The following is a 54,480-nucleotide window of genomic DNA, read 5'->3' as shown; positions in this document are numbered from 1 at the left end:
GCCTCCCGGCTGCAGTTCGTGGTGGTCGGCGGCGGTTACGCGGGCACCGAGACCGCGGCCTGTCTGCAGCGGCTGACGCACGCGGCCGTCAAGCGCTACAACCGGCTCGACCCGAGTCTGATCAAGTGGCATCTGATCGACATCGCCCCGAAGCTGATGCCCGAGCTGGGCGAGAAGCTCGGACGCGACGCGCAGGAGGTCCTGACGCGGCGCGGGATCGAGATCTCCCTGGGCGTGTCCATCGAGAAGGCCGGCCCCGAGGAGGTCACCTTCACGGACGGCCGGGTGGTGCCCACCCGCACGCTGATCTGGACCGCCGGAGTGGTGGCGAGCCCGCTCATCGCCACGCTCGGCGCGGAAACGGTCAAGGGACGGCTCGCGGTCACCGCCGAGATGTGCCTGCCGAACCACGACGGAGTGTTCGCGCTCGGCGACTCCGCCGCCGTGCCCGACCTCGCCAAGGGCCAGGAGGGCGCGGTCTGCCCGCCCACCGCCCAGCACGCCATGCGGCAGGGCCGGCACGTCGCCGAGAACCTCATCGCCACTCTGCGCAACCAGCCGATGCGGCCGTACGTCCACAAGGACCTGGGTCTCGTCGTCGACCTCGGCGGCACCGACGCGGTCTCCAAGCCGCTCGGCGTCGAACTGAAGGGCCTGCCCGCCCAGGCCGTGGCCCGCGGCTACCACTGGTCGGCGCTGCGCACGGGCGTGGCGAAGGCCCGGGTGGCGGCCAACTGGACGCTCAACGCCATCGCCGGCGACGATTTCGTCCGCACCGGCTTCCAGGCCCGCAAGGCGGCCAAGCTGAAGGACTTCGAGTACACCGACGCCTATCTGACGCCGGAGCAGGTCCGAAAGCAGGTCGAGGGAGCGGGCCGGGCGCAGCTGTGACCCGGCGGCGGTGGTCCGTTCGCGGCATGACATGCTGAGAAGTGGATCTCGGCGTGAACCGGCCGGGCATCGGGCGTGAATCGGGAGAGTGTACGGCGGCGTGAAGGCAGCGGGGCGCTCGGTGCGGACACGGCTGCGGGACCGCGTCGCCGCGTCCGACCCCGGGCTGCTGCGGCTGACGGCGGGGCTGCGGACGGTGGGCGCCATCGCGCTGGCGCTGGCGGTGCTCGCCGTGTTCGGTGCGGACGTCACCCATCTGGTGGCGGGCGCCATGGCGGCGATGGTCGCCACCTTCGCCATCCGGGAGAAGGAGCCCAGGGGGCAGGCCGTCACCCTCGCGCTGGGCCTGCCCGTCGCCCTGGCGTCGGTGTCCATCAGCGCCCTGCTCACCTCGCGGGTCGTCATCGGTGACGTCTTCTTCGTCGTACTGATCTTCTGTGCCGTCTTCGTCCGCCGGTTCGGCGACCGCGGCACCGCACTCGGGCTGATCGGCTTCCAGGTCTACTTCGTGTCCCTGTTCGTCGGCGCGAATGTGTCGGTACTTCCGGGGCTTTGGGGTGCCATCGCGGTGGCGTTCGTGTGCAGCGCGGTGGTGCGCTTCGCGGTGGTGCCGGAGACACCGGCGGGCGTGCTCCAGCGGCTGCGGCAGGCCTTCCGCGCCCGGCTGGCGCAGCTGATCGCCACACAGGCCGAGTTGCTGGACGCCGGTCCGGACGGGATCGACAAGACGCTCGAGCACCTGCGCGACGGCACCGCGCGCCTGCACGAGACGGCCCTGATGATCCAGTCCCGGCTGGAGGAGGGCACCCCCGACGAGTCCACCGCGCGCCTGGTGCAGCGGCGCATCGCGGACGCCGAGATCGCCGCCGAGCGCCTCGGCCTGCTGCTGCTGACCGCGCGCAGCGCCGAGCGGGCGGACACCCTGACCCTGCATCTGCCGGGCGCGCCCGCGCCCTCGGTGGGCCGCTCACCGGCGCCCGGCGAAGCCACGGAGATCCTGCGCCGCGATCTCGGGGCGCTGCGCACGCTGGTGCTGCGGCCGCCCGCCGAGGCACGGGGTACCGCGCTGTCCCATCTGCGCAACCGGCTCCTCGGCTACCGCGACGAGGAGAACCTGCCCGAGGCTATTCCGGCGGTCCAGGACGTGTTCCGCGGCATCGGTGAGACCGCGCGTGCGGTCATGGGCCTGCGGATCGCCCTGGACGGGCCGCAGGACGAGTCGGACGACACTCCCGCGACGACCCGGTCCCGGGAGGAGCTGGACGCCGAGGACGCCGCCATCGACGCCGGTGAGGAGGGTGCGCCGAAGGAGGAGCCGACCGGGCTGCGGCGGCCCACCACGCGCGCCGCGGTGCAGGTGTCGGTGGGGTCGTCGCTGGCCATCCTGGGCGGGGAGCTGCTGTCCGCCCAGCGCTGGTACTGGGCGGTGCTCGCGTGCTGGATCGTCTTCCTGAACACGGCCTCCACCGGCGAGATCCTCGTCAAGGGCTACCGCCGCGTGCTGGGCACGATGCTCGGGGTGGTGGCCGGCATCGTGCTGGCGGGCCTGGTGGGCGACCACACCTGGGTCGCGTTCGGGCTGGTGCTGCTGTTCATTTTCGCGATGTTCTACACGGCACCACTGTCGTACACGCTGATGTCGTTCTTCGTGACGGCGATGCTGGGACTGCTGTACACCCTGCTGCACACCTACAGCCTGTCGGTGCTGCTGCTGCGCGTGGAGGAGACGGCGCTCGGCGCGGCCTGCGGGATCGTGGCGGCGGCGCTGGTGCTGCCGATACGCACCGACCGGCGTACGAACGAACTGCTCGGCACGGTGCTGGAGCGGCTCACCGACGTCACCGAGGGGGCCGTCGACCAGCTCAGTGGCGGGCCGGCGGCCGATCTGCTGGACACGGCGCGGGAGCTGGACCAGGCCCTGGGCGACCTGCGGGCCGCCACCCAGCCGCTCACCCATCCGATCACGCCGTTGCGGGCCCGGCGCAACACCGCCCAGTACGTGGTCGCGCTGCTGGAGACCTGCGCCTATCACGCGCGGTCCCTGGCGGCGACGGCCGAGCTGCTGCCCGCCCACCCCTCGATCGCGGCCGACCCGCGGCTGCGCGGGGCGGTGCGGCGCACGGTGCGCAACATCGAGGCGATCGCCGCCCGCGTCGCCGACGAGCACGCGGAGACCGAGGTGGAGACCGGGCCGAGCATCGCCTCGCTGCTGACACCGGACGCCGCCGGGGTGCCGCGGTACGGCCGCATCACCGGCCGGGTACTGCGGCACCTGGAGCGCCTGGACGAAGCGGTCATGGGGCTCGCCCGCCCGCTGGGCGTGCCCGTGGGGCCGCCGAAGCGGTGACGCTCAGAAGTCGCTGGGCAGACCGCTCGCCTCGGCGATGCCGCGCAGTTCCTCGTTCTGCACGTGGCGCTCCTTGAGGTAGTCGGCTATCTCCCCGAGGCGTTCGGGGTCGGAGGCGGTGGCCGCGTCGGTGACGACCCGGACCGGTCCGGTCTCGTCGGTGCTGATCTCGACGACCTCGTTGTCCAGTCGGCCCGTGACCGCGGTGGCGATGACCAGGGCGGCCTCGTCCCTGATCGCCTGGGGCAGCGCCTCGGCGTTGTCCCCGTCCAGGGAGAAGTCGATGGTGGGCATCTGGTGCTCGTCGATCGCCTGGAGGACGGGTTCCACCACGCTGAGCAGCAGCTGGTAGTCGTCGGTCTCCATGCGTATGCGCAGGAGGTCGAGGTAGACGTCCACGGGACGTCCGTCCGGCGGAGGAATCTCGTGTTCGTTCATTCGCCCCGTGTTCCCCGTGCGGCGCGGCTCAGACGCGGCGCCATCGCGCGAGGGCGAAGGAGAACCCGCCGAACAGCATCAGACCTGCGGCGACGCAGATCAGGAGCCAGGGTCCGAGCGGGGTTTCGGCGAAGGAGCGGAGGGTGTCGTCCAGTCCCTTCGCCTTGTCGGCCTCGTAGTCGACGGCGGCCCGCACGGCGAAGGCGCCCGCCGCGGCGAAGACCAGCCCGCGCGCCGCGCCGCCCCCGACGCCGGTGACGTCGACCAGCCGGCGGGCCCGGGGGCTCAGCGCGCCGATCTTCAGCTTCTTGTGATAGCTGCGGCGCAGGGCCTGTACGCCGATCACCACTCCGGCGACGACGATCGCGACGCCGGCCACGCCCACGAGCCACCGCCCGGCGGGCATCTCCATCACCTTGGCCGTGACGTCCCGGGACTGCTGGTCGCTGGAGCCGCTGCCGCCGGCCCCGGCCGCGAAGGACAGAACGGAGTAGGCGACGAACGTGTAGAACACGCAGCGGGCGGCGGTCGGCAGCCGCTTCTTCGCCGTGTGACCGTCCTTGCCCGTGGCGCCGAACAACGCCTCGGACAGGCGCCACAGCGCCATGCCGACGAGCCCGATTCCGAGCGCCCACAGCAGTACGGCGCCGAAGGGCTTGCTCGACAGCTCGGCCAGGGCACCTCCCCGGTCCGCCTGCCGGTTTCCGGTGCCGAAACCGATCTGCAGGGCCAGGATGCCGACCAGCAGGTAGATCACGCCGCGAGCGGTGAGGCCCGCTCGGGCGGCCCCCTCGGCGGCCGAACCGTTCGCCGCCCGCCTGGCCCGACCGCGGCCGGTACGTGCCATGACACGTGCGTTCATGTGGACCTCCCCTCCCGGACTCCGCGTGCCCCGGCATCGCCCGCGCACACCGGGCGGCGGGGCTCTGACCCGGCGGAGCGCGCGCCGCCCCGGTCACCGTGACGCACGACTGCCCGTACGCCGCCTCGCGGCATACAGGCAGTCACGCCACCACGCGTCCCCGCCGTGGTCAGTCCGCCACTCCCGCGGGCTCGGCGACGGGTACGGGCACGGGGGCCGGGCCGGCCGCGAGCCAACGGCGGGCGGCCTCCAGGGCCAGTGCCACGTCACGCGTGCCGGTCGACACGCACAGCGTGTACGCCAGGTCCCGGGTCCGGGGGCCCGGTCCACCCGTGTCGTCGGCGGGCTCGCACAGCGCGGCCGCCTCGTACTCGTCGACGAGTCCGCGCAGCACCACGGGGTGAGGCATCAGCATCCGTCTCGTTCCTCCTTCGGTCCTCTTACGTCAGGTGCGCACCGGCCGACCGGTCCCCCGGCGGCCCGCCCGCTGGCCCATCGCGTCGTCGCGGACGCGGGCGCAGCTGCGGCTGATGAGTCGCGAGACGTGCATCTGTGAGATGCCCAGGCGATCGGCTATACGGCTCTGCGTCATGTCCTCGAAGAAGCGCATGTAGAGGATCGCGCGCTCGCGTTCGGGCAGCCTGCGCAGCCCTTCCTTGGCGGACTCGCGGTCGATCACGGTGTCGTACGAGGTGTCGGCCGCGCCGAGGGTGTCCGCGAGGCTGTAGCCGTCGTCGCCGGCCGACAGTTCGGCGTCCAGCGAGAGGGTGCTGAAGCTCTCCAGGGCCTCCATCCCGGCGCTGACCTCGTCCTCGGTCAGCCCGGTGTGGGCGGCGAGGGCGGCCACCGAGGGTTCGGGGCTGCCCGGGTTCTGGGTGAGCTCACGCCGGGCCACGCGCACCTTGTTGCGCAGCTCCTGGACGCGGCGGGGCACCCGCAGGGCCCACATCCGGTCCCGGAAGTGGCGCTTGACCTCGCCGGTGATGGTGGGGACGGCGTAACTCTCGAAGGCTCCCCGCTCCGGATCGAAGCGGTCGATGGCCTTCACCAGGCCGAGCGCCGCGACCTGGCGCAGGTCCTCGATGGACTCGCCGCGGTCCCGGAACCGACCGGCGATCCGGTGGGCCATGGGCAGCCAGGCCGTGACGAGTTCGTCGCGGAGGGCGTCGCGTTCGGGTCCGTCCTCCAGCCCCGCCAGCCGGCCGAAGAGGGCCATGGTGTCGGGGGCGTCGTCGTGCCGGCGACGGGCGGGAGCGGTAGTGGCGTGGGCGGGCTCGGGGGTTGCGGGGCGGGTGGCGGACGTTTCGATGAGCATGCGGATTCGCTCCTGAACGGTGGTCTCAGGGGACTTTCCGCGGGAACGGTGCTGTCCGGGTGTCTCACCCGGAGGGCCGAAGCAGCCATACCGCTCCCGCTGCTGCGCCTCCGGTCCGAAGCACGAACTTGCGACTGCCCCTACCCCGGTGGAACAAACTCCGCTTTTCGAAAAGTACTCAGGACAGCGGAACGACCACGGTGATGCACTTGCCTCCCGTGGGAAGGTCTGCCACTCGCACGTCGCGTGCCAGCCTGCAGACGATCGGCCAGCCCCGGCCGCCCACGCGGCGGCGCCCCTGGGGGTCGGTCGGCGGCACGGCCACCGGCAGGTCGTGGCTGCGGTCGCACACCGAGAGCCGGACGCCGGGTCCGACGACGTCGACCTGGAAGTCGGTGATGCCGCCGCCGTGCAGGATCGCGTTGGTGGTCAGTTCGGAGGCGACGAGCACGGCGTCCGACAGGGCGCCCGCGTCGCACGACGTGTGGCCGTCCGTGCCGCAGCATTCGGTGACGACGCGTTCGACGGTCCGGCGTGCCTCGGCGGGTTTGCAGGGCCGGTACCGCCGGCGCCGGTCCACGCCGTACTGTTCGACGACGGGTTCGGTCGTGTGCCTGTCACACATCCGTCAGCTCCCTGGTCGGTGGGACGGGCCGGATCCGGTCGGCCCGACGACGCGTGTGCGCCGCAAGGCCTCGCCCCTTTCGGCTGACCTCTGCCGCTACCCCCAAACCTCCGGCCCTCCTTACGGCCCAGCGGCCATCCAGGCGCTCTGCGGGGGTACGCGGAGTACATGACGGATGTTGTGGACTCGGACGAACTGCTGCGCCGCATGCACCGCGCGAGGGCCTGCGCGGTGGAACAGGAGCGGACCTGGCGGACGCGAAGCGAGGAGCTGCGGCCGACCGACCCGGAGGGCTCCCGGGAGGCCGCCGTACGGACGATCGCGTACGAGGCCGTCCTGCGGGTGCTGGACGAGGTGCTGACCCCGGGGCGGAACGCGCGGTGAGGAGCCGCGGGGCGGATTGACGGGGTTCCGGCCGGGAAACCGGCTCGGCATGACAGCCGATCACACCCGAGCACCGGTTCTGGAAGCCCTCGTCGACTACCGCCGCGAGGGTCGCCTGTCGTTCACGCCTCCTGGGCACAAGCAGGCGCGTGGGGCCGACCCCGCGGTGCGCGAGGTGCTGGGCGACGCCGTCTTCTACGGTGACGTGCTGGCGACCGGCGGACTCGACGACCGGCTGACCAGAGGGCGGGTGCTGCAGCGCGCCCAGGAACTGATGGCCGACGCCGTGCACGCCGACCACACGTTCTTCTCGACGTGCGGGAGTTCCCTGTCGGTGAAGGCCGCGATGCTGGCGGTCGCGGGGCCGCACGAGAAGCTGCTGATCGGCCGGGACGCCCACAAGTCCGTCGTCTCGGGGCTGATCCTGTCCGGTATCGAGCCGGTCTGGGTCGAGCCGCGCTGGGACGCCGAACGGCACCTGGCCCATCCGCCGTCCGCCGAGGAGTTCGAGAAGGCGTTCGCCGCCCATCCCGACGCCAAGGGCGCCCTCGTCACCAGTCCGACGCCGTACGGCGCGAGCGCCGACCTGCGGGCGGTCGCCGAGGTCTGCCACCGCCGCTCGGCGCCGCTGATCGTCGACGAGGCCTGGGGAGCGCACCTGCCCTTCCACCCCGGGCTGCCGTCCTGGGCGATGGACGCGGGCGCCGACATCTGTGTGACCAGCATCCACAAGATGGGCAGCGGTCTGGAGCAGGGCTCCGTGTTCCACCTGCGCGGTGACCTGGTTCCGCCGAAGCTGCTCGGTATGCGGGCGGACCTGCTGGGCACCACCAGCCCCTCGGCGCTGATCTTCGCCGGGCTGGACGGCTGGCGCCGCCAGATGGCGCTGCGCGGACACGAGCTGATGGGCGGCGCGCTGGAGCTGGCGGCCGACGTCCGGGCGTCCGTCGAGGAGATCGATGGGATGCACGTCAACGACCGGGACGACTTCTGCGGCCCGGGACGGGCCCACGGCTTCGATCCGCTGCCCGTCATCATCGACCTCGACGGTCTCGGTGTCTCGGGCTTCCAGGCGGCGGACTGGCTGCGCGAGCACCGGAGCGTGATCGCGCACATCACCGACCATCGCCGCATCGGCACGCAGATCACCCACGGCGACGACCGGGAGACCGCCGGCGAGCTGCTCGCCGCGCTCAAGGACCTCGCGTACGCCGCCCCCGGCCTGGGCCCCGCCCCGCGCGTCGAGGTGCCGTCGCCGGCCGAGCTGCGGATGCCGCAGGTCGGTCTGCCCAGAGACGCGTTCTTCGGGCCCACTCAGGATGTGCCGCTCGACCGGGCCACCGGTCGCGTCGCGGCGGAGATGATCACGCCGTACCCGCCCGGCATCCCGGCCGTCCTGCCCGGCGAGCGGCTGAGCGAGCCCGTCCTGCGGTATCTGCGCAGCGGTCTGGACGCCGGGATGTACCTCCCGGACCCGAGCGATCCGGAACTGGAGACGGTCAGGGTCGTCGCGGAGGACGGCGGGTGAGGCCCCGGGGCGGGGGCCTCGGCGCTACGGGCGAGTGAGACGGGTCACGTGACCCGGTGCCGGTTTCGCGGAACGCACAGAGATGGTTTAGCGTTCACCCATACGTGGCGACGAAGTCGACCGGAGTGTCCTTCGTACGTCACCGCTTACGGCCCTGGCTGGCTTCCCCCGTCCAGCCAGGGCTTTTTCACGCCCTCTCACCGCCGTCCCCGGATCCGGCACGGAATCCGTACGGGATCTGCCGTCCGCCGAGGTGCTCAGGGCGCCGAGAGCGACTGAAATGGGCATAGGGAAAGCCCCGGAACCGAATCGCCGGCGAGGAGCCCCGTGCCATGACCAAAGCGATCAAACTCCTGACCGCCCTCCCCCAGCCCCAGCGCGAGCGGCTGATGGCGCTCGCCCGGGAGGTCTCCTTCGCGGAGGACGCCCGGGTCTTCGAGGCGGGAGACAGGGCCGACCGCTTCTGGGTCATCCGCTCCGGCGCGGTCTCCCTGACCCAGCAGGTCACATCCCTGCAGCGGGTCACGGTCGCCAGTCTCGGCGCGGGCGACCTGCTCGGCTGGTCCTGGCTGTTCCCGCCCTACGAATGGGACTTCGGCGCCGAGGCCTTCAGCCCGGTGCGGGCCTACGAGTTCGACGCGGCCTCGGTGCTCGCCCTGTGCGAGGAGGACCCGCGGCTGGGCATCGTGCTGGTGCGGTCGGTCGCCGAGATCCTCGCGCACCGGCTGGAGACCACCAGGGGCCGGCTCATGGAGCACTACGCGCTGCACGGGCGCGGCTCCCTGTGAGGTGCCGTCAGACGCGGTAGCGGCGCAGCGCCGGCACCGCGGCCGCCAGGGCCAGCATCACCACCACGACGAGCAGCCCGCCGCCGTCCACCGCCTCCCGCGCACCGAAGGCGGAGCCCGCGCCGCCGTGCAGGACGTCGGCCAGGCGCGGGCCGCCCGCCACGACGACGGTGAAGACGCCCTGCATGCGCCCGCGCATCTCGTCGGTCGCGGCGGACAGCAGGATCGCGCCGCGGAACACCATGGAGACCATGTCGGCGATGCCGGCCACGGCGAGGAACGCCACCGCGAGCCACAGGCTCCGGCTCAGTCCGAAGCCGGTGATGGCGGCACCCCAGACCACGACCGCGCCGATCACCGTCCAGCCGTGCCGGCGCGCCCGGGAGAAGGTGCCGGAGAACAGTCCGCCGGCCACCGCGCCGATGGGGATCGCCGCGAAGAGCAGGCCGAGGGCGAGTCCCTCGCCGTAGGGGGCGTAGGTCTCGGCGGCGAGTTGCGGGAACAGGGCGCGGGGCATGCCGAGGACCATGGCGACGATGTCGGCCAGGAAGGAGAGCAGCAGCACCTTGTGCCCGGCGATGTAGCGGAAGCCCGCCACGACCTCGCGCACGCCCGCGCGGCGGACCGCCTTGCCCGACAGCGGCGGCAGGGCGGGCAGTCTGTACACGGCCCAGACCGTGACGCACAGGGCGAGGGCGTCGATCAGGTACAGCTCGGGCAGGCCGACGACCGGGATGAGCGCACCGGCGAGCAGCGGCCCGACCACCTGTCCGGTCTGCATGACGGTCGAGCCGAGCGCGTTCGCGGCGGGAAGTTCCTCCTCGGGGACCAGGCGGGCGACGGAGGCGCTGCGGGCCGGGGCGTTCAGGCCCCAGAAGGCCTGCTGCAGCGCGAGCAGCAGCATCAGGGCGGCCACCGACTCGAGGCCGGTGACCGCCTGTATCCAGAAGAGCAGCGAGGTCACGGCGATGCCGGCGTTGGTGATCAGCAGCAGCTTGCGGCGGTCCACGGTGTCGGCGACCGCCCCGCCCCACAGCGCGAACACGATCAGCGGCAGCAGGCCGGCGAGGCTCGCGGCACCGACCCAGGCCGAGGAGCCGGTGATGTCGTAGATCTGCTTGGGCACGGCGACGGCGGTGAGCTGACTGCCGACGGCCGTGACGATGGTCGAGGACCACAGCCTGCGGTAGGCCGGCCGGCGCAGGGGACGGGTGTCCATGGCCCACCGGCGCCACCCGCCCCGCCGGGCCCCGTCCGGGGCGGGGGCTTTCGCCGCGGGGCGGGGCTCGCTCTCGCTGCTGCTCTCGCTCGTGTCCACGCGCTTCCTATGTGCTCGTTACATCTTTCGACTGCGGACATCACTGTCGCAGCTCCGTTCGGGCACGGGGGACGCGCGTGACCGGGCCCGGCCCGCTCCCCGTTCAGGCTCCGGCGACGAGCGTGACGCCGAGGACGATCATCGTGGCGGCGACCACTCCGTCGAGGACCCGCCAGGCCGCGGGCCGGGCCAGGAAGCGGCCGAGATACCGGGCCCCGAACCCGAGAGCGGCGAACCAGCACAGGCTGGCGGCCGCGGCGCCCAGGCCGAACGTCCAGCGCAGCGGACCCTGGTCGGCTGCGACCGAGCCCAGCAGGAACACGGTGTCGAGGTAGACGTGCGGGTTGAGCCAGGTCAGCGCCAGGCAGGTGAGGATCGCCCGCCGACGCGAGCCCGCGGCGTCGCCTTCCGCCCGCAGCGCACCGGCCGGCCGGAACACGCGCCGAGCGGCCAGGGCGCCGTAGCAGAGCAGGAAGGCGCCGCCGATCCAGCCGACCGCGGTCAGCGCGCCCGGCCAGGCCACCACCACCGCGCCCACCCCGCCGACGCCCAGGGTGATGAGCAGGGCGTCGGACAGGGCGCAGATACCGACCACGGCGAGGACCGCGTCGCGGCGGATCCCCTGGCGCAGGACGAAGGCGTTCTGGGCACCGATGGCGACGATGAGCGAGAGGCCGGTGCCGAAGCCCGCGGCCGCGGCGGTGAGTGCGTTGGTCATGCTCTTGACGCTAAGCGGACGATCACAGGAGGTACAGCTAAAGATTCTTACGTATCCTTAGCTCTCGTGATGACAGGCGGGATGACAGGCACGATGGGAATGACCACGTCCGCCTTCGCGGATCTTCCGCTCGACCAGGTACGGACCCTGCTGGCCGTGGTGGACGAGGGCACCTTCGACGCGGCCGCCGCGGCGCTGCACGTGACGCCGTCCGCGGTCAGCCAGCGGGTGAAGGCGCTGGAGCAGCGCACCGGCCGGGTGCTGCTGCTGCGCACCAAGCCGGTGCGGCCGACGGATTCGGGCGCGGTGCTGGTGCGCCTGGCCCGCCAGGTGGCCCGGCTGGAGCGGGACGCGTACGCCGAGCTGGGGCTGAGCGGGGCCGGGGAACCGACGCGGGTCTCGGTCGCCGTCAACGCCGACTCGCTCGCGACCTGGTTCCTGGGCGCCCTCACGCGGGTGCCCCGGGAGCCGCAGCTCTGTTTCGAACTGCGCCGCGAGGACGAGGACCACACGGCGACCCTGCTGCGGGAGGGCGTGGTCATGGCGGCGGTGACCTCGTCGCCCGACCCCGTTCCCGGCTGCACCGTCCGCTACCTGGGCCGGATGCGGTACCTCCCCTGCGCCGGCCCCGGTTTCGCCGAGCGGCATCTGGACGGACCGCTGCGGGAGTCGCTCGCCGAGGCGCCGGTGGTGTTCTTCGACCGGCGGGACGACTTCCAGGACGGCTTCGCGCGACGCCTCGGTCACGACGGCGCGAGTTCCGCGCGGCACTACGTGCCGACCTCGGAGGGCTTCGTCGAGTCGGTCGCCGCCGGTCTGGGCTGGGGCATGGTGCCCGAACCGCAGGCGGAGCCGCTGCTGCGCGACGGGCGGCTCGTCGAGTTCGCCCCGGATCTGGCGGTGGACGTCCCGCTGTACTGGCAGCAGTGGAAGCTCGACTCCCCGGCGCTGGCGACGGTGGCCGAGGCGGTGGTGGCGGCGGCGCTGGAGGCGCTGCGGAGGTAGGCACGACGGCACGACCGAAGGCGCGGAGCCGGTTTCACTCCGCTGTCGACAGGTCACCCGCAACGGAGTAATGCATTCACGAGGGCGCGAACGATACCGATCGCAGGTGACTTTGATGGACAACTGGCGAGAGCACGCCGCGTGCCGCACGGAGGACCCCGACCTGTTCTTCCCGATCGGCACCACCGGCCCGGCCGCGTTGCAGACCGAGCAGGCGAAGACGGTCTGCCGGCGCTGTCCGGTCCAGGAGCAGTGTCTGCGATGGGCACTCGACACGGGGCAGTCCATCGGCGTCTGGGGCGGCACCAGTGAGTTGGAACGCCGTGCGCTCAAGCGGCGCGAGGCCGTGCGCAGGAGGTCCGGCTGATCCCGGTGCGGCCGCGTCGCCTTCGGCGCCCGGACGTGGGTTCGCGACAGCACCGCCCCGGAAGGGACCAGCCATGAGCGTACGTGTGCACCGCGTCTACGACCCGCCCGAGCCGGATGACGGCGTGCGCGTCCTGGTGGACCGGCTGTGGCCGCGCGGCATGGCCAAGGACGCCGCGCACGTGGACGAGTGGCCCAAAGGGCTCACCCCGTCGACCGAGCTGCGCCGCTGGTACCACGCGGGTGACGGCTCCTACGAGGAGTTCGCCGAGCGGTACGAGGCCGAGCTGGCCGCGCCGGAGGCGACCGAACTCCTCGACCGCGTACGGGAACTGGCGCGCGAGGGGGACGTGACCCTGCTCACGGCGTCCAAGTCGCCCGAGGAGAGCCATGCCGCCGTGCTCCTCCGCCTCCTCGACGAGGCGTGAGGAGACGGGGTAGCCGGCGAGTCGCGTCCCTCGCTCAGCCGGCCTGCCGCGCCGCGGCCCGGCCCGCCGCCCGCCCGGAGAACAGGCAACCGCCGAGGAAGGTGCCCTCCAGCGCGTTGTAGCCGTGCACCCCGCCGCCGCCGAAGCCGGCCACCTCACCGGCCGCGTACAGGCCCTCGACGGGTGTGCCGTCGGCGCCGAGGGCGCGGGAGTCGAGGTCGGTCTGGATGCCGCCGAGGGTCTTGCGCGTGAGGACGTGCAGCTTGACCCCGATCAGCGGGCCCGCCGCCGGGTCGAGGATGCGGTGCGGCGTGGCGACCCGGCCGAGTCGGTCGCCGATGTACCGGCGGGCGTTGCGGATGCCCTGGACCTGGGCGTCCTTGGCGTAGGGGTTGGCCATCTGGAGGTCGCGGGCCTCGATCTGGCGTCGGACCGCGGCGGCGTCCAGGAGCGGCTTGTCGGTCAGCCCGTTCATTCTGGCGACCAGTTGCTCCAGGTTCGGCGCGGACACGAAATCGGCGCCCTTGCGCAGGAAGGCGTCCACCGGGCCCGGCGCGCCCTTGCCGAGGACGCGTTCGCGCAGGAATCTGGCGCGGTCCTTGGCGGTGATGTCCGGGTTCTGCTCGGAGCCGGAGAGCGCGAACTCCTTCTCGATGATCTTCTGGGTGAGGATGAACCAGGAGTGGTCGTGGCCCGCGAGGTCCTCGGCCGTGCGCAGGTGCCGGAGGGTGCCGAGGGTGTCGTAGCCGGGCAGGCAGGGCTCGGGCAGGCGGCGGCCGAGGGCGTCGAACCACATCGAGGACGGTCCGGGCAGGATGCGGATGCCGTGGCCGGGCCAGATCGGGTCCCAGTTGCGCACGCCCTCGGTGTAGTGCCACATCCGGTCGCGGTTGACCAGGCGTGCGCCCGCCGCGGCGCTGATGCCGAGCATCCGCCCGTCGACGTAGGCGGGGACGCCGGTGACCATCTCGGCGGGCGCGGTGCCGAGCCGCTCGGGCCAGTGGCGGCGGACGATGTCGTGGTCGGCGCCGATGCCTCCGGAGGTGACGATCACGGCCTGGGCGGTGAGTTCGAACTCGCCGATGGCGTCGCGGCTGGAGGCGACGCCGCGGGGCGCGTGGTCCTCGGCCAGTACCGTGCCGCGCACGCCGCGCGCGGTGCCGTCCTCGACGACCAGGTGGTCGACGCGATGGCGGTGGTGGAGGGTGAGGAGTCCGTCGCGCACGGCCTGCTTGGCGTAGTTCACGAACGGCTCGACGACGCCCGTGCCGGTGCCCCAGGCGATGTGGAAGCGGGGCACGGAATTGCCGTGCCCGCCGGCACTGAGGTCGCCGCGCTCGGCCCAGCCGACGGTGGGCAGGAAGCTGATGCCGTGTCCGGCGAGCCAGGACCGCTTCTCCCCCGCCGCCCACTCGACGTACGCCCGGGCCCAGCGCACCGCCCAGGAGTCCTCGTCCTCCGTCCGGTCGAAGCCCGCGCTGCCCTGCCAGTCGTTCCAGGCCAGGTCGAAGGAGTCCTTGACGCCGAGGCGGCGCTGCTCGGGGGAATCCACGAGGAAGAGGCCGCCGAAGGACCAGAAGGCCTGTCCGCCGAGGTTCGCCGCGTTCTCCTGGTCGACGAGGGCGACCCTCCTGCCCCGGCTGGTCAGCTCGTGGGCCGCGACCAGGCCCGCCAGGCCCGCTCCGACCACGATGACGTCGGCATCCATGGCGACCGTCCCTTCCTGTTCCGTGTCATGGGGGTTCAAGTGGTGCTTCCGCTCTCGGTGAGCAGGGCGGTGAGCAGCTGTCCCAGCCAGGCGCGGGCGTGCTCGACGTCCCGGTCCAGGAGCAGTTGGGTGGTGACTCCGTCGTACGCGGCGACCACGGCGTGCGCGGCGCCGTCGGCGTCGCCCAGCACGGCGGGCAGGGACGAGTGCCCGCGCGCACCGGCGAGCCGGTCGGCGATCGCGCGTCTGAGCCGTGCCCGGTGCTCCAGCAGAGTCCGCGCCACGGCCGGGTCGCGGGCGGCATGCACCAGGAAGTCCGTCTTCACCAGGAGCCAGTCCCGGTCCAGGAGGAGCACCTCGGTGACGCGGTCCACGGCGGCGGGGACGTCCAGGTCCGGACCGTCCAGCGCGAGGGCGCCGGACACCTGCTCCGCGATCAGGTCGGCCCGTTCGCGGTAGAGGGCGAAGAACAACTCGTCGAGGCTGTCGAAGTTCGAGTAGAAGGCGCCCCGGCTGTATCCGGCGGCCTCGCAGACCTCCTCGATCGACACCCGGCCGAACCCCTTGGCGCCGAACACCGCGAAGGCCGCGTCCAGGAGGTTCGCGCGGGTGCGCGCGCGGCGCCTGGTCACGCGTCCGGCCGTCGCCCTCACCACCGTCTCCGGACCTCCTCCGTTCGATTCGTGAATGTATCGGATACACCGGCGTATCCGAAGACGTGTGACACGGCGCGCGACCCACATAGAACACATTTTCGAATGAGGAGTACGCTGGCGCCATGACCACGCACCTCCAGGGATCGCTCTTCGACCAGACGGACGAGGCCCGGCTCGGCCCGCTCGCCGGGCTGCACCGCACCCACCTGGGCTCCGGGGCCTGGATCGACCTGCTCCCCGGGTGGCTCTGCGGCGCCGACGCGCTGTTCGAGCGGCTGGCCACCGACGTCCCGTGGCGCGCGGAGCAGCGGGCCATGTACGACCAGGTGGTCGACGTACCCCGCCTGCTCGCGTTCTACGGCGCGGGCGACCCGCTGCCGCACCCGCTGCTGACCGAGGCGCGCGACGCGCTGTCCGCGCACTACGCCCAAGAGCTGGGCGAGCCGTTCACCACCGCCGGCCTGTGCCACTACCGCGACGGCCGGGACAGCGTCGCCTGGCACGGCGACCGGATCGGAAGGGGCGCGCGCCAGGACACGATGGTCGCCATCCTCTCCGTCGGCGCGCCCCGCGACCTGCTGCTGCGCCCGGCGGGCGGGGGCGGTGACACGGTGCGCCGGCCGCTGGGCCACGGCGACCTGATCGTGATGGGCGGCTCCTGCCAGCGCACCTGGGAGCACTGCGTCCCCAAGACCACCCGCGCGGCGGGCCCACGCATCAGCGTCCAGTTCCGCCCGCACGGCGTGCGCTGAGGCCGGGCGGCCTTCCGCGTGCCGGGTCTGGTTGGCTGTCCTGTCGGGCAACCACCCGGAAGGCGGGAGACCACCATGCGCGCGGACGTGCGGCAAGTCGCCGACGACACCTACCTGGTGCACGGCGGCAACACCAACTGGGTCCTGCTCACCGACGGCGATGCGGTGACCCTGGTCGACACCGGCTACCCCGGCGACCGGCAGCGCCTGCTCGGCTCCCTGGCCGCCGTCGGGAGCTCGCCCGAGGCGGTCGAGGCCGTGCTGATCACCCACGCGCACAACGACCACCTGGGCTCGGCCGAGTACCTGCGCACCGCCCACGGCACCCCGGTGCTCCTCCACGAGGCCGAAGTGCCCCACGTCCGGCGGGACTTCCTCCAGCAGGTGTCGGTCGGCACGGTCCTCGGCAACGCCTGGCGGCCGGGCGTACTGCGCTGGGCGGTGCACGTGCTCCGCTCCGGCGGCACCGAACAGCACCCGGTGACCGCGCCGGAGCCCTTCCCGACCGACGGCGCCCTGGACCTTCCCGGCCGGCCCGTGCCGGTGCACACCCCCGGACACACCGACGGGCACTGCGCCTACCACCTCCCCGACGCCGGCGTGGTGATCTCCGGCGACGCGCTGGTGAGCGGGCACGCCACCTCCCGGCTCACGGGACCGCAGCTGCTGCCCGGCATGTTCCACCACGACCGGGCACGCACCGTGGCCTCCCTCGACGTCCTGGCGAGGCTGGACGGCGACGTCCTGCTGCCCGGGCACGGCCCCGTCCACCGCGGCCCCGTGAAGGAAGCCGCGCGACAGGCCCGGGAACGGGCGCTCTAGAGTCGGGGCATGGCCTTGCAGATCAGCGCCACCAATCCGGAGCACCCCGCGCTCCTGCTCGAACTGCCGTGGCAGACGCCGCTGGAGGAGTGGCCCGAGGAGTACCTCGTGCCGCTGCCCCGCGGTATCTCCCGGCACGTCGTCCGCTACGCCCGGGCCGGGGACGAGGTGATCGCCGTCAAGGAACTGGCCGAACGGCCCGCGCTGCGCGAGTACCAGCTGCTGCGCGACCTGGACCGGCTCGCCATCCCCGCGGTGGACGCGCTGGCCGTGGTCACCGGCCGCACCGGCACCGCCGGCGAGGCGCTGGAGCCGGTGCTGATCACCCGGCACCTCGGCGGCTCGCTGCCGTACCGGTCGATGTTCGAGACGACACTGCGCCCGGCGACCATGCACCGTCTGATGGACGCCCTGGCCGTGCTGCTGGTCCGGCTGCACCTGGCCGGGTTCGCCTGGGGCGACTGCTCGCTGTCCAACACACTCTTCCGGCGCGACGCGGGCGCCTACGCCGCGTACCTGGTGGACGCCGAGACCGGGGAGCTGCATCCTCGGCTCAGCTCCGGGCAGCGCGACTACGACCTCGACCTCGCCCGGGTGAACATCAGCGGTGAGCTGCTGGACCTGGAGGCGTCGGGGGCTCTCCACCCCTCCGTCGACCCGATCGACTTCGGCATGGAGATCTGCGCCCGCTACCGGAGCCTGTGGCAGGAGCTGACCCGCACCTCCGTCTATCCGGCGGGCAAGTACCACTACATCGAGCGCCGGATCCGGCGGCTCAACGATCTCGGCTTCGACGTGGCCGAGATGCAGATCGAGCACGCGTCCAACGGCGACACGGTCACCTTCGTCCCCAAGGTCGTCGACGCGGGCCACCACCAGCGCCAGCTGTTGCGGCTGACGGGCCTGGACGCCGAGGAGAACCAGGCCAGGCGGCTGCTCAACGACCTGGAGAGCTGGATGGCCACCCAGGACGACTACGCCCCGGGCGACCCCCTCGGTGCCCGCCCGGAGGTCCTCGCCCACCGCTGGGTGCGCGAGGTCTTCCGGCCCACCGTGCGGGCGGTGCCGGTGGAGCTGCGCGGCGCGATGGACCCGGCCGAGATCTACCACGAGCTGCTGGAGCACCGCTGGTACCTGTCCGAGCGGGCCCAGCACGACATCGGCCTCGACACGGCCGTCGCCGACTACATCGAGAACATCCTGCCCAAGGCCCGGGAGACCTTGCAGCCCACGGCGGACTGAGCGGTGTACCGGCCCGTCACGTGTGCGGGACCACCGCCACCGGGCAGTCCGCGTGGTGCAGCACGCCGTGCGCCACCGAGCCGATCCGGGCGCCGACGGCCGTACGGCGGGCGCGGCGGCCGACGACCACCAGCTGGGCGCCCGCGGCCACCGACAGCAGCACCTGCCCCGCGCTGCCCATCTCCACGTGCTCGATCACCGGGACGTCGGGGTAGCGCTCGCGCCACGGTCCGAGCGCCTCGCCGAGCGCCTTCCTCTCGTACTGCTCCAGGCCCCCGGCCTCGTCGGCGAGCCGCATCGAGCCCGGACTGTAGGTGAACACCGTCGGCAGGGCCCAGGCCCGGACGGCACGCACGGTGGCACCGCGGGCGGCGGCCGCCTCGAAGGCGAAGCCGATCACGTCGGCACTGTCCTCCGGCTCCCCCTGCTGCCCCACGACGACCTCGCGGCCGGCGGCCCCGGTCGCGGCCTCCTCCCCGGCGCGTACCAGGACGACGGGCCGGTTCGCCTCGGCGATCACCTGCTGGCCCACGGAGCCGAGCAGGAAGCCGACGACCGCCCCGTGGCCGCGCGAGCCGAGCACCAGCGTCTCGGCGTCGGCCGCGGCGGCGAGCAGTACGGCGACGGCGTCGTCGGCCTCGCGGACCTCGGTGGACACCGTGAGGTCCGGGTACCGCTCGGTGACGGTGCGGACCGACTCGGCGACCGAGTCCCGCCCCCACCGCTCCTGCGCGTCCCGGTCCCCCGCGTCGGCCGCGTCCAGCGCCTGGAACCGCCAGGCGTGCACGACGTGCAGCGGTGTTCCGCGGCGGTCCGCCTCCCTCGCGGCCCAGGCCAGCGCGGCCAGGCTCTCCTCCGAACCGTCGACCCCTGCCGTGATCGGGCGCGTCATGCGGGTCCCTCCCTGTGTCGCGGTCACGTCCATGGGGCCAGTCTTCCCTACGCTCCCTCATGATCTCGGAGTGGGCGTCCGCGTGCTGCGCCCCCGGGGCGGCGTTCGACTCTCCGAGCGGTGCCCGGCGATCGAACATACGATGGGCGGCGGGCCGGTGCGGTGACGGGGACGCCGTGCCGTGAACCCGGCCGCTCGACGTGGGGGACGCATGGCACAGGCCGACGGGGCGACGCGGACCCGTCATCATGACCGTGGACGACGATCCGGGGGTCTCCCGCGCCGTCGCCCGTGACCTGCGGCGCTACGGCGCCACGTACCGGATCGTGCGCGCGGAGTCCGGCGAGTCGGCTCTGGAGGCGCTGCGCGAACCGAAGCTGCGCGGCGACCTGGTGGCCGTGATCCTCGCCGACTACGGCTCGCCGCGGATCGTACGGTTCTTTGGGCGAGGGCACCGGGCTCGGTCTGGACATCTCCTGGCGGATCGTGGTCAACAAGCACCACGGCACGCTCCAGGTGGAGTCCGTACCGGGTGACACCCGCTTCCAGGTGCTCCTGCCGCTCACCGCCGCCGAATCCGATCCGACCGAGGAGCCGGCATGGCCAGTGACACCGGAATCGACCCCACCGCCTTGCCCAGCGGCACCGGCTGCGCCGAGTGCGACGCGGTGGGGGGCTGGTGGTTCCATCTGCGGCGCTGTGCGAGCTGCGGCCACGTCGGCTGCTGCGACAGCTCGCCCGGACAGCACGCGACCGGTCATTACCGGTCCACCGGGCATCCGGTGGTGCAGAGCTTCGAACCGGGCGGGGACTGGTACTGGGACTACGCGACCAACGAGGTGCGGCAGTCCGGGCCGGGACCCGCCCCGCCGGGCAGCCGTCCCGAGGACCAGCCCTCTCCCGGGCCGGCGGGGCGGGTCCCGGCGGACTCGGCGCGGACGCTGAGGCGCTGAGGCGCTGAGGCGCTGAGGCGCTGAGGCGCTGAGCACGGTGGCCGGTCCGGCGCCGCCGTTGGGCGGCGCGGCGTCTCGGCTCGGCGGCGCGTCCCGGCGACGCGGCCCCAGGGCCCTCGTCCAACGGCTCGGTCCGGCGCCCCCGTTCAGCGCGCGGCCCGGCGTCTCGACGGACACGCCTGGGCCTCTCGACGGCGCGGCTCGGCAGCGCGGTCCCGGGGTCCCGTCCAGCGGCTCGGGCGGGCGGCGCCGTCCGGTGCGCGGCCCGACGGCGTGATCCGACGACGCGGTCCGATGGTGCGGTCCGGCGTCGCCGCTCGGTGCCCTTGACCGCGCTCGGCTGTCGGAGCCGCGTGCCAGGATGGGCATCGTGCAGCAGACCTCTTTCACCAGCCCGCTCGTCGGCCGCGAGGCCGAACTCGCGCGTCTCACCGGCGTACTGGAGCGCGCCCGCTCCGGTGAGGCCCGCGCCGTGCTGATCGCCGGGGACGCCGGGGTCGGCAAGACCCGGACCCTGGACGAGGTCGCCGGGCGGGCCGCCTCGGCCGGGACGATCGTCCTCACCGGGCACTGCGTCGACCTGGGCGACGTGGGCCTGCCGTATCTGCCGTTCACCGAGATCCTCGGTGTACTGGCCGCCGACGAGCGGTTCACCGCCGTGCTGGCCGCGCATCCGGTCGCCGACCGGCTGCTCGGCGGCGGTCCGGACGACGGGGGTGACGGGGGCGCCACCACGCGGTCGCGGCTGCGGCTGTTCGAGGGCGTGGCCGCCCTGCTGACCGAGCTGGCGGACATCGCCCCGCTGCTGCTGGTCCTGGAGGACCTGCACTGGGCCGACCAGTCCTCCCGTGACCTGCTGCGGTTCCTGCTCAGCCGGGGAGTCCCGCAGCGGCCGGCGGGCGGGGCGCCCGGTGGGCGGCTCGCGGTGTTCGCCTCGTACCGGGCGGACGACCTGCACCGCCGCCACCCGTTGCGGCCCCTGCTGGCCGAGCTGGTACGGCTGCCCGCCGTGGAGCGGCTGGAACTGCGGCCCCTGCCCGACGCCGACGTGGCGCGGCTGGTGCGCTCCCTGCGCGACCTGCCGCTGCCGGACACCACCGTGCACCGGATCGTCGAACGCGCCGAGGGCAACGCCTTCTACGCCGAGGAGCTGGTCGCGGCCACGGACACGCCCGCCGGGGGTGTGCCCAGCGGCCTGGCCGACGTCCTGCTCATCCGCTTCGAGCAGCTGTCCGAGACCGCCCAGCAGGTGCTGCGCACCGCCGCGGTCGCCGGGCGCCGCGTGGGACACGACCTGCTGCGGGACGCCGTCGGGCTGCCCGAGGAGGAGCTGGAGTCGGCGCTGCGCGAGGCGGTGGAGCGTCAGTTGCTCGTCTCCGGCGACGGGGACGCCTACTCCTTCCGGCACGCCCTCGCGCGGGAGGCCGTCTACGCCGACCTGCTCCCGGGGGAACGAGCCCGGCTGCACGGCGCGTTCGCCCGGCTGCTCGCCGCGCGGGACCGCCGGTCCGACAGCGCGGCCGAGCGCGCCCACCACTACCGCGAGAGCCACGACCTGCCCGAGGCGCTCGCCGCGTCCCTGGAGGCCGCCGACCACGCGCAGCGCGTCGGCGCGCCCGCCGAGGAGCTGCGGCACGTCGAGACGGCCCTCGACCTGTGGTCGGCGGTCGACGCCTCGGCACGGCCCGCCGGGCCCGACGCCGTGACGCTCACGCTGCGCGCCTCGGCGGCCGCCGCGCACGCCGGGGAGCTGCACCGCGCGGTCTCCCTCACCCGGTCCGCGCTGGCCGGCCTCGGCCAGGACGCCGACCTGGAGCTCGCCGCCCGCGTCCGCTACACGCTCGCCGGGAACCTGCTGAGCGTCGACAACCTGTCGGCCGCGTTCGCCCACAGCAGCGAGGCGCTCGGCCTGATCCCCGCCGAGCCGCCGTCGTCCACGTGGGTGTGGGCCGCGGCGACGCACGTCATGGCGGCCCGCCAGGTCGGGGAGAACGAGACGGCGCTGCGGGTGGCGCGCCGGGCCCTGCGGGTCGCGGAGGACCTGGGGGTCACCGACGCCCGCGCCGACCTCCTGATCTCCCTCACCAGTCTCGAAGGCGGCAACCGGAGTACTCCGCAGGGCCGCAAGCGGCTGCTGGAGGCGCGGGAGCTGGCGCGGCGGGCGGGCAACGCGCCGGTGGAGATGCGCGCGTTGTTCAACCTCGCCATCGGCTGTTTCGAGTCCGGTGACCTGGACGAGTGCCTGCCCTGGGCGGCGGAGGGACTGGACCGGGCCCGCCGCTCCGGGCTGCTGTCCTCGCCGTATCCGCGGGAGATGCGGTATCTGCGGCTGCTGGTGCAGTACACGCTGGGCCACTGGGACGAGTGCGTGCGCGGGGCGGCGGACACCGCCGGCGTGCTGCCCGCCGCAGGCGGTCACGCCATCGGGCCCGGTCTGTACGTGGCGCTGGCGCGCGGTGACTCCGGGGCCGCGGAACGCGCGCTCGCCATGCTGGAGGGACCGTTCGACTGGATGGGCACGCTGGTCGCCGGCATCGTGCTGACCGACGCCGCCGCGCTGCGCGGGGACGCCGAGGAGGCGGTGCGGTGGGCGCGGTCCACCGTCGAGGCACTCTCCGACGACGCGATCCCGCGGCCGGCCGTGACCGTCAGGCTCACCGCCCTGGCGCTGTCCGCGGTCGCGGACACCGTCGTCGACCTGCGCCGGGCCGGCGACGGGGCGGGGGTCCGCCGCTGGACGGACACCGCGGCGGAGCTGCTGGAGTGGGCCCGGTCGTCCGCCGGTCAGGGGGAGGACGACAGACCCCAGGGACCGGAGGGTCAGGCATGGCTGGCGCGTGCGGAGGCGGAGGGCATCCGGATCGCCGGGTCCGGGCCCGACCCGGCGTCCTGGGAGAAGGCGGTGGCCGGCTTCGCGTACGGCGACGCCTACGAACGCGCGCGGTGCCGGCTGCGGCTGGCGGAGTCCCTGCTGGCGGCCGACCGCCGCGAGGAGGCGGCCGCCGAGGCCGACACCGTGCGCCGGGAAGCCGACCGGCTCGGCGCCACGCTGCTGCGCGAGCGGCTGAACGACCTGGTCCGCCGCGGCCGGCTGACGGACGCGGCGCCCGCCGGCGACCGTGCGTCGGTGCTCACCGCCCGTGAGCGGGACGTGCTGCGGCTCCTCGCCCTCGGCCGCAGCAACCGCCAGATCGGCGAGGAGTTGTTCATCAGCGCCAAGACGGCGAGCGTCCACGTCTCCAACATCCTGGCCAAGCTGGCGGCGGCGAGCCGCACGGAGGCGGTGGCGATCGCCTACCGGCAGGGCCTGATCACTCCGGAACCGACGACTTCGACCTGACCTCCGCGGGAACCCCCGGTGTCCGGCGGACGTTGACCCGGCACCGACACCCCTACCGGAGCGGGAACACGACACAGGCGGCACGATGAGTGATTTGGTCCCCGGGGGCAACGTCCCCCTGCCGGGCGGCCCCGTGAGCGTGCGGGTGCCCGGCGCCTTCGACGTGTCGGCGCTCGTGACGGACGACGGCGGCAAGGTGGGCGGTGACGGCGACTTCGTCTTCTACAACCAGCCGGAGGCACCCGGCGCCCGGTTGCGGGACGACACGCTCACCGTCGACCCCTCACGGCTGCGCCCCGGTGCCACCCGGGTGACGGTGGCGGTGAGCCCCTCGGTCCCCGGGGCCGCCCTGGGTGTCCTCCCCTCCCCCACGCTCCACGTCAGCGACGCACGCGGCCGGGCACTGACCCGGTTCACGCCGCCGCGCCCCCGGCAGGAGACCGTACTGCTGCTCGCGGAGTTCTACCGGCGCGGCGAGGTCTGGAAGCTGCGGGCTCTGGGGCAGGGGTATGCCGACGGACTCGCCGGTCTCGCCCGGGACTTCGGGGTGGAGGTCATCGACGACGCCCCGGCGCCCGACGACCGGGCACCGACCGCGCCCCGCGTCACCTCCGCACCACCTCACGCCGACACCGACGGCTTTCTGGGCCTGGTCAACTCCGCCCGGACCGCCGCCGGTTCCGGCCCCGTCGCCGCCGACGCACGCCTGGTCTCCGCGGCCCGGGCCCACGCCGCCGCCATGGCCGCCGCGGGCACGCTGAGCGTCGAGACCCGGGACGGCGTCTCCGTCCACCAGCGCGTCGTCTCCGCCGGGTACGCCTATCTCACCGTCGGCGAGCACCTGGTCTCCGGCCCGCGCACCCCCGCCGAGTTCGTCGCGTACTGCCTGCGCACCGAGCGGACCCGGCGCACGCTGCACGGCGCCGCCTTCACGAACACCGGTTGGGCGTACGTCACCGGCGGGCCCTCGGGCGACACGTACTGGACCGCTCTGTGGGCCGCACCGTTCACCCCGGACGGCCTGGTCCGTACGACGGCCGAGGTCGTCGAGCTCACCAACCGGGAGCGGATCAGGGCGGGCCTGCCCACCCTGGCCGTCGACGCCCGGCTGGCCCACGCGGCCCAGGCGCACAGCGCGGACATGGTCGCCCGCGACTTCTATTCGCACACCGACCCGGACGGCGGCAAGCCCTGGGACCGGGCCGCCGCCGCGGGCGCCACTCGGCGCACGGTCGGCGAGAACATAGCCTGTGGCCAGCGTTCCCCCGCCGACGTGGTGGAGGGCTGGATGAACAGCCCCGGACACCGCGCCAACATCCTCAAGACCGACTTCACCCACATCGGCATCGGCCTCGCCGGCGGCGGCCGGGCGGGTACGTACTGGACCCAGCTCTTCGGTGGCTGAACACGTCTCCTGGCGCACGATCTTGGCGGAACGAGACACTCCGGGCCAGGATGCCCGTATGAAGGGTGACCTCTTTTCCAGCGAGCACATGGTGCAGCCCGCCACGGCGCCGGGCATGACCGTCGAGAATTCCAAGTGCATCCGCTACACGGTGAACGGCGACATGCTGGCCCGGCAGGGTGCGATGGTCGCCTACCGCGGCAACCTCCAGTTCGAGCGCAAGGGCCAGGGCGTGGGCGGCATGCTCAAGCGCGCGGTCACCGGGGAGGGGCTGCCCCTGATGGCGGTGCGCGGACAGGGCGAGGCCTGGTTCGCGCACGAGGCGCAGAACTGCTTCATCGTCGAGGTGGAGCCCGGCGACGAGTTCACGGTCAACGGCCGCAACGTCCTGTGTTTCGACTCCTCGTTGTCGTACCGCATCGCCACGGTCAAGGGCGCGGGCATCACCGGCGGCGGGCTGTTCAACAGCGTCTTCACGGGACACGGCAGGCTGGGGCTGGTGTGCGACGGCAGCCCGCTGGTCATTCCGGTCTCGCCCCAGTACCCGGTCTACGTCGACACCGACGCGATCGTCGGCTGGTCCGCCGGGCTGTCGACCTCCCTGCACCGTTCGCAGTCCATCGGCTCGATGCTGCGCGGCGGTTCCGGCGAGGCCGTGCAGCTGCATCTCCAGGGCCAGGGCTACGTCGTCGTACGGCCGAGTGAGGTGACGCCGCAGAAGACGCAGCAGCACTGAGGCAACCCGGTCCGCTCCGTCGACGTCTTGATCGGCAACAGGTGACGCCGCCCTGGTCGCCCCACGTGGCCAGGGCCGGTTTTCGACGCACTATACACAGCGCGTATACATGAAGTGCATAGAAGTGCGACCGAGCGCTCGCCCACGATGTACGCGCGCCTGTGCGTATGGACCGAAAGGAATCCATGTACGGCAAGGCATTCGCCCCGGAGTACCAGGGCGCCCTCACCGCCCTCTCCGTCAACTCGTCACTGACCGATGTCCTGGCCGCCGGCGCGGAGCAGTTGGCGGCGGCCGAGCGTGCGGGACGGCACGGCGAGGCGGCGCGCTCCGGGCTCGCGGTGGCCGAGGCCCAGCGCCGGCTGGGCCGGGTCGGGGAGGCCGACCGGGCGTGGAAGGCGAGTTACCGGGCGGCCCGCAAAGCCGGGGACACCGCGGCGATGGCCTGGGCGCTGTGGAGCGGCGGGACGCTGGCCCGGCAGCGCGGTGCACTCCGGCTGGCCCGGCGGCTGCTCGGGCTCGCGGCCGATCTCGGCGAACGCGGCGGCGACGTCGTCGTCCGCGGCTACTCGCTGGCGGGCCTGGCCGAGACCGGACGGATCCAGGGTGACTACGAGGCCGTCGGGCGGCTGCACGAGCAGTTGCTGGCCGAGGCGCGGCGGCGGGGCGAGGCACGGCACACCGTGTGGGCGCTGGAGGGCATCGCACAGATGCACCGCAACACCGGCGCGTACGACAGCGCGTACGCCCTGTTCGAGGAGGCGGCGGGGATCGCCGCACGGGCCGAGGACCGGCGCGGCCACGCCTGGGCGCTGCGTGGACTGGCCGACGTCGTCTCGGTGCGCGACGGCGACACCGGGCGGGCACTGGACCTGCTCACCGAGGCGGAGACGGGCTGCCGGGCGATGAAGCTGTCCGGCGCGCTGGCCTACAACCACAAGATGCGCGGCAACGTCCTGTACCGCGCCGGGCGTTACGCCGAGGCCCGCGATCTCTACGAGCAGGCCCTCGCGGAGTTCCGTGCCATGGGCGAGCCGCGCGGGGAGGCCCTCTCCCGGCTGGGCCTGGCCAAGTCGCTGGCCCGGCTGGGCCGCGACCGCACCGAGACGGCCGCCGAACTGGCCGAGCTCGCCGGAGTCCTGGAGAGGATCGGCCTGATGCACGCCCGGAAGATGGTGGAGCGGGCACAGGAGGAGTTCGGCCTGGCGGACGCGCGGGCCGACGCGGATGCGCAGGCCGACACGATGGAGCAGGCCGGCACGATGGAGCGGGCCGGCACGATGGAGCAGACCGGCACGATGGAGCAGACCGGCACGGGCGCGCAGGCCAACGCGGGCACGCAGGCCGACGCAGGCACGCAGGCCCACGCGACGGAGCAAGCCCACGCGGGCACGCAGGCCCACGCGGCGGAACAGGCACACGCGGGCACGCAGGCCCAGGCAGTGGCGGAGGCCGTACGGTGACGGCGCCGATCACGGCGGCGGCCGCGCCGGTGGGCGCTCCGCAGGTCCTCGGCCGCAGCCGCGCACTGGTGCGGCCCGCGTTGGAGGAGGCCGTGGGGCGGCTGCACCCGTGGGTGGCCGAGATGGCCGCGTACTCCTTCGGCTGGTGCGAGGTGGGCGGCGCGCCCGCCGGCGTCGGCGCCTCCGGCGGCAAGGGCGTACGGCAGGCACTCGCCGTGCTCGGCGCCGAGGCGGCCGGTGCGTCCGGGCGGGCGGGGGTGCCCGCGGCGGTCGCGGTGGAGCTGGTGCACGCCTTCTCGCTGCTGCACGACGACATCATGGACGGCGATCCGGCGCGGCGCCGCCGCCCCGCCGTGTGGAAGGCGTACGGCACCGGGCCGGCCGTCCTCGCGGGCGACGCGCTGTTCGCCCTGGCCGTCGAGACGCTCGCCGCCGCCCCGGCAGGCCCCCGGACGGTCCGTCTGCTGTCCGCCGCGCTGAACGACCTGGTACGCGGACAGGCGGACGACCTGCTGTTCACCGAGCGTCCGTGGACGGGCCCAGAGCGGGTGCGGCCGGGCGAGTACCGGGCGATGGCCGAGCACAAGACGGGGTCGCTGCTGGGCTGCGCGGCGGCCATGGGTGCCGTGCTCGGCGGGGCGCCCCGGACGACGGCCGCCGCCCTCGACCGGGCCGGGCGGCACCTCGGCATCGCCTTCCAGGTCATCGACGACATGCTGGGCGTCTGGGGCGACCCGGCCGTCACCGGCAAACCCGTGCACGGCGACCTGCGGGAGCGGAAGAAGACCTTGCCGGTGCTGGCGGCGCTCGACGCTCCCCTTCCGGCCGCGCGGCGGCTGGCCGCACTGCTGGCGTCCGACGCCGCGGATCCCGAGGAGGCCGCCGCCCTGATCGACGAGGCGGGCGGGCGTACGGCGGCACTGGCCGAGGCGCACCGGTGTCTCGGCGCGGCGGAGGCGGCGCTCGCCGAGGTGGCACCGGGGGCGGAGACGGCCCGGGAGCTGCGGTCGCTGCTGGACTTCCTGGTGCGGCGCGACCTCTGAGGACCCGTGATCCGCGACGCCGCTCGCCCGCGCCCTCGGGAACGTGTTGACCTTGGGCGCGCCGCGCGAAAGGGTGCGAAGGGGCGCGGATCACCGCCCACGCCGGAAGGATGACTGCCTTGATCGGGATCACGGAGATCGAAGCCGCGGCCGAGCGGATCGCCGGACACGTCGTACGCACGCCGACCGTGCCCAGCCTTGGGCTGTCCGCGCTGCTCGGGGCCCCGGTCACCGCGAAGCTGGAGCTGCTCCAGCGCACCGGCTCGTTCAAGGCACGCGGCGCGACGGCGAAGCTGCTGTCGCTGACCGAGGCCGAGCGGGCCGCCGGTGTCGTCGCGGTCAGCGGCGGCAACCACGGCATCGCCGTGGCGGTCATGGCCGCCGCCCTCGACGTGAAGGCCACGGTGGTCATGCCGCGCACGGCACCGGCCCGTTCCGTGGAGACCGCCGAGGAGGCGGGCGCGCTGGTGCGGCTCACCGACGGCATGGACAGTGCCTTCGCGCTGGTGGCCCGGCTGCGCGAGGAGGGCCTGACCCTGGTGCACCCCTTCGACGACCCCGTGGTGATCGCGGGACAGGGCACCGTCGGGCTGGAGTTCGCCGAGGACGCCGGGGAGCTCACCGACGTGATCGTGAGTATCGGGGGCGGCGGACTGATCGCGGGGGTGGCGGCGGCGCTGCGGACCCTGCGGCCGGACGTGCGGATCTGGGGTGTGGAGACCGAGGGCGCCGAGGCCATGTCGCGGGCGCTGGCGGCGGGCGGGCCGCTCACCGTGCCCCTGTCCTCGATCGTCACCACGCTCAGCGCCCCGTCCGTCTCACAGCTCACGTACGACCATGTGTCGGCGCTGGTCGGCGAGGTGCTCGTGGTGCCGGACCGGGAGGCCGTCGAGGGTTCGCTGGCTCTCGCCGAGCACGGCAAGGTGTGGACCGAGCCGGCCGCCGGCTGTCTGGTGCCCGCCGCCCGGCGCGTGGTGGAGCGGGTGGGCGGCGGCGCCCGCATCGGCCTGGTGGTGTGCGGAGGCAACGCCACGACCACCGATATGACGGCCTGGGCGGACCGCTTCGGGCTGCGCTGACACCGATTTCCCGCGCGAGATCCGCATTTACCGCGGGTTACCCGCAGGTCGGCCCCGTATTTGCGATGTCACGCGCACCGCTGGCGGAAATGCGGGGCCGCACGGGAGCACGGTGTTGCCCAGTTCAGAGGCGGTGCGCGTCCGCACGGCCGCTTTTCCGGAATTCGCCGTCGCGCACGAGTTCGCTGCTTTTGAATAAGGGTCAGATATGGCCCGGCTCGCGCATTCGCTGAACACAACACGGCCCGCCGACCGTACCTCTGGGCAAGCTGAGAGCCAGCGGTGCGAACGAGGGATGGCCATGGGCAGGGCGCACGTCTCCACACACGAGTTGGTCGCCGGTCGGTACCGCCTGCTCGAGGTCGTCCACCGTGAGACGAACCGGGTCTGCTGGTCCGGGGAGGACACCGGGACGGGCCGCCCGTGTCTGGTCACACGGGTCGGGCTCCCGGAGGAACAGGCCGGTGAGGCCGCCCGCAGGGTACCCGGCCGGGTGGTCCGCACCTGCGAGACCATGCAGTCGCTGTGCCCCGGGAGGGTCCCCGCGGTGGTCGACGCGGTCGTGGCGGACGGGTCCCTGTGGACCGTGACCGAATGGGTCGGCGGCGTACCGCTCGCCGAACTCCTGGACGGGCAGGGCACGTTCAACTACGTGCGGGCGGCGCGCATCGGTCTGGAGCTGCTGAAGGTGCTGGACGCGGCACACGACCTCGGTGTCACACACGGCGAGCTGAGCCCGGGGCAGGTGTTCGTGGGCGAGGAGGGCACCGTCGTCGTCACCGGCTTCGGGCTGGCCGGAGCCACCCTCGCGCCGCGGCTCACCGCGCCCTCGTACGCCTCGCCCGAGCAGGCCCGCGACGAGCGGATCGGGCCCGCGGCCGACCTGTGGACGCTGGGCGCGATCCTCTACACGATGGTCGAGGGCCGTCCGCCGTTCCGTGACCGGGGCCGGCCCGAGACGACGCTGAAGGGCGTGGACCGGCTGCCGCTGCGCACCCCGGTGCGCGCCGGTCCGCTCACCCGGGCCGTGCAGGGGCTCCTCCGCAAGAACTCGCGGGAGCGGCTGACCCGGCCGGTGGTCCGCGAGGCCCTCGTCCGGGTGCTGACGGACGATCCGGACGCCGCCGTGCGCCAGGTGCCCCACCCCCGGCCGCGGGGCGCGTGCGCCGCCGCCCGGCACATGAGCGGCGAATGGAGCCGGCGCACGATGCTCGCGGGGACGGCCCTGGCCGTCGTCACGGTCGCGGTCGCCGTCCTCGTCGCCACCCAAGGGCGGCCCGGCACGGGCGGCTCCGCCACCGGCGCCCGGCACAGCCCCTCGACCCCCGCCTCACCGCCCACCGGCGGCACCGCTCCCGCCTCCCCCGCTCCCCCGCCGAGCGCGACTCCCTCACCGTCGAAGCCGGGCGACGCCGTACCGGCCGGGTTCCGCCGCTACGACGCGCCGGAGGGCTTCTCCGTCGCCCTTCCCGACGACTGGCGGCGGCTGGACACCTCGCGGGTGCCGGACGTGGCGTACCGGGTCGTCTTCGGCTCGTCCGGCGACCCGCGCACCCTCGCGGTCACCTACAGCGAGCGCGCGGGCGAGGATCCCGTGGCGGTCTGGCGCGACGACGTCGAGCCCGGCCTGGAGCGGTCGGGCGAGTACCGCAGGGTCGGCGAGATCCGCGCGACGACGTACCGGGGACGCGAGGCGGCCGACATGGAGTGGGTCGCCCGGGACCACGGCGCCCGGGTACGCACCTTCGGCCGCGGCTTCCTCCTCGGCGGCGGACGCAGCTTCTCGCTGCGCTGGACGACTCCGGCCGACGACTGGGACGACGCCCCGAACGAGCAGGCGCTCGCCGCCGTCCTCAAAACGTTCCGGGAGGACGCGGACTGACATCTGCCCCCAGGATGCCCTCGGATGCCCTCGGATGCCCCAGGATTCTCTCCGTTTTCGCTCCGTCTGGCCGGGGACTCGCCCGTTATGGTGCAAATCGGATACACGATGATGACCGAGCAGGCCGGCCCCCGTGAACTCGTCGGCCATCTGGTGCGGGCCGAGGAGGTGGGGTTCGACTTCTCGGTGACCTCGGACCACTACTTCCCGTGGCTGCGTTCGCAGGGGCACTCGCCCTACGCGTGGGCCGTGCTGGGCGCCGCCGCCCAGGCGACCTCCCGCATCCCGCTGATGACCTACGTGACGTGTCCGACGTTCCGCTACCACCCGGCGGTGGTGGCGCAGAAGGCGGCGACACTGCAGTTGCTGTCCGAGGGCCGGTTCCGGCTGGGGCTCGGCTCGGGCGAGAACCTCAACGAGCACGTGGTGGGCGGCGGCTGGCCGTCCGTGGACGTGCGGCACGAGATGCTCACGGAGGCCGTGGAGATCATCCGGGCCCTGTTCGAGGGCGGCCACGTGAACCATCGCGGCACGCACTTCGACGTGGAGTCGGCCCGGCTGTGGGATCTGCCGGACAGCGCGCCGCCGATCGGGATCGCCGTCTCCGGGGAGCGTTCCTGCGCGCTCGCGGGCGAGCACGCCGACCTGCTGATCGCCACCGAGCCCAAGCCGAGCCTGCTGGAGGCCTTCGACCGGCACGGCGGCGAGGGCAAACCGCGCGTGGGCCAGCTGCCGGTGTCCTACGACCCGGACCGGGACACCGCGATCAAGCGCGCCCACGCGCAGTTCCGCTGGTTCGGCAGCGGCTGGAAGGTCAACTCGGAACTCCCGCACCCGGACTCGTTCGAGGCCGCCACCCAGTTCGTGACCCCGGACGACGTCGCCGAGTCGATCCCCTGCGGCGACGACCCGGACGCCTTCGTGGAGGCCGTACGCCCCTACGCCGAGGCCGGGTTCACCGAGATCGCCCTGGTGCAGATCGGCGGCGAGTCGCAACCCGCCTTCCTGGACTGGTCGGAGAAGACCCTGCTGCCCGCGCTGCGCGAGGCACTGGGCCGGTCCTGAACCCGTTCGTGAAACCCGACGCGGGCGAATCACCCGTACGCCTGAGCATCTTGCGGACGGGCGGGGTACTAGAGGGGCTCTACGTCCGTTCTCCTGGAGGCCCCCGTCGTGAACTCCCTCGTGCACAAGACTCTGGTGGTGCAGCTCCAGGCGGGCGACGCCGACCGCTTCCCCGTGCTCGCCCACTTCGGCTACGAGGCCGCGGACCCCTTCGCGCTCACCGTGGTGTTCAGCCATGACGGCCGCGTGCTCGCCCGCTGGACGCTGGACCGGGAGATGGTGGGCGAGGGCCTCACCCGCCCGGTCGGCGTGGGCGACGTCCGACTGCGCCCCGAGTCGCGGGGCCTGTGGGACGAGCTGCGCATCGAACTGCTGGGCGACGCCCGGCCCGACGGGGAACGCCACCGCGCCGTGGTGTTCGTGTGGGCCGCGGCCGTGGAGGCCTTCCTGCGCGAGACCCACACCGTGGTCCGGCCGGGCAGGGAGGAGGTCCGTGTCGACGACTTCCTCGCGGAACTCATGGCCGAAGGCTGACCGGCCTCAGCGCGAGGTGTAGCGGTGCCGGGTCCACAGCGGGATACCGAACCAGCACACCAGGTACCAGATCACCACGCCGGTGACGAGGTACGGCACGAAGCCGTCGTCGGTCGCGACGCGCAGGATCAGCAGGAGCGAGGCCGTCATCGTGGCGAGCAGCAGCACCAGGCCGAGCAGGGTCAGCCGGGAGGCCCACCGTACGGCCTGGGGTTTCACGCGCCGTCCGGAGACTATGCGGTGCAGGGACACCGGGCCGATGAGGGCCCCGGTCGTCACGGCCCCCAGGACCACCGTCACCAGGTAGATCGTCTGGTTCGTGTCCGAGAGGTCGTCGTACTTCGGGGTGAACACGACGGTGAGCAGGAAGGCGAACAGGATCTGCACACCCATCTGCGCGACGCGGACCTCCTGGATCAGGTCCGTCCACATCCGGTCCGCCCGCTCCTCCTCGGTCTCGTCGCGTCCCCTGCGCCGGTCCGAGTTCGTTGTCGCGCCCATTTCCGTCACTGTTCCTCCCGGGTACCGCGGCCTGCGTTCCCTTCCCTCTTCCCGGGTTCCCCGCGCTCAGGCGCCGTGTCGGGGCGGCGGCGTCCGGTTTGAGGGGTCGGCGGACGGTTACACGGGGCGGGACCGACGCAGGCCAGGAGGAAGGCGAAGGATGTCCGACACTCAGCTCACCGTGACGCTCAGCGGTGGCGGCATCGACGACGCGCGGGCGATCGTCCGGGCGCTGGAGGGCGTCTTCGGCGCACCCGACGGCCCCCCGGCCGACGAACAGGCGACCGTGCGCACGGCGACCTTCGACTCCCCGGCCGCGCCGGAGATGTCCTCGGCACCGCGGGAGGCGGGTACCCCGCTGTCCGCCCCGGTGACGGTCACCGTTCAGGGCACGCCGCAGGCCGTCGAGGCGGCGAGCGAGACACTGTCCCGCGCCTTCAGCACGCGGAACGAGGGAGCGGCCTCCGGCGACCAGGAGCGGGAGCGGGAGCTGCTCCTGGTGCCGTGAGGCCGGCGAGTGCCGGCTACCAGCGTCCCTCGACCTGGTCCCTGATACGGCGGTCGTAGAGGTCGCGGATCGCCGCGAGCGTGTCCCCGGACAGGTCCGGCAGCCGGGCGGCGTCCGTGTTGGCTCGGGCCTGTTCGGGCGAACGGGCGCCGGGGATCACGGTGGTCACACCGGGCTGCTGGATGACCCAGCGCAGCGCCAGCTGGGCCGGGGTGCAGCCCTCCGGGGCGAGCGCGGCGAACTCCGCCGCGGCCTCCACGCCCGTGGCGAAGTCGACGCCGGAGAAGGTCTCGCCCTGGTCGAAGGCCTCACCGTGCCGGTTGAAGTTGCGGTGGTCGTTGGCGGCGAAGACCGTGTCCCGGGTGTACTTGCCGGACAGCAGGCCGGAGGCCAGCGGCACCCGGGCGATGATGCCGACGCCCGCTTCCCGGGCCGCCGGAAGGACCTCGCGCAGGGGTTTCATACGGAACGGGTTGAGGATGATCTGCACGCTCGCCACGTTCGGCCGGGCGATCGCGGTCAGCGCCTCCTCGCAGGTTTCCACGCTGACGCCGTACGCGGCGACGCGCTCCTCCGCGACCAGGGTGTCCAGGGCGTCGAACACCTCGTCGCTGGAGTAGACGGGGGTCGGCGGGCAGTGCAGCTGCACCAGGTCGACGACGTCGACGCCGAGGTTGCGGCGGGAGCGGTCGTTCCACTCCCGGAAGTTGTCGAGTACGTAGTTCTGCGGGATCTGCTCGACCCGGCGGCCCATCTTGGTGGCGACCAGCACATGCAGGTCGGGCCTGCCGCGCAGGAACGTGGCGATGGTTTCCTCGCTGCGCCCGTCACCGTAGACGTCCGCCGTGTCGAAGAAGGTGACCCCCGACTCGGCCGCCGCCTCCAGCACCGTGAGGGCTTCCTTGTCGTCGACGTCTCCCCAGTCGGCGCCGAGTTGCCAGGTGCCGAGACCGACCACCGAGGCGTGCTGGTTCGACCTGTCGAATGTCCGCTCGTCCATGCCGTCAGTCTGTCATCCGGAGTGGTCCCGCACCGCGTCGGGACGGCCCGGCGCGGTCCTTCGGCCGTGCGTGGCCGGCCGGCGTGCCTGGAGCGTCCGCGCGAGCCTCGGCCCCAGCCAGCGCTTGAGCCGGCGCAGTCCCTCCAGTCGCCCGGCCGCCCGGTCGAGCCGGTAGTACAGCCGGGGCGGGACGTACGGCAGCAGGGGCGAGTGGCGCTGGCCGAGCAGGGCGAACATCCGCTCCGGTGGCAGGTGGATGTAGCGGGGCAGGTTCTCGTACCACTGGGCGCTGAAGCGGGCGGCGCTCTGCAACGGCAGCAGGGCCGCCCTGCGTTCCCGCTCGTAGTGGGCGAGGGCGTCCTGGAGGGTCCCCCGCTCCCGCAGTGCGGCCGACAGTGCCATGGCGTCCTCCAGGGCGAGCGTGGTGCCGGCGCCGATGGAGTAGTGCGTGGTGTGGGCCGCGTCGCCGAGCAGGACCAGGTTGCCCTGGGACCAGGTGCGGTTGGTGAGGGTGCGGAAGGTCGGCCACGGGGCACCGGCGCCGGCCGAGGTCCGGCCGGTGAGCGGGTGGCCGTCCAGGACGTCGGCGAAGAGTTTCTCCAGCAGGACCAGCCCTTCGCCCTCGTCGGCCCGGTCCAGGCCCAGACCGGTCCAGGTCTCGGGCGCGCACTCGACGACGCAGGTACTGCCCTCGGGACCGAAGCCGTAGCCGTACGCCCAGATCCAGCCGTGGTCGGTCTCGACGAAGGCGAAGGTGAAGGCGTCGAAGATCTTGGTGGTGCCGAGCCAGACGTAGTGGTTGCGCCCGGCCCGGATCTCGGTGCCGAAGTGACCGGCGTGACGGGTGCGCAGGGCACTGCCCGCCCCGTCGGCCGCCACGACGAGTTCGGCGGCGGGCGGGTCCGCGGAGGTGATCTCGCACTCGAACTCCAGACGCACGCCGAGAGAGCGGGCGCGGGCGGCGAGGATCTCCAGGAGTCGGTGACGGCCGATGCCGAAGCCCTCGTCGCCCCGGTGGCGGGCGGTCCGTTCGCCCACGTGGGCGACGCCGTCCCGCCAGCGCACGGAGTGCTCCTCGACGGCGCGCGCGGACTCGGGGTCGTGCTCGTGGAGCCGGTCGAGCAGTCCGCGCCAGTAGGTCACGCCCCAGCCGTAGGTGGAACCCTCCGGGTTGCGTTCGTACACGGTGACGTCGTGGGAGGGGTCCTGCCGCTTCAGCAGGATCGACAGATACAGGCCGGCGGGTCCGCCACCGACACAGGCGACCTTCACATTCACTCCTGGAACGCACTCGGAGCGGTCAGATGACTACTCAGAGTAGCAGCGGAGGGGTCGGTGATCATGAGACCCGCCCGGCCCGGGCCGGCCCTATCCGGCCGCCGCCGTGCGGCACTCCGGGTGGCCCCAGCCCTGGTCGTTCTTGGCGATGGACTCCCCTGCCGCGTAGGAACGGCCGCACAGGCAGCGTCCGGGGAACTTCGCCTTGATGGTGCGCGCCGAGGCACCGCCGCCCTTGCGGGCCGTGCCGGGCCCTCGGCGCGGTGCCTTCTTCGCCGCCGGGACGTCCGGTGCGGGCGGCGGCTCCGGTGAGCCGAGGCCACTGCCCGCGGGCTCCTGGACAACGGCGGCCTGACTGGCGGCACGGTCGGCGAAGTCGTTGAGCCGGTCGCCGTCGACCTGGTGGGCGGGCACGTAGCGGAACTCGACCGAGCGGCCGTCGAGCAGCTCGTCGATGCGGACGACCAGTTCCTGGTTGGCGACCGGCTTGCCGGCGGCCGTCTTCCAGCCGTTGCGCTTCCAGCCGGGCAGCCAGGTGGTGACGGCCTTCATGGCGTACTGCGAGTCCATGCGGACCTCGAGCGGTACGTCGGGGTCGGTCGACGCCAGCAGGCGTTCCAGCGCCGTCAGTTCGGCGATGTTGTTGGTGGCCTTGCCGAGCGGCCCCGCTTCCCAGCGGACGGGGCTCTCCGACGCGTCGGCGACCACCCAGGCCCAGCCGGCCGGACCCGGGTTTCCCTTCGAAGCCCCGTCGCACGCGGCCACAACACGTTCACGCATGCGCCCGATCATGCCATGGCGCGGCGGGGCGCCGGGACGGGGCTCAGGAGACCTCCGTGATCTTCGGCATCTCCCCCTCGGTCGTCGTGATGTCGAGCACCGAGAAGTTCGCGCCCTGCGGGTCGCTCAGGGCCGCGAACCGTCCGAAGGGGCTGCTCATCGGCCCGAACCGAAGGATCCCGCCCAGCTCGGTGGCACGGGCCACGGCCTCGTCGCAGTCGGCGACGGTGAAGTAGACGTTGATGTACGGCGGCACCTCGGGCGGGAAGTCGTCCGTCATGGCCATGCGGCCGAGCACGGTGTCGTCGCCCAGGTCGAAGAGGCGGAAGTCCACCCCGTCGTCCTCCATCTGCTTCGCCGTGTAGGAGAAGACCGCGGGGAAGAAGGCGTCCGACTTCCCGGGTTCGCGGGTGAAGACCTCGGCCCAGCAGTACGCGCCGGGCTCGGCCACCGCCTCGAACCCCTCGTGGGTGCCGCCCTGCCAGACGCCGAACACGACGCCGCCCGGGTCCCGGGCCAGGCACATGGTGCCGAAGTCGCCGACCCGCATCGGCTCCATCAGCACCTCACCGCCCGCCGCGCGGATCCGCGCGGCGGTCGCCGCGGCGTCGGAGGACGCGAAGTAGAGGCACCACTGCGAGTGGCCCTCCTGCCCGGACATGGGCGGGACCACGGCGGCGACCGCCTTGCCGTTCGCGTAGCACTGGGTGTAGTTGCCGTACTCCGACGACGACTCGCCGAAGGTCCAGCCGAGGACGTCGCCGTAGAAGCTCTTGGCTCCCTCGACGTCACCGAACATGGCATCGGCCCAGCAGGGGGTTCCTTCAGGTTGCACGGCCATGGCTGCCGCCTCCCGTACGGATGATCGGCCCGGTGGGTGGTCAAGGATGGTGAGGATGGTCCGATTCCTCACGCTAGTCATCCCCACCCCTACCCGCGCGCCGACGGCAGTTCACTCGCCGGCGTACGCCTTCTCCAGCGCGGCGATGTCGAGCTTGTGCATCGACATCATGGCCTTGTTGGCGCGCCCCGCCTTCACGGGGTCCGGGTCGCGGAACATCTCCTCGAGCCTGCTCGGGACGACCTGCCAGGACACGCCGAACCTGTCCTTGAGCCAGCCGCAGGGACCCTCCTCGCCGCCACCCTCGGTGAGCCTGGCCCAGTAGTGGTCGACCTCTTCCTGGTTCTCACAGGTGATCTGGAAGGAGATCGCCTCGTTGAACTTGAACTCCGGACCTGCGTTGAGGGCGACGAACTTCTGGCCGTTGGCCGTGAAGTCGACGGTGAGCACCGTGCCGGTGGACTGGTGCCCGCCCTCGGGGTAGCGGGTGACGGCACCGATGCCGGAGTCCTTGAAGAGGGAGACGTAGAAGTGGGCGGCCTCCTCCGCCTGGCCGTCGAACCAGAGACACGTGGTGAATCCGTCGGTGCTCATGAGTACCTCCTGGGCGTGGAACACGGTCACCACTGTCGACCGGCGGGAGCCGGAGAACTCATCGGTCGCACGGAATCCGATTCGGACGGTTCTGCCACGGGGGCCGAGCGCTCTGCTCGTGGCGAATCTGCCGCGGGCAGAGAAAGCCCCGCCGGAGTCCGCGGCGGGCCGAGAGTGGAGGAACCGCGGCGCCACCGGCCGCGTACCGCTTCCCCGGAACTCCCCGACGACTCGACAAGGAGCGCCGATGTCTCCACTCATCGCCGGCCCGGCCCCGGCAGCGCTGCCCCGGGCCCAGGAGGGCGACACCCCTCCGACCCGGTTCGACGACCATCTGGCCGAGCAGTTGCTCGCGCAGCGGATCGTGCTGCTGGGCACGCAGGTCGACGAGGTCTCCGCGAACCGGATCTGCGCACAGCTGCTGATCCTGTCCGCGGAGGACCCGCGCACCGACATCAGCCTGTACATCAACAGCCCCGGCGGCTCCGTGCACGCGGGGCTCGCCATCTACGACACGATGCGGCTGATCCCCAACGACGTCTCGACGCTCGCCATGGGGTTCGCCGCCAGCATGGGGCAGTTCCTGCTCAGCGTCGGCGCGGCGGGCAAGCGCTACGCCCTGCCGAACGCCCGGGTCATGATGCACCAGCCGTCGGCGGGCATCGGCGGCACCACCGCCGACATCGAGATCCAGGCCGACAACCTGGAGTTCACCAAGCGGACCATCGAGCGGATCACCGCCGAGCACACCGGTCAGAGCCCGGAGACCATCTCCCGGGACGGCGACCGCGACCGCTGGTTCACGGCCGAGGAGGCCAGGGAGTACGGAATGGTGGACCAGGTCGTCCAGTCCCTCGCGGACGTGCGCCCGGCCGCCACCAGGCGACGGATGGGGCTGTGACATGGGGAGCTACACGATTCCGAACGTCGTCGAGCGGACCCCGCAGGGCGAGCGGTCGTACGACGTGTTCAGCCGGCTGCTGTCGGAGCGGATCATCTTCCTGGGCACCGAGATCGACGACGGCGTGGCGAACGTCGTCATCGCGCAACTCCTCCATCTGGAGTCGTCGGCTCCGGAAAGCGAGATCGCGGTCTACATCAACTCCCCCGGCGGCTCGTTCACGTCGCTGATGGCGATCTACGACACGATGACGTTCGTGCAGGCGCCGATCTCGACGTTCTGCGTCGGGCAGGCGGCCTCCACGGCGGCCGTGCTGCTGGCCGGCGGGGACCCCGGACGGCGGTTCGTGCTGGAACACGCGCGGGTGCTGCTCGGGCAGCCGGCCAGCGGCGGACGGCAGGGCACGGTCTCCGACCTGGCGCTGCAGGCCAAGGAGATGGTGCGGATCCGCTCCCAGGTCGAGGAGGTGCTGGCCCGCCACACGCACCACGACGTCGCGACACTGCGCGCGGACATGGACCGCGACAAGGTGTTCACCGCCGAGGAGGCCGTGGCGTACGGGCTGGCCGACGAGGTCCTCAGTCGGCGCCTGGTGCGCGTGTGAGACGCCGGGCCGGCGCCTCGCCGTCCGCGAGACGCCGGCCCGTGCGGGCGGTCAGGCGGCCAGGCACATCCCGTCGTACCCGGCACCGGACATACCGCGGCCCCGGCCGACGCCGGTCTGCCGGGAGGTGAGGCGCACCAGTTCTCCCTGGGCCCGCGCCAGCAGGTCGCCCAGCCCCAGCCCGAGGGCGCCCGCGGCGGCGGCCAGCACCTCCGACGACGCCTCCTTGCGGCCGCGCTCCACCTCCGACAGGTACGGCATGGAGATCCGGGCGGCCTCCGCCACCTCCTTCAGCGTGCGTTCCTGGGCGAGGCGTTCGCGCCGCAGTACGTCGCCGACCAGATCGCGCCACAGGGGCTCTCTGACGGTGGGCGACCTTCGCTCCGGAGGAACCGGTGAGACGGCGGGGCGGTCTCCCGGGCGCGCGGGCCGTGGGCCCGGATGCGGGCGCAGGGGAATGACGCGGGCTTCGTTCGGCACGTGGCTGGTCACCTCCTCAGCCTAGGAGTCCTGCCGCGCGACGGAAGGGGCCGGCGTTCCGCCCAGAGGGAAACCGGAGGGAGCCACCGGGTGCCGGTCGCCGCGCACGGGACTACCCTGATGAGGGACACATCACCCCGCGATGACGCAGCGGCACCGATTATTCGCCACCCGTGAACACGGGAGGCATGTGCCTCCGCGACCCGGGTACCCGCAAGCGGGAAGAACCTAGGGAGACGTCGAACCGTGACTTTCGTGGGAGAGGTAATGGAGACCGCCGTGATCCGGCCGGAAGCACAGGTTGTCGAAAAGGCCACCGGGGGCAGGACGGGCGAAGGATCACTGCCGGGTGTCGTGGACCCCCGCACCGTGGCTCCGCGTGACGCACGGCAGCTGTCCCGCCAGTTCTTCCTGCGACTGACGGAACTCGAAGAGGGCACGTACGAGTACCAGTACGCGCGCAACACCCTGATCGAGATGAACATGTCACTCGTGCGGTTCGCCGCCGGCCGTTTCCGCGGTCGCGGGGACGACATGGAGGACGTGGTGCAGACCGGCATGATCGGCCTGATCAAGGCCATCGACCGGTTCGAGCTGGCGCGTGAGGTCGAGTTCACCTCCTTCGCGCTGCCGTACATCGTCGGCGAGATCAAGCGCTTCTTCCGTGACACCACCTGGGCGGTGCACGTACCGCGTCGCCTCCAGGAGCTGCGCGTGGAGCTGGCCAAGGCCCGGGAGGAACTCTCCTCCCGCCTGGACCGCGAGCCCACCGTCGCCGAACTCGCCACGCTGATGAACATCAGCGAGAACGAGGTCGTCGAGGGCCAGATCGCGTCCAACGGCTACAACTCGTCTTCGCTGGACGCCGCGCTGACCGGGGACGGACCCGAGAACGGCGAGTCGGTGCTGGCCGACTTCATCGGTGTGGAGGAGGACGGGCTGCGGCTCGTCGAGGACTTCCATTCCCTCGCCCCGCTGATGGCCGAGCTCAGCGAGCGCGACCGGCGGATCATCCACATGCGGTTCGTGGAGGAGGCCACCCAGGCGGAGATCGGCGAACAGCTCGGCTGCTCGCAGATGCACGTGTCCCGGCTGATCAAGCGGATCATCACCCGGCTGCGCGAGGGCATGCTGGGCGAGCTGGGCTGCGCCTGAGTACGAGGACTCGCAGGACGTGAACGTGGCGCCCCACACTCAGGTACGGGGCGGCACGTTCACGATTCGGTGAGAGGCAGCACGGCGCGCACCCGCTTGCCGACCGGCACGCGTTCGACGACGACCGCTTCCGCCAGGGCGTGGACGATCTCCAGACCGTGCCGGCCGACGCGCTCGGGGTCGCGGGGGAAGCGCTGGGGCACCGCGCCGCTGCTGTCGTAGACGGTCACCGCCATCGAGGTGCCCGTGCCCTCCAGCTCCAGGATGTAAGGCCCCTTGCTGTGGCGGTCGGCGTTGGTGACCAGCTCGCTCACGACCAGCAGCACCGCGCCGTCGGCGCGCGGGCCGATCGTCGCGCACCACTCGGTCCTCAGCTGGTCGAGGAAGAGCGAGGCGAAGGAACGCGCCTCCGCTATACATCCCGGCTCACCGGAGTAGTGTGCCGCCCGCCTCAGCGGTTCAACGGGTACGTCGAAACCAGTCGGTATCACTGCCCCGTCCAGGTACTCGGTCATGCGTTTCTCTCTCGGAAGCCGGACTGGCCGGACGCTGCTGCACCTGTCCTCGTACCCCGAGCCGGGCCGCGCAGTCCCCGTGTCTTCGTACTGCGGGCATCGTCACAGTGGCGCGGGGAACCCGAGGGTGCGGGAAGGGTGTGCGATGAACGAACTGATGACCGCACGAAGCCTCACCACCCGGCCGGTGGTCACCCTCGGCGGCGACGCCGTCGCCCACGTCAAGGACACCGTATGCGACGCCGCCGCGAGCCGGATCACCGGTTTCACCCTGACCGGGCGGGGTCTGCTGTCCGGCCCGATGAAGGAGGGTCTGCCCTGGTCGGCCGTGCACGCGCTGGGCCATGACGCGGTGATGATCCGCGACCGGCGGGGACTGGTGAGCGCCGCGGCCATGATGGTGCACCAGCAGACCCTGCGGGCCCGGATGCTGGGGGCGCGGGTCGTGACGGAGACGGGGGCCGAGATCGGTACGGTGCTCGACGTCGTGGTGGAGGGCGGCACCGGCGGACGGGTCGTCGGCTTCCGGGTGGCGGCGAGCAGGGGGTTCGTGCCGGGGCCGACCCGGCACCGGCGCCGGGTGTACGTGCCGCGCGGTGAGACGCTCGAGGTCGCCGGCCGGGCGCTGGTCCTGCCCGGGGACGCGGTGCGGCATGTCGCGGACGACCTGCCGGGCCTCACCTCCCTGGCCGGCGGCGTGCCCGGGTACGGGAAGGGCTCGCTGCCGTGATGCTGTTCACCGAGGTACGGGGGCTCCCGGTGGTGCCGCCGGCCGAGGCCGGGCCGCTCGGCACCGTGACGTCCCTGACCGTCGACATCGCGTCCCGCGCGGTGAGCCATGTGAGGCTCCGCGGCAGCCGTCTGCGCAGCGAGACCGTGCTGCCGTGGGACGCGGTGCACGCGGTCGGCCCGGGCGCCGTCCGGGTCCGTTCCACCGCCGCTCCGGACACGGTCCCGCCCCGCCACGACCTGCTGGGCCGCCGGGTCCTGACCGAGGCGGGCGCCGCGTACGGCACGGTGCTGGACGTGCGTTCGATCCGGAGACCGGCCGTCTCCTCGCGGTCTTCACCACCCGGGGCGAGCTGTCGGCCGACCGTCTGCTGGGGCTGGGCGACCACGCCCTCGTCGTCCGGGCGGGCTGAGCCACGGCCGCCGGTCCGGACGCGCAGACCGAGCGTCGCAGACCGGACGATGGAGACCGGCTGAAGAGTTCGGGTTCCATCGCGGGCGCCGACCGAGCGCCCCGTCCCCGGCCGAGCGATCCGACCCCGGCAGAAGGACCCGACCGTGCGTGCCGACCGACACGCACCGACCGCCGACGCCGGCCCACACCCTCCGGCCCACGCGCCCTCCGGCCCCGCTCCCCGAACGCCGACCGACACACCCCAGCCGCGTCGTGCCCATCGGCCGGCGCGCCCAGCCGCCGTCGTGCGCGCCGGCCGACGCGGACGGCCCTGTCGGCGGGCGCGTCCGGTGGGTGCTGCATAGCGTGGCAGCGTGAGTTCGCGAACCCCCTCCGGCCCTCCCGGCCCCACAGCCGCCCGTCACGGCTGGATCCAGGCCCTGGGCACGGTGCTGGCCGGGCTGGTCGCCATGGGTGCCGTGGCCGCGCTCGGGCTGTGGGCGGCCGGGGCCACGGACCTGCCCGACAACGCCTTCCCCCGGGTCGTCACGGCGACCGTCGTCACCGCCGTGGGCGGCGCGCTGGAAGTGTCCGGTGATGCCGGCGGGTTCGCCGACACCGACGCGGGGCTGACCGTGCTCCCGCTGTCGGTCACGCTGACCGGCGCGCTGGTGATCGCCCGGGGCTTTCTGCGGCCGCTGCGCCACCGGGCCGTCGCCGGCGCCCCGGAGCTGGCCGGGTGGGCCGGGCGGATCGCCGCACTGTGGCTGCTCGCCCTCCTCGGGCTGGCCTTCGCCGCCCGCCAGACCTTCGAGGTCTCCCTCGGCGAAGGCGTCCTGAACGACCTCGGCGACCTGTTCGGCGTCACTCCGACGGTCGGCTTCACCACGGACGTGCCGCTGACCGTCCTCTTCGGACTGCTGTGGCTGGCGGGGGTGCTCTTGCTGGCTCTGCTGGTCTCGAGCGGGGCCCCGTTGCCCGGGCGGCTGCTGCGCCTGCGGACGTCGGTGCGGCCGGCGGCGTACGCGATGGTCGCGTTGCTGCTCGCGTACGTCGTCGTCGGCGTCGTCGTCGGGCTGGTCGTGGCGGGGACGCGGGGGCACCCCGCGGACACCGTCGCCGTACTGCTGCTCGGTCTGCCGAACCTGGCGTGGCTCGCGCTCACGATCGGCCTCGGTGCCACCTGGGACGGGCGTGTGGAGGGACCGTTCGGGCTGCCGATGCCGCAGGTGCTCGACGAGGTGCTGCGCGGGCCGGACGTCTCGACGCTGAACGTGGGCACGCTCGCCGAGCACGACGGGCGGATGTGGTGGCTCGTGGTCGTCGCCGCGCTCCTGCTCCTGGCGGCCGGGTTCGTACTCGCGTCGCGCTCCCCGGCCCGGCTGCCGGCCTGGCTGCACGCCGTGCGGATGGCCGTGGCGCTGGCGCTGACGGTTCTCATGATCGGGCTCGTCGGCCGGATCTCCGCGCACTACGGCCTGTCGGTGCTCGGCATCGGCGACCTGGGCGGCGGACTGTCCGGGCGGTTGTTCCTGCGGCCGCGTCTGTGGGGTGCGGTCGGTCTCGCACTGCTGTGGGGGCTCGTCGCCGGGTTCCTCGGCGCGTCGCTCGCGCGGTGGGCGGGCCGGCGGGGTGGCAGGGCCCCTGCTCGGTCCCGGTGACACCGCCGGAAGGCGCTCGGGCGGCTCAGGCGACAGGGACGACGAGGGGCGGGGAGGCCCGCTGCATGCGCAGCGCGTCCACGGACTCGGCCATGAGTTCGTACTCGGTGGTGTCGTCGCTGGTGGCGATGCGCACCAGGCGCCCCGCGGCCAACTCGTCGGCGACCAGATCCTGTTGGACGTCGTCGGCGCACCAGGCGCGCATGACGCGCGGCACGTCGGGTGCGTCGTCGGCGACCGGAGTCAGGGCGCCGCGCGGTAAGTGGGGGGTGTCGGGCTGCGGATCGAGCCGCTCGGCGATCCAGGACGCGCGGTCGCGCAGCCACCACAGGGCGAGGGCGAGGGTGGGAGCCCGGTAGGTTCCCAGGGGTACACCGATGCGCCGGCCGTCACAGACACCGTAGGCGGTGACATGGCACAGGAACTCGTCGTGCACTGCTCCCCTCCCCCCGTCGCCCAGCCCGCCTGCAGGTCGGGCGTGGCGTCCGTGCGGCTCGTGTGCTGTGCGTGAGGGCGCTGTCGCATGGTGTGAGACGCCCTAGAGGTGAGTATGTTCACTACTGAACCACTGTCACCATGAATTTCCGGCCAGTCTCCTGGCATATTCACGGCAATTGATGGCCGAAACCCCGCGGCGCGCGATCCCGTCTTCATCACCCCGGTCGCGCCCTCTTCACGGGCCCGGAGGCGCGCCCGCATGACCCCTGGGGTAATCGACGGCGCAAACGGGCGCGGGCATGGTTGCGGTACCGGGTCGCCGCGACCGGCATCCGGTTCCTGACCTGCGCGTACCACCGCCATGGAGGCTGATCGACATGTCCGCACCGACCCACCGTTACGAGGATGCCGTCGCCCGCTACTTCGAGGCCTGGAACGCCGGGCCGGACGCCCTGGCCAAGGCGGTCGCCGCGGCCTGGACCAATGACGGCGGCTACACGGACCCCCTGGCCGACGTCCGCGGCCACGAGCAGATCGCGGCCCTGATCGCGGCGGCGCACGAGCAGTTCCCGGGCTTCGTCTTCCGGCTGTCCGGTGCCGTGGACGGGCACCACGACACGGCGCGCTTCTCCTGGGAACTGGTGAGCGAGGCCGACGGCTCGGCACCCGTGGCCGGGTCCGACGTGGTCACGCTGGACGGCGAGGACCGGATCCGGTCCGTGTTCGGCTTCCTCGACCGGGTGCCGGCCGGGGCGTGACCGTCCACGGCCGCCGATGAGTTCCGCCGCTCCCAGGGGTCTACCGGGAAACGAGCCGCCGACACCACTGGGAGCGAAGACACCATGACCACGAACCGGGATCTCGACGAAGAGTTCACCGCCGAACTGCGCAAGAGCCCGAGCGAGGGTGGCTGGACGTATCTGGTCTGGCCGAAGTCCGCCGAGTTCTTCGGCACCCGTGGACTGGTCAAGGTCCGCGGCACCATCGACGGGCAGGCCTTCCGCAGCTCGTTCATGGCGCTCGGCGACGGCACGCACAAGTTGCCGGTGAAGGCCGCCCTCCGCAAGGCCATCGGCAAGGAGGAGGGCGACACGGTCACGGTCCGGCTGGAGGAGCGGCTCGGCTGAGCGTCCTACCGCGTGACGATCTCGTCGACGCGAGCCAGTTCGTCGGCACCGAAGTCCAGGTTCCCGATGGCCGACACGCTGTCCTCCAGCTGCCCCGGGCTGCTCGCGCCGACCAGGGCGGAGGTCACGCGGCCCTCGCGCAGCACCCACGCCAGGGCCATCTGGGCCAGCGACTGGCCGCGGGACTTCGCGATCTCGTCCAGAGCGCGCAACTTGCCCACCAGTTCCCCGGTGACCGCGTCGGAGTTCAGGAAGGGGCTGTCGCTCGCGGCACGCGAGTCCTCCGGGATGCCGTCGAGATAGCGGCCGGTCAGCAGGCCCTGTTCCAGAGGGGAGTAGGCGATGGAGCCGACCTTCAGCTCGTCGAGGGCGTCCAGGAGGCCGCTGGTCTCGGGGCGGCGGTCGAGCATGGAGTAGCGCGGCTGGTGGATCAGCAGCGGGGTGCCCAGCTCGGCGAGGATGCGGGCGGCCTCGCGGGTCTGCTCCGGGGAGTAGTTGGAGACGCCGACGTAGAGCGCCTTGCCCTGCCGCACCGCCGTGTGCAGGGCGCCCATCGTCTCCTCCAGGGGAGTCTCCGGGTCGGGGCGGTGCGAGTAGAAGACGTCGACGTAGTCCAGGCCCATGCGGGTCAGGCTCTGGTCGAGGGAGGACAGGAGGTACTTGCGCGAGCCCCACTCGCCGTACGGGCCGGGCCACATCAGGTAGCCGGCCTTGGTCGAGATGACCAGCTCGTCGCGGTACGGCGCGAAGTCGGCCTTGAGCGCCTCGCCGAGCGCGGACTCGGCGGAGCCGGGCGGCGGGCCGTAGTTGTTGGCGAGGTCGAAGTGGGTGACGCCGAGGTCGAAGGCGCGGCGCAGGATGGCGCGCTGGGTCTCGACGGGGCGGTCCGGGCCGAAGTTGTGCCACAGGCCGAGCGAAAGCGCGGGGAGCTTCAGGCCGCTGCGTCCGGTGCGCCGGTAGGGCATGTCCGCGTAGCGGTCGGGGTGTGCGGTGTACAACGCGACTCCAGAGGGGTTGGCACCCGGGGGTACGGGGCTTGGGCGGAACCGTGCCCCACTCTGTCGTGACCTGCGGGCAGTGGTCCAACAGAAGAATCCGATGGAATTGTGCGGTTACGCTTCTCAGTCATGGAACTGCGTCATCTCCAGCATTTCGTGGCGGTCGCCGAGGACCAGCACTTCACCCGTGCGGCGGAACGGCTGATGGTGTCCCAGTCCGGCCTGTCGGCGTCCATCCGGGCGCTGGAGCGGGAGCTGCGGGCGCCGCTGTTCGTGCGCACGACGCGCCGGGTGACGCTCACGGAGGCGGGGCGGGCACTGCTGGGCGAGGCCGAGCGGATCCTGGCCCAGGTGCGGTCGGCGCACGAGGCGGTCGCCGCGGTGCAGGGCGTGCTGCGCGGGACGCTGTCGCTGGGCAGCGAGCAGTGCATCGCCGGGGTGCCGGTGGCGGGGCTGCTGGCCGCGTTCCGGGGGCGGCACCCGGACGTGGAGATCCGGCTGCGGCAGGCGGGCTCGGGCGAGCTGGCGGAGGAGGTCGCGGCCGGGCGGCTCGACCTGGCCTTCGCCTACCGGACGCAGGCGGACACCGACCAGCTGCGCTCGGTCTCGCTGGCCGGCGAACCGATGACCGTGCTCTGCCATCCCGACCACCGCCTCGCGGCGAACGGCGCGGCGCTGACCCCGCACGATCTCGCCGACGAGGTCTTCGTCGACTTCCACCCGGACTGGGGCCCGCGCCGCGTCACCGACACCACCTTCGCCGAGGCGGGCGTACGGCGGACCGTCGCGCTGGAGGTGAACGACGTGCACGGTCTGCTCGACCTGCTCGACGAGAATCTCGGCATCGCCGTCGTGCCGCGCCACTTCCGGCACAAGCGGGCCTCCCTCACCTCGCTGCCGCTGAAGGGCTCCCCCGAAACGGCGTACGAGACCATCGCGCTGCTGCCACCGGCCGAGGCCACCAGCCCGGCCGCGCGGGCGCTGATGGGGCTGCTGGAAACGGGGAGCGGGTGAGGGCGGACTGCGCGATGGTGGACGTATGCATGCGAAGGACATCCTCATCGAGGGCTACGGCCGCATCCAGGAAGAAGTCCACGCCGCCGTCGAGGGCCTGGACCCCGACGGCCTGAACGCCCGTCCCGCCGACGACGCCAATTCCGTCGCCTGGCTGGTCTGGCACCTCACCCGGGTCCAGGACGACCACGTCGCGGACGCCTTCGGGCTCGACCAGGTGTGGCTGAGCGGCGAGTGGGAGAAGCGCTTCGGGCTCGGTCTGCCCCGCCACGACACCGGGTACGGCCACAGCTCCGCGAAGGTCGCGAAGGTGCGGGTCGACTCGGCCGGCCTGCTGACCGGCTACTACGACGCCGTGCACGAGCAGACGCTCGGCGCCCTGCGCTCCCTGGCCGCGGGGGACCTGGAGCGGATCGTGGACGAGAACTGGGACCCGCCGGTCACCCTCGGCGCCCGGCTGGTCAGCGTCCTGTCCGACGATCTCCAGCACGTCGGACAGGCCGCCTATGCGCGCGGACTCGTTCAGAGCGCCGCTTCGTAACCCGGCAGGACGACGTCCTCGATCAGGGCCCTGCGCTCGTCGAAGGGGATGAACGCGCTCTTCACCGCGTTCACCGTGACCGTGCGCAGGTCCTCGGCCGTCCAGCCCGCCTGCTCGACCAGCAGGGACATCTCGCGGGTCATCGTCGTGCCGGAGACGAGGCGGTTGTCGGTGTTGAGGGTGACGCGGAAGCCGAGGTCCTTGAGCGCGGTGATGGGGTGCTCGGCAATGGAGGTGGCGGCGCCGGTCTGGAGGTTGGAGGTCGGGCACATCTCCAGGGCGATCCGGCGGTCGCGGACCCAGCCGGCGAGGCGGCCGAGCTTGCCCGCCGCGAGGTCCGGGATGTCCTCGGTGATGCGCACGCCGTGGCCGATGCGCTGGGCGCCGCACACCTGGAGCGCCTGGTGGATGCTGGGCAGCCCGTGCGCCTCGCCGGCGTGGATGGTGAACGGGACGTTCTCCCGGCGCAGGTACTCGAAGGCGTCGAGGTGGTCGGCGGGCGGGAAGCCGTCCTCGGCGCCCGCGATGTCGAAGCCGACGACACCGGCGTCCCGGAAGGCGACCGCGAGGTCGGCGGTCTCGCGGGTGCGGTCGAACATCCGCATCCCGCACAACAGGGTGCCGACGCGCACCGGTGTGCCCGCTGCCGCCGCCTTGGCCATGCCGGCGGCCAGGCCCTCCTGGACGGTCTCGACGACCTCGGCGAGGGCCAGACCGCCGCCCGTCATCAGCTCGGGGGCGTAGCGGACCTCGCCGTAGACGACGCCGTCGGCGGCGAGGTCGAGGACGTACTCCTCGGCGGTGCGCAGCAGGCCCTCGCGGTTCTGCAGTACGGCGAGGGTGTGCTCGAAGGTGGCGATGTAGCGCACCAGGTCGCCGGAGTTGGCGGCCTCGTAGTACCAGGCGGCCAGCTCGTCGGGGTCGGTGGTGGGGAGGCTGTGGCCGACGGTCTCCGCCAGCTCCACGACGGTCGCGGGGCGCAGGCCGCCGTCGAGGTGGTCGTGCAGCACCGCCTTGGGGAGGCGGCGGAGGGTCTCGGTGTCTATGCGCGTAGATGACATGTGCGGTCGTTCCTCGGCGGGTCGTTGGGCAAGGGTGTGGGGCAGGTCAGGAGTCGGCGGGCTGAAGCAGGTCCCAGCGGTTGCCGTACAGGTCCTGGAAGACGGCGACCGAGCCGTAGGGCTCGTGCCGGGGCTCCTCCAGGAAGGTCACGCCCCCGGCCGCCATGCGGGCGTGGTCGCGGGCGAAGTCGTCGGTGTACAGGAAGAAGCCGACGCGCCCGCCCGTCTGGTCGCCGATCCGGGAGCGCTGGGCCTCTCCCTTGGCGCGGGCCAGCAGCAGGGCGGTGCCCGGTGCCGCGCCCGCCGCGCCGCCGGGCTCGACGACGACCCAACGGGAGCCGTCGGGCCGCGGGGTGTCCTCGGCGAGGCGGAAACCGAGGGCCCCCGTGTAGAAGCGGATCGCCTCGTCGTAGTCGTCGACGACGAGGGTGACCAGGGCGATGCGTCTCATCGGGGCCTTTCGGGGACGGGCGATTGACGGGAGAGGTTATACGTAAAACCCACCGCGGCGCCAGTCTCCGGTCCTACGTCTCGGGCCCGAGGCGCGGGGCGCGGCCCGTCCACTACCGTCACGGCCATGAAGATCACCGCACCACCGCGCGAGCCCGAGCAGCGCAGGCAGGACGTGCTGGACCGGCTGGAACGGGAGGTGGACATCTGGGTGGCCACGGCGGACGCCGCCGGGCTGCCGTGCATGGTCCCGCTGTGGTTCGTGTGGCACGGGGAGGCGGTCTGGCTGTGCACGCGGCTCACCAACCCGACCGGCCGCAACCTGCGGGACGGCGGCCGGGCCCGGCTGGCGTTCGGGCACACCCGGGACGTCGTGCTGATCGACGGCGAGGTGGAGACGTTCGGACTGCGCGAGGCGCCCTCCGCGGCGGCCGCCTTCCTCGCGAAGACCGGCTGGGATCCGCGCGAGGACAGCGCGTCGTACGCCTGGTTCCGGGTGCGCCCGCTCGCGGTGCAGGCGTGGCACGAGGAGCGCGAGCTGAAGCAGCGGCACATCATGCGGGACGGCGCCTGGACCGTGTAGCGCGCGCATGCCCGTGCATGCGCTGTACGGTCCAGGCGCCTCAGCCGGTCCGGGCGCCGTCGAGCCGAGCCAGGTCCTCCTGGGTGAGGCGGAGGGCGCCGGCCGCGACGTTCTCGGCGAGATGCTCGGGGTTGCCGGTGCCGGGGATGGCCAGGACGCCCGGGCCCTGGTGCAGGGTCCAGGCGATCCTCACCTGCGCCGGGCTCGCGCCGTGCGCCCGGGCCACCGCACGGACCTCGTCCTCGTGGGCGGCGCCGGCACCCTGCGGTCCGGCCTCGCCGGCGATGGCGCAGAACGGCACGAAGGCGATGCCCTGCGCACGGCACAGGGCGAGGAGTTCGTCGGTGGCGGGGTCGTGGAAGCCGAGGCCGTAGCGATTCTGGACCGCGACCACGGGGGCGATGGCCTGGGCCTCGGCGAGGTGCCGGGGCCCCACGTCGGAGATGCCGAGGTGGCGGATCAGGCCCGCCTCGCGCAGTTCGGCGAGGGCGCCGAAGTGCTCGGTGATCGAGTCCTGCCGCATGCGACGGAGGTAGACGACGTCGAGGTGGTCCCGGCCGAGTTGGCGCAGGTTCTCCTCGACGTGGGCCCGCAGGTCCTCGGGCCGGGCGGAGGTGCCCCACTCCCCCGACCAGTCGCGGTACGGGCCGACCTTGACGGCGATCACCAGGTCGTCGGCGTAGGGCGCCAGCGCGCTGTTGATCAGCTCGTTGGCGGAGCGCAGGGAGGAGAAGTAGAAGGCGGCCGTGTCGATGTGGTTGACGCCGAGTTCGACCGCCCGGCGCAGTACGGCCAGGGAGCGCTCGCGGTCGCTCGGCGTGCCGAGGTGGAAGGCGGCGCTGCCCGTCAGCCGCATCGCGCCGAAGCCGACGCGGCGGACGGGCAGGTCGCCGAGGTTCCAGGTACCAGCGGACTCCGCGGTGATCGTTTCCGAGATCATCGGCGGAGTTTCGCACACACCCGGGACGGCTCAGCAGTAGAGGTTGCCGCCCGGTGAGACCCCGAGGATCTGGCTGAACTGCTGGTACTTGGTGACCCGGCTCTGCACCTGCGCGGGGTTCTTGCCGTCGCACTCCAGGGAGCCGTTGATGGAGCGGATCGTCTGGCCGAAGCCGGCGCCGTTGACCATGGCGTTGTGGCCGGTCATGCTGCCGGGCCCGGACTGGGTGTTCCAGTACCACAGGGCGGTCTTCCAGGCGACGGCCGCGTCGTTCTGCACCAGCCAGGGGTTGTTCAGCAGGTCGATGCCGAGCGCGTCGCCCGCGGCCTTGTAGTTGAAGTTCCAGCTGAGCTGGATCGGGCCGCGCCCGTAGTAGGCGGCCTGGCCGGCCGGGCAGCCGTAGGGCTGGTTCCAGTCGCAGTAGTGCGGGTAGTTGGCGGTGTTCTGCTCGACGATGTGCACGAGTCCGCCGGTCTCGTGGCTGACGTTGGCGAGGAAGGCCGCCGCCTCCTGCTTCTTGGTGGTGTCGCTCCCGGTGTTGGCGAAGCCCGGGTAGGCACTGAGCGCGGCGGTCAGACCGCTGTAGGTGTAGAAGGAGTTCCTGCCCGGGAACATCTGGTTGAACTGGGCCTCGGTCACCACGAAGTTGCCGACCGGAGTCTCCGAGCCGCCGTCGCAGGCGTACGGCTCCCAGTACCAGGTGCTGATGAGCGGATCGTAGCCCGGGTTGGCGTGCTCGGCCCGGTAGGCCTTGCCGTCGGTGTAGCGGACGATGTCGCCGGCGTTGTAGTTCGCGTCGGCCGACCAGGCCGGGTAGCTCGAACACGCGGCGGCGGACGCCTCGGTGGCGGGCAGGAGCACGGGCACGGCTCCCGCGAGGGCGAGCACGGTCACCAGGGCGGATATACGGCGCCTCGACACAGGTCTGCCTCCTTCGACGGAGCACGGCCGCTCCCGTACAAGGGCAGGGCGGAGCAGAGCCTTGTGCGCGCGTGCCGGACGGACCGGCCACGGCGTGGGGGCGGCCGTGGTGGGGGGTGTGGAGGCACACTCAACCGCTTTGGTCTGTACCAGTCAAGGGTGTAGACCAGTCCAACCCGGCCGGTTCCCGGCCGGGTTGGCGTGGGCTCTTCGCGCGGTCGGCTCGGCGGCTTCTCCGAACCGCGCCACTGTCGGCCCGGCGGCTTCTCCGGACCGCGCGCCGGTCAGCTCGGCGGCTTCTCCAAGCCCGCGCGCCGGTCAGCTCAGCGGCTTCTTCAGGACCGCCTTGCGGTGACTGAACGTCTCGATGGAGTAGCGGCCGTGGTAGTTGCCCATGCCGCTCTCCCCCACGCCGCCGAACGGCAGGTCTGAGACGGTGAGATGGGCGAGCGGCAGCCCGTGGCCGAGACCGCCGGAGGACGTCTCGGCGGCGAACCGCTCCCGGGTCGCGTCGGACTCGCTGAAGACGTAGAGGGCCAGGGGCTTGTCGCGGTCGTTGACGAAGTCGATCGCCTCGTCCAGGCCGGGCACAGTGACGATCGGCAGGATCGGGCCGAAGATCTCCTCGCGCATCACCGGAGCCCCGGGGGCGACGTCGGCGAGCACGGTCGGCGCGATGTACTTCTCCGCCCGGTCACTGCCGCCGCCGACGACCACCCGGCCGGAGTCCAGCAGGCCGGTCAGCCGGTCGAAGTGGCGCTCGTTGACGATCCGCGCGTACTCCGCGGACCGGGCCGGGTCGGCCCCGTACAGTCCCTCGACCGCACGGACCAGCGCCGGCTCCAGAGCGGCGGCGGTCTCCGGGTCGGTCAGGACGTAGTCGGGGGCCACGCAGGTCTGGCCGGCGTTGAGGAACTTGCCGCCGGCCAGCCGGGCGGCGACGACGTCGAGGTCGGCGTCGCGGTCGACGAACGCCGGTGACTTGCCGCCGAGTTCGAGGGTGACCGGGGTGAGGTACTCGGCGGCGGCGCGCATGACGACGCGGCCGACGGTGCCGTTGCCCGTGTAGAAGACGTGGTCGAAGCGCTCGGCGAGCAGGGCCGTGGTCTCCGGGATGCCGCCCTCGACGACGGCCACGGCCTCGGTGTCCAGGTACCGCGGCAGCAGGCGGGCCAGCACGGCGGAGGTGGCCGGGGCCAGCTCGCTGGGCTTGGCGACCACCGCGTTGCCGGCGGCCAGGGCGCCGACCACCGGGGCGAGCAGGAGCTGGGCCGGGTAGTTCCAGGGCGCGATGACGAGGACGACGCCCAAGGGGTCGTACTGCGTCCAAGCGGTGGCGTCGGCGCCGAGGTGCGCCGGGACGGGGGCGGACTCGGGGCGCAGCCAGTCGGCGAGGTGGTCGAGGGTGTGGTCGATCTCGCGCACGGTGAAGCCGATCTCCGTGCGCTGCGCCTCGGCGGCGCTCTTGCCCAGGTCGGCGTGGAGCGCGGCCTCCAGGTCGGGGCCGTTCTCCGTGAGGAGCGCGCGCAGCCGGTGCAGCTGTACGGTGCGCCACTCGACGGGCTTGGTACGGCCGGTGCGGAAGGTGGCGCGCAGCCGGGCCACGACGTCGGCGGGCTGCTCGGGGGCCGGGTGGTTCACGGTGTGCCTCGCTGGTGGGGGGAAATACGGTGACGGACACCGACTGGACGACTGGAACGACTGGAACGACTGGATGTAATTACCAACATTTCAGGTACCAAAATACATTCCCGGGCCGTCGACCAGGAAGGCGTGCCGTGCCCGGAGACCCTGGCCGGGGCATGCTGCTCGACGTGGTTCGTGCAGCCGCGAGCAGCATCACGTCGTTCAGGCTCCAGCCGGCGCACCAGGGCACGGGGC

57 protein-coding genes and 4 pseudogenes (2 of these 61 cut by a window edge) are annotated in these 54,480 nt (G+C 72.8%); 35 read left to right on the top strand and 26 right to left on the bottom strand.

The genetic code is table 11. The annotated features are described in order from the left end of the window. Both ACFW48_RS06815 and ACFW48_RS06810 read left to right on the top strand, forming a co-directional pair. Positions 1–891 carry the 3' portion of an NAD(P)/FAD-dependent oxidoreductase gene (locus tag ACFW48_RS06815; RefSeq protein WP_386311066.1) on the top strand. The gene continues 486 nt to the left of window position 1, outside the view, so only the last 891 of its 1,377 coding nucleotides appear in the window; its start codon lies beyond the left edge, outside the window; the stop codon is at positions 889–891. A gap of 100 nt (positions 892–991) precedes the next feature. Next, positions 992–3,238 carry an FUSC family protein gene (locus ACFW48_RS06810; RefSeq protein ID WP_386311064.1) on the top strand — a complete coding sequence of 749 codons (2,247 nt, stop codon included), beginning with the start codon at positions 992–994 and terminating at the stop codon, positions 3,236–3,238. 3 nt (positions 3,239–3,241) lie between these two features. On the opposite strand, the gene ACFW48_RS06805 is transcribed toward ACFW48_RS06810, so the two are convergent. The 5 genes from ACFW48_RS06805 to ACFW48_RS06785 all read right to left on the bottom strand — a co-directional run bounded on the left by ACFW48_RS06805 (position 3,242) and on the right by ACFW48_RS06785 (position 6,478). After that, complete coding sequence (locus ACFW48_RS06805; RefSeq protein WP_121750679.1) at positions 3,242–3,676, bottom strand: hypothetical protein; 435 nt, start codon at positions 3,674–3,676, stop codon at positions 3,242–3,244. A 28-nt stretch (positions 3,677–3,704) separates the two neighbouring features. Next, a complete protein-coding gene (locus ACFW48_RS06800; RefSeq protein WP_386311062.1) occupies positions 3,705–4,538 on the bottom strand; it encodes a DUF1206 domain-containing protein in 834 nt (277 codons plus the stop codon). Positions 4,539–4,707: 169 nt separating this feature from the next. Beyond that, positions 4,708–4,953: a DUF5133 domain-containing protein gene (locus ACFW48_RS06795; protein ID WP_386311060.1), complete on the bottom strand. Its 246-nt coding sequence runs from the start codon at positions 4,951–4,953 to the stop codon at positions 4,708–4,710. 30 nt (positions 4,954–4,983) lie between these two features. Continuing rightward, positions 4,984–5,853 carry a SigB/SigF/SigG family RNA polymerase sigma factor gene (locus tag ACFW48_RS06790; protein WP_386311059.1) on the bottom strand — a complete coding sequence of 290 codons (870 nt, stop codon included), beginning with the start codon at positions 5,851–5,853 and terminating at the stop codon, positions 4,984–4,986. Between the two features lie 178 nt (positions 5,854–6,031). Next, complete coding sequence (locus ACFW48_RS06785) at positions 6,032–6,478, bottom strand: ATP-binding protein (protein WP_386311057.1); 447 nt, start codon at positions 6,476–6,478, stop codon at positions 6,032–6,034. Positions 6,479–6,646: 168 nt separating this feature from the next. Here ACFW48_RS06785 and ACFW48_RS06780 point away from each other — a divergent pair, with 168 nt between their 5' ends. The 3 genes from ACFW48_RS06780 to ACFW48_RS06770 all read left to right on the top strand — a co-directional run bounded on the left by ACFW48_RS06780 (position 6,647) and on the right by ACFW48_RS06770 (position 9,178). After that, on the top strand, positions 6,647–6,862 hold the full coding sequence (locus ACFW48_RS06780; RefSeq protein WP_386311056.1) for a hypothetical protein: 216 nt from the start codon (positions 6,647–6,649) through the stop codon (positions 6,860–6,862). Between the two features lie 49 nt (positions 6,863–6,911). Beyond that, complete coding sequence (locus ACFW48_RS06775) at positions 6,912–8,390, top strand: aminotransferase class I/II-fold pyridoxal phosphate-dependent enzyme (protein ID WP_386311055.1); 1,479 nt, start codon at positions 6,912–6,914, stop codon at positions 8,388–8,390. A 332-nt stretch (positions 8,391–8,722) separates the two neighbouring features. Continuing rightward, the gene (locus ACFW48_RS06770; RefSeq protein ID WP_386311053.1) at positions 8,723–9,178 is read left to right on the top strand and encodes a cyclic nucleotide-binding domain-containing protein; all 456 of its coding nucleotides are present in this window, start codon (positions 8,723–8,725) and stop codon (positions 9,176–9,178) included. A gap of 7 nt (positions 9,179–9,185) precedes the next feature. Here ACFW48_RS06770 and ACFW48_RS06765 read toward each other — a convergent pair whose 3' ends face one another. Together ACFW48_RS06765 and ACFW48_RS06760 are read right to left on the bottom strand one after the other, a co-directional pair. Beyond that, positions 9,186–10,496 (bottom strand): MFS transporter, encoded by a 1,311-nt coding sequence (locus ACFW48_RS06765; RefSeq protein WP_386311052.1) that lies wholly within the window; start codon positions 10,494–10,496, stop codon positions 9,186–9,188. A 103-nt stretch (positions 10,497–10,599) separates the two neighbouring features. After that, on the bottom strand, positions 10,600–11,214 hold the full coding sequence (locus tag ACFW48_RS06760; RefSeq protein ID WP_386311051.1) for a LysE/ArgO family amino acid transporter: 615 nt from the start codon (positions 11,212–11,214) through the stop codon (positions 10,600–10,602). A gap of 99 nt (positions 11,215–11,313) precedes the next feature. On the opposite strand from ACFW48_RS06760, the gene ACFW48_RS06755 reads away from it, so the two are divergent. From ACFW48_RS06755 to ACFW48_RS06745, 3 genes are all read left to right on the top strand, one after another. Continuing rightward, the gene (locus ACFW48_RS06755; RefSeq protein WP_386311049.1) at positions 11,314–12,219 is read left to right on the top strand and encodes a LysR family transcriptional regulator ArgP; all 906 of its coding nucleotides are present in this window, start codon (positions 11,314–11,316) and stop codon (positions 12,217–12,219) included. Positions 12,220–12,334: 115 nt separating this feature from the next. After that, positions 12,335–12,586, top strand: a complete 252-nt coding sequence (locus ACFW48_RS06750) for a WhiB family transcriptional regulator (protein ID WP_386311048.1) — start codon at positions 12,335–12,337, stop codon at positions 12,584–12,586. Between the two features lie 73 nt (positions 12,587–12,659). Then, positions 12,660–13,013 carry a DUF488 domain-containing protein gene (locus ACFW48_RS06745; RefSeq protein ID WP_386311047.1) on the top strand — a complete coding sequence of 118 codons (354 nt, stop codon included), beginning with the start codon at positions 12,660–12,662 and terminating at the stop codon, positions 13,011–13,013. Between the two features lie 34 nt (positions 13,014–13,047). On the opposite strand, the gene ACFW48_RS06740 is transcribed toward ACFW48_RS06745, so the two are convergent. Then, positions 13,048–14,721: an FAD-binding dehydrogenase gene (locus ACFW48_RS06740; RefSeq protein ID WP_386311045.1), complete on the bottom strand. Its 1,674-nt coding sequence runs from the start codon at positions 14,719–14,721 to the stop codon at positions 13,048–13,050. Between the two features lie 35 nt (positions 14,722–14,756). Continuing rightward, positions 14,757–15,353, bottom strand: a complete 597-nt coding sequence (locus ACFW48_RS06735; protein WP_386311044.1) for a TetR/AcrR family transcriptional regulator — start codon at positions 15,351–15,353, stop codon at positions 14,757–14,759. Positions 15,354–15,499: 146 nt separating this feature from the next. On the opposite strand from ACFW48_RS06735, the gene ACFW48_RS06730 reads away from it, so the two are divergent. The 3 genes from ACFW48_RS06730 to ACFW48_RS06720 all read left to right on the top strand — a co-directional run bounded on the left by ACFW48_RS06730 (position 15,500) and on the right by ACFW48_RS06720 (position 18,193). After that, entirely contained in the window at positions 15,500–16,129 is a 630-nt protein-coding gene (locus ACFW48_RS06730; RefSeq protein ID WP_386311042.1) for an alpha-ketoglutarate-dependent dioxygenase AlkB, read from the top strand. Between the two features lie 75 nt (positions 16,130–16,204). After that, on the top strand, positions 16,205–16,951 hold the full coding sequence (locus ACFW48_RS06725; RefSeq protein ID WP_386311041.1) for an MBL fold metallo-hydrolase: 747 nt from the start codon (positions 16,205–16,207) through the stop codon (positions 16,949–16,951). A gap of 9 nt (positions 16,952–16,960) precedes the next feature. Beyond that, complete coding sequence (locus ACFW48_RS06720) at positions 16,961–18,193, top strand: DUF4032 domain-containing protein (protein ID WP_386311040.1); 1,233 nt, start codon at positions 16,961–16,963, stop codon at positions 18,191–18,193. Between the two features lie 16 nt (positions 18,194–18,209). On the opposite strand, the gene ACFW48_RS06715 is transcribed toward ACFW48_RS06720, so the two are convergent. Then, positions 18,210–19,085, bottom strand: a complete 876-nt coding sequence (locus ACFW48_RS06715; protein ID WP_386311038.1) for a universal stress protein — start codon at positions 19,083–19,085, stop codon at positions 18,210–18,212. Between the two features lie 211 nt (positions 19,086–19,296). Here ACFW48_RS06715 and ACFW48_RS06710 point away from each other — a divergent pair. From ACFW48_RS06710 to ACFW48_RS06655, 12 genes and pseudogenes are all read left to right on the top strand, one after another. Then, positions 19,297–19,516 (top strand): annotated as a pseudogene (locus ACFW48_RS06710) (fused response regulator/thioredoxin-disulfide reductase); the annotation flags it as partial. Positions 19,517–19,526: 10 nt separating this feature from the next. After that, a pseudogene (locus ACFW48_RS06705) lies at positions 19,527–19,682 on the top strand (ATP-binding protein); the annotation flags it as partial. A 2-nt stretch (positions 19,683–19,684) separates the two neighbouring features. Then, complete coding sequence (locus ACFW48_RS06700; RefSeq protein ID WP_386311037.1) at positions 19,685–20,038, top strand: UBP-type zinc finger domain-containing protein; 354 nt, start codon at positions 19,685–19,687, stop codon at positions 20,036–20,038. A gap of 361 nt (positions 20,039–20,399) precedes the next feature. Continuing rightward, positions 20,400–23,378 (top strand): AAA family ATPase, encoded by a 2,979-nt coding sequence (locus ACFW48_RS06695; RefSeq protein WP_386311036.1) that lies wholly within the window; start codon positions 20,400–20,402, stop codon positions 23,376–23,378. Positions 23,379–23,463: 85 nt separating this feature from the next. Beyond that, entirely contained in the window at positions 23,464–24,783 is a 1,320-nt protein-coding gene (locus ACFW48_RS06690; RefSeq protein ID WP_386311034.1) for a CAP domain-containing protein, read from the top strand. A gap of 58 nt (positions 24,784–24,841) precedes the next feature. Then, positions 24,842–25,519, top strand: a complete 678-nt coding sequence (locus ACFW48_RS06685; protein WP_386311032.1) for an AIM24 family protein — start codon at positions 24,842–24,844, stop codon at positions 25,517–25,519. A gap of 185 nt (positions 25,520–25,704) precedes the next feature. Further along, positions 25,705–26,724, top strand: a pseudogene (locus tag ACFW48_RS06680) (tetratricopeptide repeat protein); the annotation flags it as partial. 254 nt (positions 26,725–26,978) lie between these two features. Continuing rightward, complete coding sequence (locus ACFW48_RS06675) at positions 26,979–28,025, top strand: polyprenyl synthetase family protein (RefSeq protein WP_386311030.1); 1,047 nt, start codon at positions 26,979–26,981, stop codon at positions 28,023–28,025. Between the two features lie 119 nt (positions 28,026–28,144). Next, positions 28,145–29,104, top strand: a complete 960-nt coding sequence (locus ACFW48_RS06670; RefSeq protein WP_386311028.1) for a threonine/serine dehydratase — start codon at positions 28,145–28,147, stop codon at positions 29,102–29,104. Between the two features lie 295 nt (positions 29,105–29,399). Continuing rightward, positions 29,400–30,986 carry a serine/threonine protein kinase gene (locus ACFW48_RS06665; protein WP_386311026.1) on the top strand — a complete coding sequence of 529 codons (1,587 nt, stop codon included), beginning with the start codon at positions 29,400–29,402 and terminating at the stop codon, positions 30,984–30,986. A gap of 87 nt (positions 30,987–31,073) precedes the next feature. Next, a complete protein-coding gene (locus ACFW48_RS06660) occupies positions 31,074–32,051 on the top strand; it encodes an LLM class F420-dependent oxidoreductase (RefSeq protein ID WP_386311024.1) in 978 nt (325 codons plus the stop codon). Positions 32,052–32,159: 108 nt separating this feature from the next. Then, positions 32,160–32,585 (top strand): SsgA family sporulation/cell division regulator, encoded by a 426-nt coding sequence (locus tag ACFW48_RS06655; RefSeq protein ID WP_386311022.1) that lies wholly within the window; start codon positions 32,160–32,162, stop codon positions 32,583–32,585. A gap of 6 nt (positions 32,586–32,591) precedes the next feature. Here ACFW48_RS06655 and ACFW48_RS06650 read toward each other — a convergent pair whose 3' ends face one another. Next, entirely contained in the window at positions 32,592–33,086 is a 495-nt protein-coding gene (locus ACFW48_RS06650) for a DUF6328 family protein (RefSeq protein WP_386311020.1), read from the bottom strand. Positions 33,087–33,246: 160 nt separating this feature from the next. On the opposite strand from ACFW48_RS06650, the gene ACFW48_RS06645 reads away from it, so the two are divergent. Further along, positions 33,247–33,594 carry a hypothetical protein gene (locus ACFW48_RS06645; protein WP_386311018.1) on the top strand — a complete coding sequence of 116 codons (348 nt, stop codon included), beginning with the start codon at positions 33,247–33,249 and terminating at the stop codon, positions 33,592–33,594. 16 nt (positions 33,595–33,610) lie between these two features. On the opposite strand, the gene ACFW48_RS06640 is transcribed toward ACFW48_RS06645, so the two are convergent. The 5 genes from ACFW48_RS06640 to ACFW48_RS06620 form a co-directional block, all read right to left on the bottom strand. Next, entirely contained in the window at positions 33,611–34,594 is a 984-nt protein-coding gene (locus ACFW48_RS06640; RefSeq protein ID WP_386311016.1) for an aldo/keto reductase, read from the bottom strand. A gap of 12 nt (positions 34,595–34,606) precedes the next feature. Continuing rightward, positions 34,607–35,872 (bottom strand): FAD-dependent monooxygenase, encoded by a 1,266-nt coding sequence (locus ACFW48_RS06635; protein WP_386311014.1) that lies wholly within the window; start codon positions 35,870–35,872, stop codon positions 34,607–34,609. Positions 35,873–35,962: 90 nt separating this feature from the next. Then, positions 35,963–36,664 (bottom strand): ribonuclease H, encoded by a 702-nt coding sequence (locus tag ACFW48_RS06630; RefSeq protein ID WP_386311013.1) that lies wholly within the window; start codon positions 36,662–36,664, stop codon positions 35,963–35,965. A gap of 31 nt (positions 36,665–36,695) precedes the next feature. Continuing rightward, positions 36,696–37,493, bottom strand: a complete 798-nt coding sequence (locus ACFW48_RS06625) for a VOC family protein (protein WP_386311011.1) — start codon at positions 37,491–37,493, stop codon at positions 36,696–36,698. 111 nt (positions 37,494–37,604) lie between these two features. Then, positions 37,605–38,087 (bottom strand): VOC family protein, encoded by a 483-nt coding sequence (locus ACFW48_RS06620; RefSeq protein WP_386311010.1) that lies wholly within the window; start codon positions 38,085–38,087, stop codon positions 37,605–37,607. Positions 38,088–38,334: 247 nt separating this feature from the next. Here ACFW48_RS06620 and ACFW48_RS06615 point away from each other — a divergent pair, with 247 nt between their 5' ends. Next, positions 38,335–38,988 carry an ATP-dependent Clp protease proteolytic subunit gene (locus ACFW48_RS06615; protein ID WP_386311009.1) on the top strand — a complete coding sequence of 218 codons (654 nt, stop codon included), beginning with the start codon at positions 38,335–38,337 and terminating at the stop codon, positions 38,986–38,988. Between the two features lies 1 nt (position 38,989). Next, positions 38,990–39,592 (top strand): ClpP family protease, encoded by a 603-nt coding sequence (locus tag ACFW48_RS06610; RefSeq protein WP_121750651.1) that lies wholly within the window; start codon positions 38,990–38,992, stop codon positions 39,590–39,592. Positions 39,593–39,643: 51 nt separating this feature from the next. Here ACFW48_RS06610 and ACFW48_RS06605 read toward each other — a convergent pair whose 3' ends face one another. Further along, positions 39,644–40,084 (bottom strand): helix-turn-helix domain-containing protein, encoded by a 441-nt coding sequence (locus ACFW48_RS06605; RefSeq protein ID WP_386311007.1) that lies wholly within the window; start codon positions 40,082–40,084, stop codon positions 39,644–39,646. A gap of 255 nt (positions 40,085–40,339) precedes the next feature. On the opposite strand from ACFW48_RS06605, the gene ACFW48_RS06600 reads away from it, so the two are divergent. Next, positions 40,340–41,227, top strand: coding sequence for an RNA polymerase sigma factor SigF (locus tag ACFW48_RS06600; RefSeq protein ID WP_386311129.1), 888 nt, complete (start codon positions 40,340–40,342; stop codon positions 41,225–41,227). 59 nt (positions 41,228–41,286) lie between these two features. Here ACFW48_RS06600 and ACFW48_RS06595 read toward each other — a convergent pair whose 3' ends face one another. Further along, complete coding sequence (locus ACFW48_RS06595) at positions 41,287–41,742, bottom strand: ATP-binding protein (protein ID WP_386311005.1); 456 nt, start codon at positions 41,740–41,742, stop codon at positions 41,287–41,289. Positions 41,743–41,887: 145 nt separating this feature from the next. Here ACFW48_RS06595 and ACFW48_RS06590 point away from each other — a divergent pair, with 145 nt between their 5' ends. The 3 genes and pseudogenes from ACFW48_RS06590 (at position 41,888) to ACFW48_RS06580 (ending at position 44,526) form a co-directional block, all read left to right on the top strand. Further along, positions 41,888–42,472 carry a PRC-barrel domain-containing protein gene (locus ACFW48_RS06590; protein ID WP_386311003.1) on the top strand — a complete coding sequence of 195 codons (585 nt, stop codon included), beginning with the start codon at positions 41,888–41,890 and terminating at the stop codon, positions 42,470–42,472. Further along, positions 42,469–42,884: pseudogene (locus ACFW48_RS06585) on the top strand (PRC-barrel domain-containing protein). The gene ACFW48_RS06590 and the pseudogene ACFW48_RS06585 overlap by 4 nt, the downstream one beginning before the upstream one ends. Positions 42,885–43,239: 355 nt before the next feature. Beyond that, positions 43,240–44,526, top strand: a complete 1,287-nt coding sequence (locus tag ACFW48_RS06580) for a streptophobe family protein (protein ID WP_386311002.1) — start codon at positions 43,240–43,242, stop codon at positions 44,524–44,526. A gap of 25 nt (positions 44,527–44,551) precedes the next feature. Here the strand turns inward: ACFW48_RS06580 and ACFW48_RS06575 are convergent, their stop codons facing one another. Then, positions 44,552–44,962 (bottom strand): hypothetical protein, encoded by a 411-nt coding sequence (locus ACFW48_RS06575; RefSeq protein ID WP_386311000.1) that lies wholly within the window; start codon positions 44,960–44,962, stop codon positions 44,552–44,554. 379 nt (positions 44,963–45,341) lie between these two features. On the opposite strand from ACFW48_RS06575, the gene ACFW48_RS06570 reads away from it, so the two are divergent. After that, positions 45,342–45,722, top strand: a complete 381-nt coding sequence (locus ACFW48_RS06570) for a nuclear transport factor 2 family protein (protein WP_386310998.1) — start codon at positions 45,342–45,344, stop codon at positions 45,720–45,722. Between the two features lie 84 nt (positions 45,723–45,806). Beyond that, on the top strand, positions 45,807–46,091 hold the full coding sequence (locus ACFW48_RS06565) for a DUF1905 domain-containing protein (protein WP_386310997.1): 285 nt from the start codon (positions 45,807–45,809) through the stop codon (positions 46,089–46,091). A 5-nt stretch (positions 46,092–46,096) separates the two neighbouring features. On the opposite strand, the gene mgrA is transcribed toward ACFW48_RS06565, so the two are convergent. Next, on the bottom strand, positions 46,097–47,089 hold the full coding sequence (gene mgrA / locus ACFW48_RS06560) for an L-glyceraldehyde 3-phosphate reductase (protein WP_386310995.1): 993 nt from the start codon (positions 47,087–47,089) through the stop codon (positions 46,097–46,099). A 129-nt stretch (positions 47,090–47,218) separates the two neighbouring features. On the opposite strand from mgrA, the gene ACFW48_RS06555 reads away from it, so the two are divergent. Together ACFW48_RS06555 and ACFW48_RS06550 are read left to right on the top strand one after the other, a co-directional pair. Next, on the top strand, positions 47,219–48,103 hold the full coding sequence (locus ACFW48_RS06555; protein ID WP_386310993.1) for a LysR family transcriptional regulator: 885 nt from the start codon (positions 47,219–47,221) through the stop codon (positions 48,101–48,103). Positions 48,104–48,128: 25 nt separating this feature from the next. Next, positions 48,129–48,644 carry a DinB family protein gene (locus tag ACFW48_RS06550; RefSeq protein ID WP_386310991.1) on the top strand — a complete coding sequence of 172 codons (516 nt, stop codon included), beginning with the start codon at positions 48,129–48,131 and terminating at the stop codon, positions 48,642–48,644. Here ACFW48_RS06550 and ACFW48_RS06545 read toward each other — a convergent pair. After that, a complete protein-coding gene (locus ACFW48_RS06545; protein ID WP_386310990.1) occupies positions 48,626–49,705 on the bottom strand; it encodes an adenosine deaminase in 1,080 nt (359 codons plus the stop codon). The two genes, ACFW48_RS06550 and ACFW48_RS06545, sit on opposite strands and share 19 nt — an antisense overlap. A gap of 46 nt (positions 49,706–49,751) precedes the next feature. Beyond that, complete coding sequence (locus ACFW48_RS06540; RefSeq protein WP_386310988.1) at positions 49,752–50,156, bottom strand: VOC family protein; 405 nt, start codon at positions 50,154–50,156, stop codon at positions 49,752–49,754. A 126-nt stretch (positions 50,157–50,282) separates the two neighbouring features. On the opposite strand from ACFW48_RS06540, the gene ACFW48_RS06535 reads away from it, so the two are divergent. Then, positions 50,283–50,738 carry a pyridoxamine 5'-phosphate oxidase family protein gene (locus ACFW48_RS06535; RefSeq protein ID WP_386310986.1) on the top strand — a complete coding sequence of 152 codons (456 nt, stop codon included), beginning with the start codon at positions 50,283–50,285 and terminating at the stop codon, positions 50,736–50,738. Positions 50,739–50,778: 40 nt separating this feature from the next. On the opposite strand, the gene ACFW48_RS06530 is transcribed toward ACFW48_RS06535, so the two are convergent. The 4 genes from ACFW48_RS06530 to ACFW48_RS06515 form a co-directional block, all read right to left on the bottom strand. After that, complete coding sequence (locus tag ACFW48_RS06530) at positions 50,779–51,678, bottom strand: aldo/keto reductase (protein WP_386310984.1); 900 nt, start codon at positions 51,676–51,678, stop codon at positions 50,779–50,781. Positions 51,679–51,708: 30 nt separating this feature from the next. Further along, positions 51,709–52,599, bottom strand: coding sequence for a glycoside hydrolase family 19 protein (locus ACFW48_RS06525; RefSeq protein WP_386310982.1), 891 nt, complete (start codon positions 52,597–52,599; stop codon positions 51,709–51,711). A gap of 318 nt (positions 52,600–52,917) precedes the next feature. Further along, the gene (locus tag ACFW48_RS06520) at positions 52,918–54,240 is read right to left on the bottom strand and encodes an aldehyde dehydrogenase family protein (RefSeq protein WP_386310981.1); all 1,323 of its coding nucleotides are present in this window, start codon (positions 54,238–54,240) and stop codon (positions 52,918–52,920) included. 79 nt (positions 54,241–54,319) lie between these two features. Next, on the bottom strand, positions 54,320–54,480 hold the final stretch of the coding sequence (locus tag ACFW48_RS06515; protein WP_386310979.1) for a hypothetical protein. The gene runs 343 nt beyond the window's last position; 161 of the gene's 504 nt are visible here — the last part of the coding sequence; its start codon lies off the right edge, out of view; its stop codon occupies positions 54,320–54,322.

Source organism: Streptomyces sp. NPDC058812 (assembly GCF_042744565.1).
Taxonomy (GTDB): domain Bacteria; phylum Actinomycetota; class Actinomycetes; order Streptomycetales; family Streptomycetaceae; genus Streptomyces; species Streptomyces thinghirensis.
This window is presented reverse-complemented; position numbering and strand designations above follow the sequence as displayed.

Excerpts from the sequence above, each read along its gene's own strand:
- ACFW48_RS06730 (WP_386311042.1), top strand. The coding sequence starts at position 15,500 with ATGACCACGCACCTCCAGGGATCGCTCTTCGACCAGACGGACGAGGCC.
- ACFW48_RS06715 (WP_386311038.1), bottom strand. The coding sequence starts at position 19,085 with ATGACGCGCCCGATCACGGCAGGGGTCGACGGTTCGGAGGAGAGCCTG.
- ACFW48_RS06615 (WP_386311009.1), top strand. The coding sequence starts at position 38,335 with ATGTCTCCACTCATCGCCGGCCCGGCCCCGGCAGCGCTGCCCCGGGCC.
- ACFW48_RS06755 (WP_386311049.1), top strand. The coding sequence starts at position 11,314 with ATGACCACGTCCGCCTTCGCGGATCTTCCGCTCGACCAGGTACGGACC.
- ACFW48_RS06750 (WP_386311048.1), top strand. The coding sequence starts at position 12,335 with ATGGACAACTGGCGAGAGCACGCCGCGTGCCGCACGGAGGACCCCGAC.
- ACFW48_RS06550 (WP_386310991.1), top strand. The coding sequence starts at position 48,129 with ATGCATGCGAAGGACATCCTCATCGAGGGCTACGGCCGCATCCAGGAA.
- ACFW48_RS06805 (WP_121750679.1), bottom strand. The coding sequence starts at position 3,676 with ATGAACGAACACGAGATTCCTCCGCCGGACGGACGTCCCGTGGACGTC.
- ACFW48_RS06790 (WP_386311059.1), bottom strand. The coding sequence starts at position 5,853 with ATGCTCATCGAAACGTCCGCCACCCGCCCCGCAACCCCCGAGCCCGCC.
- ACFW48_RS06600 (WP_386311129.1), top strand. The coding sequence starts at position 40,340 with ATGGAGACCGCCGTGATCCGGCCGGAAGCACAGGTTGTCGAAAAGGCC.
- ACFW48_RS06665 (WP_386311026.1), top strand. The coding sequence starts at position 29,400 with ATGGCCATGGGCAGGGCGCACGTCTCCACACACGAGTTGGTCGCCGGT.
- ACFW48_RS06785 (WP_386311057.1), bottom strand. The coding sequence starts at position 6,478 with ATGTGTGACAGGCACACGACCGAACCCGTCGTCGAACAGTACGGCGTG.
- ACFW48_RS06640 (WP_386311016.1), bottom strand. The coding sequence starts at position 34,594 with ATGGACGAGCGGACATTCGACAGGTCGAACCAGCACGCCTCGGTGGTC.
- ACFW48_RS06695 (WP_386311036.1), top strand. The coding sequence starts at position 20,400 with ATGGGCATCGTGCAGCAGACCTCTTTCACCAGCCCGCTCGTCGGCCGC.
- ACFW48_RS06645 (WP_386311018.1), top strand. The coding sequence starts at position 33,247 with ATGTCCGACACTCAGCTCACCGTGACGCTCAGCGGTGGCGGCATCGAC.
- ACFW48_RS06535 (WP_386310986.1), top strand. The coding sequence starts at position 50,283 with ATGAAGATCACCGCACCACCGCGCGAGCCCGAGCAGCGCAGGCAGGAC.
- ACFW48_RS06795 (WP_386311060.1), bottom strand. The coding sequence starts at position 4,953 with ATGCTGATGCCTCACCCCGTGGTGCTGCGCGGACTCGTCGACGAGTAC.
- ACFW48_RS06590 (WP_386311003.1), top strand. The coding sequence starts at position 41,888 with ATGAACGAACTGATGACCGCACGAAGCCTCACCACCCGGCCGGTGGTC.
- ACFW48_RS06595 (WP_386311005.1), bottom strand. The coding sequence starts at position 41,742 with ATGACCGAGTACCTGGACGGGGCAGTGATACCGACTGGTTTCGACGTA.
- ACFW48_RS06800 (WP_386311062.1), bottom strand. The coding sequence starts at position 4,538 with ATGAACGCACGTGTCATGGCACGTACCGGCCGCGGTCGGGCCAGGCGG.
- ACFW48_RS06775 (WP_386311055.1), top strand. The coding sequence starts at position 6,912 with ATGACAGCCGATCACACCCGAGCACCGGTTCTGGAAGCCCTCGTCGAC.
- ACFW48_RS06780 (WP_386311056.1), top strand. The coding sequence starts at position 6,647 with ATGACGGATGTTGTGGACTCGGACGAACTGCTGCGCCGCATGCACCGC.
- ACFW48_RS06625 (WP_386311011.1), bottom strand. The coding sequence starts at position 37,493 with ATGGCCGTGCAACCTGAAGGAACCCCCTGCTGGGCCGATGCCATGTTC.
- ACFW48_RS06745 (WP_386311047.1), top strand. The coding sequence starts at position 12,660 with ATGAGCGTACGTGTGCACCGCGTCTACGACCCGCCCGAGCCGGATGAC.
- ACFW48_RS06530 (WP_386310984.1), bottom strand. The coding sequence starts at position 51,678 with ATGATCTCGGAAACGATCACCGCGGAGTCCGCTGGTACCTGGAACCTC.
- ACFW48_RS06570 (WP_386310998.1), top strand. The coding sequence starts at position 45,342 with ATGTCCGCACCGACCCACCGTTACGAGGATGCCGTCGCCCGCTACTTC.
- ACFW48_RS06610 (WP_121750651.1), top strand. The coding sequence starts at position 38,990 with ATGGGGAGCTACACGATTCCGAACGTCGTCGAGCGGACCCCGCAGGGC.
- ACFW48_RS06720 (WP_386311040.1), top strand. The coding sequence starts at position 16,961 with ATGGCCTTGCAGATCAGCGCCACCAATCCGGAGCACCCCGCGCTCCTG.
- ACFW48_RS06770 (WP_386311053.1), top strand. The coding sequence starts at position 8,723 with ATGACCAAAGCGATCAAACTCCTGACCGCCCTCCCCCAGCCCCAGCGC.
- ACFW48_RS06725 (WP_386311041.1), top strand. The coding sequence starts at position 16,205 with ATGCGCGCGGACGTGCGGCAAGTCGCCGACGACACCTACCTGGTGCAC.
- ACFW48_RS06700 (WP_386311037.1), top strand. The coding sequence starts at position 19,685 with ATGGCCAGTGACACCGGAATCGACCCCACCGCCTTGCCCAGCGGCACC.
- ACFW48_RS06690 (WP_386311034.1), top strand. The coding sequence starts at position 23,464 with ATGAGTGATTTGGTCCCCGGGGGCAACGTCCCCCTGCCGGGCGGCCCC.
- ACFW48_RS06685 (WP_386311032.1), top strand. The coding sequence starts at position 24,842 with ATGAAGGGTGACCTCTTTTCCAGCGAGCACATGGTGCAGCCCGCCACG.
- ACFW48_RS06760 (WP_386311051.1), bottom strand. The coding sequence starts at position 11,214 with ATGACCAACGCACTCACCGCCGCGGCCGCGGGCTTCGGCACCGGCCTC.
- ACFW48_RS06540 (WP_386310988.1), bottom strand. The coding sequence starts at position 50,156 with ATGAGACGCATCGCCCTGGTCACCCTCGTCGTCGACGACTACGACGAG.
- ACFW48_RS06660 (WP_386311024.1), top strand. The coding sequence starts at position 31,074 with ATGGTGCAAATCGGATACACGATGATGACCGAGCAGGCCGGCCCCCGT.
- ACFW48_RS06630 (WP_386311013.1), bottom strand. The coding sequence starts at position 36,664 with ATGATCGGGCGCATGCGTGAACGTGTTGTGGCCGCGTGCGACGGGGCT.
- ACFW48_RS06555 (WP_386310993.1), top strand. The coding sequence starts at position 47,219 with ATGGAACTGCGTCATCTCCAGCATTTCGTGGCGGTCGCCGAGGACCAG.
- ACFW48_RS06740 (WP_386311045.1), bottom strand. The coding sequence starts at position 14,721 with ATGGATGCCGACGTCATCGTGGTCGGAGCGGGCCTGGCGGGCCTGGTC.
- ACFW48_RS06565 (WP_386310997.1), top strand. The coding sequence starts at position 45,807 with ATGACCACGAACCGGGATCTCGACGAAGAGTTCACCGCCGAACTGCGC.
- ACFW48_RS06545 (WP_386310990.1), bottom strand. The coding sequence starts at position 49,705 with ATGTCATCTACGCGCATAGACACCGAGACCCTCCGCCGCCTCCCCAAG.
- ACFW48_RS06650 (WP_386311020.1), bottom strand. The coding sequence starts at position 33,086 with ATGGGCGCGACAACGAACTCGGACCGGCGCAGGGGACGCGACGAGACC.
- ACFW48_RS06620 (WP_386311010.1), bottom strand. The coding sequence starts at position 38,087 with ATGAGCACCGACGGATTCACCACGTGTCTCTGGTTCGACGGCCAGGCG.